General features: G+C 64.9%; 52 protein-coding genes (2 of these 52 cut by a window edge). 26 read left to right on the top strand and 26 right to left on the bottom strand.

The genetic code is table 11. From position 1 onward, the window contains the following. The 4 genes from paaI to CH274_RS22995 form a co-directional block, all read right to left on the bottom strand. Positions 1–237, bottom strand: the 5' portion of a protein-coding gene (gene paaI / locus CH274_RS22980) for a hydroxyphenylacetyl-CoA thioesterase PaaI (RefSeq protein ID WP_082074055.1). It extends 132 nt beyond the left edge of the window; 237 of the gene's 369 nt are visible here — the first part of the coding sequence; the start codon lies at positions 235–237; its stop codon lies off the left edge, out of view. 23 nt (positions 238–260) lie between these two features. Beyond that, positions 261–578 (bottom strand): EthD family reductase, encoded by a 318-nt coding sequence (locus CH274_RS22985; protein ID WP_094659024.1) that lies wholly within the window; start codon positions 576–578, stop codon positions 261–263. Beyond that, the gene (paaZ, locus tag CH274_RS22990; RefSeq protein WP_094659025.1) at positions 575–2,602 is read right to left on the bottom strand and encodes a phenylacetic acid degradation bifunctional protein PaaZ; all 2,028 of its coding nucleotides are present in this window, start codon (positions 2,600–2,602) and stop codon (positions 575–577) included. Before paaZ ends, CH274_RS22985 begins: the two co-directional genes overlap by 4 nt. A 76-nt stretch (positions 2,603–2,678) precedes the next feature. Beyond that, complete coding sequence (locus CH274_RS22995) at positions 2,679–3,290, bottom strand: TetR/AcrR family transcriptional regulator (RefSeq protein ID WP_032380646.1); 612 nt, start codon at positions 3,288–3,290, stop codon at positions 2,679–2,681. Positions 3,291–3,401: 111 nt separating this feature from the next. Between CH274_RS22995 and CH274_RS23000 the strand changes: the two genes are divergently transcribed. The 11 genes from CH274_RS23000 (at position 3,402) to CH274_RS23050 (ending at position 13,171) form a co-directional block, all read left to right on the top strand. After that, complete coding sequence (locus CH274_RS23000; RefSeq protein WP_094659026.1) at positions 3,402–4,601, top strand: thiolase family protein; 1,200 nt, start codon at positions 3,402–3,404, stop codon at positions 4,599–4,601. Further along, complete coding sequence (locus CH274_RS23005; protein ID WP_032404454.1) at positions 4,598–5,320, top strand: enoyl-CoA hydratase/isomerase family protein; 723 nt, start codon at positions 4,598–4,600, stop codon at positions 5,318–5,320. Before CH274_RS23000 ends, CH274_RS23005 begins: the two co-directional genes overlap by 4 nt. Next, positions 5,317–6,168 carry a 3-hydroxyacyl-CoA dehydrogenase family protein gene (locus tag CH274_RS23010; protein ID WP_094659027.1) on the top strand — a complete coding sequence of 284 codons (852 nt, stop codon included), beginning with the start codon at positions 5,317–5,319 and terminating at the stop codon, positions 6,166–6,168. Before CH274_RS23005 ends, CH274_RS23010 begins: the two co-directional genes overlap by 4 nt. Then, a complete protein-coding gene (locus CH274_RS23015; protein WP_094659028.1) occupies positions 6,165–6,935 on the top strand; it encodes an enoyl-CoA hydratase/isomerase family protein in 771 nt (256 codons plus the stop codon). The genes CH274_RS23010 and CH274_RS23015 overlap by 4 nt, the downstream gene beginning before the upstream one ends. Positions 6,936–7,089: 154 nt before the next feature. After that, positions 7,090–8,037, top strand: coding sequence for a 1,2-phenylacetyl-CoA epoxidase subunit PaaA (gene paaA, locus CH274_RS23020; RefSeq protein WP_094659029.1), 948 nt, complete (start codon positions 7,090–7,092; stop codon positions 8,035–8,037). Then, on the top strand, positions 8,034–8,396 hold the full coding sequence (paaB, locus tag CH274_RS23025) for a 1,2-phenylacetyl-CoA epoxidase subunit PaaB (protein WP_032404451.1): 363 nt from the start codon (positions 8,034–8,036) through the stop codon (positions 8,394–8,396). The genes paaA and paaB overlap by 4 nt, the downstream gene beginning before the upstream one ends. 28 nt (positions 8,397–8,424) lie before the next feature. Further along, entirely contained in the window at positions 8,425–9,342 is a 918-nt protein-coding gene (paaC, locus tag CH274_RS23030) for a 1,2-phenylacetyl-CoA epoxidase subunit PaaC (protein ID WP_032404450.1), read from the top strand. 41 nt (positions 9,343–9,383) lie between these two features. Continuing rightward, positions 9,384–9,845, top strand: coding sequence for a 1,2-phenylacetyl-CoA epoxidase subunit PaaD (gene paaD / locus CH274_RS23035; RefSeq protein ID WP_068054497.1), 462 nt, complete (start codon positions 9,384–9,386; stop codon positions 9,843–9,845). After that, positions 9,845–10,939, top strand: a complete 1,095-nt coding sequence (gene paaE, locus CH274_RS23040) for a 1,2-phenylacetyl-CoA epoxidase subunit PaaE (protein ID WP_094646539.1) — start codon at positions 9,845–9,847, stop codon at positions 10,937–10,939. Before paaD ends, paaE begins: the two co-directional genes overlap by 1 nt. 17 nt (positions 10,940–10,956) lie before the next feature. After that, the gene (gene paaK, locus CH274_RS23045; RefSeq protein ID WP_094631999.1) at positions 10,957–12,264 is read left to right on the top strand and encodes a phenylacetate--CoA ligase PaaK; all 1,308 of its coding nucleotides are present in this window, start codon (positions 10,957–10,959) and stop codon (positions 12,262–12,264) included. Between the two features lies 1 nt (position 12,265). Next, positions 12,266–13,171 carry a helix-turn-helix domain-containing protein gene (locus CH274_RS23050; protein WP_032395429.1) on the top strand — a complete coding sequence of 302 codons (906 nt, stop codon included), beginning with the start codon at positions 12,266–12,268 and terminating at the stop codon, positions 13,169–13,171. Between the two features lie 40 nt (positions 13,172–13,211). On the opposite strand, the gene CH274_RS23055 is transcribed toward CH274_RS23050, so the two are convergent. The 7 genes from CH274_RS23055 to styD all read right to left on the bottom strand — a co-directional run bounded on the left by CH274_RS23055 (position 13,212) and on the right by styD (position 22,801). Continuing rightward, positions 13,212–14,732: a GMC family oxidoreductase gene (locus CH274_RS23055; protein ID WP_094659030.1), complete on the bottom strand. Its 1,521-nt coding sequence runs from the start codon at positions 14,730–14,732 to the stop codon at positions 13,212–13,214. Between the two features lie 102 nt (positions 14,733–14,834). Beyond that, on the bottom strand, positions 14,835–16,544 hold the full coding sequence (locus CH274_RS23060) for an amidohydrolase (RefSeq protein WP_094659031.1): 1,710 nt from the start codon (positions 16,542–16,544) through the stop codon (positions 14,835–14,837). A gap of 22 nt (positions 16,545–16,566) precedes the next feature. After that, positions 16,567–17,094 carry a hypothetical protein gene (locus CH274_RS23065; RefSeq protein ID WP_143546630.1) on the bottom strand — a complete coding sequence of 176 codons (528 nt, stop codon included), beginning with the start codon at positions 17,092–17,094 and terminating at the stop codon, positions 16,567–16,569. Then, positions 17,064–18,479, bottom strand: coding sequence for an APC family permease (locus CH274_RS23070; protein ID WP_094659033.1), 1,416 nt, complete (start codon positions 18,477–18,479; stop codon positions 17,064–17,066). The genes CH274_RS23065 and CH274_RS23070 overlap by 31 nt, the downstream gene beginning before the upstream one ends. Further along, positions 18,472–20,418, bottom strand: a complete 1,947-nt coding sequence (locus tag CH274_RS23075) for a primary-amine oxidase (protein WP_094659034.1) — start codon at positions 20,416–20,418, stop codon at positions 18,472–18,474. The genes CH274_RS23070 and CH274_RS23075 overlap by 8 nt, the downstream gene beginning before the upstream one ends. An 88-nt stretch (positions 20,419–20,506) precedes the next feature. Continuing rightward, positions 20,507–21,076 (bottom strand): TetR/AcrR family transcriptional regulator, encoded by a 570-nt coding sequence (locus tag CH274_RS23080; protein WP_094659161.1) that lies wholly within the window; start codon positions 21,074–21,076, stop codon positions 20,507–20,509. 240 nt (positions 21,077–21,316) lie between these two features. Beyond that, positions 21,317–22,801, bottom strand: a complete 1,485-nt coding sequence (styD, locus tag CH274_RS23085; RefSeq protein WP_094659035.1) for a phenylacetaldehyde dehydrogenase StyD — start codon at positions 22,799–22,801, stop codon at positions 21,317–21,319. A 291-nt stretch (positions 22,802–23,092) separates the two neighbouring features. On the opposite strand from styD, the gene CH274_RS23090 reads away from it, so the two are divergent. From CH274_RS23090 to CH274_RS23100, 3 genes are read left to right on the top strand one after another with little or no spacing between them, the layout of a single operon-like run. Beyond that, on the top strand, positions 23,093–24,151 hold the full coding sequence (locus CH274_RS23090) for a carbon-nitrogen hydrolase family protein (protein ID WP_094659036.1): 1,059 nt from the start codon (positions 23,093–23,095) through the stop codon (positions 24,149–24,151). After that, positions 24,144–25,145, top strand: a complete 1,002-nt coding sequence (locus CH274_RS23095; RefSeq protein ID WP_094659037.1) for a phenylacetaldoxime dehydratase family protein — start codon at positions 24,144–24,146, stop codon at positions 25,143–25,145. Before CH274_RS23090 ends, CH274_RS23095 begins: the two co-directional genes overlap by 8 nt. 20 nt (positions 25,146–25,165) lie before the next feature. Beyond that, positions 25,166–26,116 carry a helix-turn-helix domain-containing protein gene (locus CH274_RS23100; protein ID WP_094659038.1) on the top strand — a complete coding sequence of 317 codons (951 nt, stop codon included), beginning with the start codon at positions 25,166–25,168 and terminating at the stop codon, positions 26,114–26,116. A 6-nt stretch (positions 26,117–26,122) separates the two neighbouring features. Here CH274_RS23100 and CH274_RS23105 read toward each other — a convergent pair whose 3' ends face one another. Beyond that, positions 26,123–27,100, bottom strand: coding sequence for an alpha/beta hydrolase (locus CH274_RS23105; RefSeq protein WP_094659162.1), 978 nt, complete (start codon positions 27,098–27,100; stop codon positions 26,123–26,125). Between the two features lie 261 nt (positions 27,101–27,361). On the opposite strand from CH274_RS23105, the gene CH274_RS23110 reads away from it, so the two are divergent. Both CH274_RS23110 and CH274_RS23115 read left to right on the top strand, forming a co-directional pair. Next, complete coding sequence (locus CH274_RS23110; protein ID WP_045198157.1) at positions 27,362–27,814, top strand: MarR family winged helix-turn-helix transcriptional regulator; 453 nt, start codon at positions 27,362–27,364, stop codon at positions 27,812–27,814. Further along, the gene (locus CH274_RS23115) at positions 27,811–28,197 is read left to right on the top strand and encodes a DUF5313 family protein (RefSeq protein WP_094646528.1); all 387 of its coding nucleotides are present in this window, start codon (positions 27,811–27,813) and stop codon (positions 28,195–28,197) included. The genes CH274_RS23110 and CH274_RS23115 overlap by 4 nt, the downstream gene beginning before the upstream one ends. On the opposite strand, the gene CH274_RS23120 is transcribed toward CH274_RS23115, so the two are convergent. Continuing rightward, positions 28,191–30,572 (bottom strand): response regulator, encoded by a 2,382-nt coding sequence (locus CH274_RS23120; RefSeq protein ID WP_094659039.1) that lies wholly within the window; start codon positions 30,570–30,572, stop codon positions 28,191–28,193. The two genes, CH274_RS23115 and CH274_RS23120, sit on opposite strands and share 7 nt — an antisense overlap. A gap of 122 nt (positions 30,573–30,694) precedes the next feature. On the opposite strand from CH274_RS23120, the gene glgX reads away from it, so the two are divergent. Beyond that, positions 30,695–32,737 (top strand): glycogen debranching protein GlgX, encoded by a 2,043-nt coding sequence (gene glgX / locus CH274_RS23125; RefSeq protein ID WP_094659040.1) that lies wholly within the window; start codon positions 30,695–30,697, stop codon positions 32,735–32,737. On the opposite strand, the gene CH274_RS23130 is transcribed toward glgX, so the two are convergent. Further along, positions 32,718–34,151, bottom strand: a complete 1,434-nt coding sequence (locus tag CH274_RS23130; protein WP_094659041.1) for an FAD-dependent oxidoreductase — start codon at positions 34,149–34,151, stop codon at positions 32,718–32,720. The two genes, glgX and CH274_RS23130, sit on opposite strands and share 20 nt — an antisense overlap. A 122-nt stretch (positions 34,152–34,273) precedes the next feature. Here CH274_RS23130 and CH274_RS23135 point away from each other — a divergent pair, with 122 nt between their 5' ends. Then, positions 34,274–34,834, top strand: coding sequence for a TetR/AcrR family transcriptional regulator (locus CH274_RS23135; protein WP_094659042.1), 561 nt, complete (start codon positions 34,274–34,276; stop codon positions 34,832–34,834). Positions 34,835–34,839: 5 nt separating this feature from the next. Here the strand turns inward: CH274_RS23135 and CH274_RS23140 are convergent, their stop codons facing one another. From CH274_RS23140 to CH274_RS23150, 3 genes are read right to left on the bottom strand one after another with little or no spacing between them, the layout of a single operon-like run. Beyond that, entirely contained in the window at positions 34,840–36,546 is a 1,707-nt protein-coding gene (locus tag CH274_RS23140) for a glycerol-3-phosphate dehydrogenase/oxidase (protein WP_032395443.1), read from the bottom strand. Continuing rightward, positions 36,543–38,060, bottom strand: a complete 1,518-nt coding sequence (gene glpK / locus CH274_RS23145) for a glycerol kinase GlpK (RefSeq protein WP_045198146.1) — start codon at positions 38,058–38,060, stop codon at positions 36,543–36,545. Before glpK ends, CH274_RS23140 begins: the two co-directional genes overlap by 4 nt. After that, a complete protein-coding gene (locus CH274_RS23150) occupies positions 38,057–38,911 on the bottom strand; it encodes an MIP/aquaporin family protein (RefSeq protein WP_094646524.1) in 855 nt (284 codons plus the stop codon). The genes glpK and CH274_RS23150 overlap by 4 nt, the downstream gene beginning before the upstream one ends. A 121-nt stretch (positions 38,912–39,032) precedes the next feature. On the opposite strand from CH274_RS23150, the gene CH274_RS23155 reads away from it, so the two are divergent. The 5 genes from CH274_RS23155 to CH274_RS23175 all read left to right on the top strand — a co-directional run bounded on the left by CH274_RS23155 (position 39,033) and on the right by CH274_RS23175 (position 43,816). Next, positions 39,033–40,016 (top strand): sugar-binding transcriptional regulator, encoded by a 984-nt coding sequence (locus CH274_RS23155; RefSeq protein WP_094631965.1) that lies wholly within the window; start codon positions 39,033–39,035, stop codon positions 40,014–40,016. A gap of 128 nt (positions 40,017–40,144) precedes the next feature. Continuing rightward, complete coding sequence (locus CH274_RS23160; protein ID WP_256993676.1) at positions 40,145–41,410, top strand: DUF6745 domain-containing protein; 1,266 nt, start codon at positions 40,145–40,147, stop codon at positions 41,408–41,410. Between the two features lie 61 nt (positions 41,411–41,471). Continuing rightward, on the top strand, positions 41,472–41,927 hold the full coding sequence (locus CH274_RS23165) for a hypothetical protein (RefSeq protein WP_094646523.1): 456 nt from the start codon (positions 41,472–41,474) through the stop codon (positions 41,925–41,927). A gap of 130 nt (positions 41,928–42,057) precedes the next feature. Further along, positions 42,058–43,389: an MCE family protein gene (locus CH274_RS23170; RefSeq protein ID WP_045198138.1), complete on the top strand. Its 1,332-nt coding sequence runs from the start codon at positions 42,058–42,060 to the stop codon at positions 43,387–43,389. Positions 43,390–43,456: 67 nt separating this feature from the next. Beyond that, entirely contained in the window at positions 43,457–43,816 is a 360-nt protein-coding gene (locus tag CH274_RS23175; RefSeq protein WP_045198136.1) for an STAS domain-containing protein, read from the top strand. On the opposite strand, the gene CH274_RS23180 is transcribed toward CH274_RS23175, so the two are convergent. Both CH274_RS23180 and CH274_RS23185 read right to left on the bottom strand, forming a co-directional pair. Beyond that, positions 43,793–44,941 carry a PP2C family protein-serine/threonine phosphatase gene (locus CH274_RS23180; RefSeq protein ID WP_094659043.1) on the bottom strand — a complete coding sequence of 383 codons (1,149 nt, stop codon included), beginning with the start codon at positions 44,939–44,941 and terminating at the stop codon, positions 43,793–43,795. The two genes, CH274_RS23175 and CH274_RS23180, sit on opposite strands and share 24 nt — an antisense overlap. Then, entirely contained in the window at positions 44,938–45,738 is an 801-nt protein-coding gene (locus CH274_RS23185) for an alpha/beta fold hydrolase (protein WP_032395616.1), read from the bottom strand. The genes CH274_RS23180 and CH274_RS23185 overlap by 4 nt, the downstream gene beginning before the upstream one ends. 86 nt (positions 45,739–45,824) lie before the next feature. Here CH274_RS23185 and CH274_RS23190 point away from each other — a divergent pair, with 86 nt between their 5' ends. Beyond that, positions 45,825–46,877 (top strand): NAD(P)H-binding protein, encoded by a 1,053-nt coding sequence (locus CH274_RS23190; protein ID WP_179275829.1) that lies wholly within the window; start codon positions 45,825–45,827, stop codon positions 46,875–46,877. Here CH274_RS23190 and CH274_RS23195 read toward each other — a convergent pair. The 7 genes from CH274_RS23195 to CH274_RS23225 form a co-directional block, all read right to left on the bottom strand. Further along, a complete protein-coding gene (locus CH274_RS23195; RefSeq protein ID WP_094659164.1) occupies positions 46,874–48,358 on the bottom strand; it encodes an amidase in 1,485 nt (494 codons plus the stop codon). The two genes, CH274_RS23190 and CH274_RS23195, sit on opposite strands and share 4 nt — an antisense overlap. Before the next feature lie 42 nt (positions 48,359–48,400). Then, positions 48,401–49,603 carry an MFS transporter gene (locus tag CH274_RS23200; protein WP_094659045.1) on the bottom strand — a complete coding sequence of 401 codons (1,203 nt, stop codon included), beginning with the start codon at positions 49,601–49,603 and terminating at the stop codon, positions 48,401–48,403. 140 nt (positions 49,604–49,743) lie between these two features. Continuing rightward, positions 49,744–50,919 carry a 4-hydroxybenzoate 3-monooxygenase gene (locus CH274_RS23205; RefSeq protein WP_094659046.1) on the bottom strand — a complete coding sequence of 392 codons (1,176 nt, stop codon included), beginning with the start codon at positions 50,917–50,919 and terminating at the stop codon, positions 49,744–49,746. 66 nt (positions 50,920–50,985) lie between these two features. Continuing rightward, positions 50,986–51,738: an IclR family transcriptional regulator gene (locus CH274_RS23210; RefSeq protein WP_094659165.1), complete on the bottom strand. Its 753-nt coding sequence runs from the start codon at positions 51,736–51,738 to the stop codon at positions 50,986–50,988. 93 nt (positions 51,739–51,831) lie between these two features. Beyond that, positions 51,832–53,334, bottom strand: a complete 1,503-nt coding sequence (locus tag CH274_RS23215) for a carboxyl transferase domain-containing protein (RefSeq protein ID WP_094659047.1) — start codon at positions 53,332–53,334, stop codon at positions 51,832–51,834. Then, on the bottom strand, positions 53,331–54,530 hold the full coding sequence (locus CH274_RS23220; protein ID WP_032395453.1) for a CaiB/BaiF CoA transferase family protein: 1,200 nt from the start codon (positions 54,528–54,530) through the stop codon (positions 53,331–53,333). The genes CH274_RS23215 and CH274_RS23220 overlap by 4 nt, the downstream gene beginning before the upstream one ends. A gap of 212 nt (positions 54,531–54,742) precedes the next feature. Then, the gene (locus CH274_RS23225; RefSeq protein ID WP_094646516.1) at positions 54,743–56,113 is read right to left on the bottom strand and encodes an SLC13 family permease; all 1,371 of its coding nucleotides are present in this window, start codon (positions 56,111–56,113) and stop codon (positions 54,743–54,745) included. A gap of 194 nt (positions 56,114–56,307) precedes the next feature. Between CH274_RS23225 and CH274_RS23230 the strand changes: the two genes are divergently transcribed. Both CH274_RS23230 and CH274_RS23235 read left to right on the top strand, forming a co-directional pair. Then, the gene (locus CH274_RS23230) at positions 56,308–57,006 is read left to right on the top strand and encodes a FadR/GntR family transcriptional regulator (RefSeq protein ID WP_045198123.1); all 699 of its coding nucleotides are present in this window, start codon (positions 56,308–56,310) and stop codon (positions 57,004–57,006) included. A 173-nt stretch (positions 57,007–57,179) separates the two neighbouring features. After that, positions 57,180–57,671, top strand: partial view of an acyl-CoA dehydrogenase family protein gene (locus CH274_RS23235; protein WP_094659048.1) — the start only. The gene runs 702 nt beyond the window's last position; 492 of the gene's 1,194 nt are visible here — the first part of the coding sequence; its start codon is at positions 57,180–57,182; its stop codon lies beyond the right edge, outside the window.

The raw sequence follows: 57,671 nt of genomic DNA on the forward strand, positions 1-57,671 counted from the left end.
GGTCTTCGTCGGACGCAGGTAACGAATGTCGCAGCGGGCTGCGACGGCCGAGTCCTCGTGGGAGTTGCAGGCCATCGCGAACGTGGTGTCCGCCAACAAGAACACGTAGCCGCCGTGGGTGATGGCGTATCCGTTGACCATGTCCTCGGTGACGACCATCGACATCCTGGCATGCCCGGGTGACAGCTCGATCAGCTCGATTCCGAGCTTGCGCGATGCGGCATCGACCTCGAACATCTCTCGAGCGATCTTCGAATCCGTCACGGCTGCAACACCGATCGCTCGTTCTGGGTGAACATCGTGACGCCACCGGTCGCGAAGTTGCGCAGATCCTTGCCTGCCGCCTTCATCTCGGGCGAGGCCAAGCCGGTCTTCAGCGATGCCTCGTCCGCGAAGTACAGGCCGGCGATCGCGTAGTACGGCGGCGGTGAATCGTCGAGCGAGTCGAGCGTGCCCCAGGTGAAGTCGACCAAACCGGGGACAGCCCGCGCGAGGGGCATGTGCACCTCGGCGTAGTGACGATCGAATGCGGCAGTGTCCTCGGGCATCCCGTAACAGACGGCTACTCGTACGCTCATGATGCGACCTCGGGCTTCGCGACCAGGGTCAGCACGTCGTAGGTCGCGACGGGATCGCCGTCCTGGTTGACAACCACTGCATCCCAACGCACCTCGCCGTAATCGGCACTCTGACGCGGTGTGATGAGCTTGGCCGTCAACGTGACCGTCAACGAATCCTCGGCCTTGACCGGCGTCAGGAAGCGAAGGCTGTCGACGCCGAAGTTGGCCAGGACGGGGCCCGGGGCCGGGTCGACGAACAGCCCGGCGGCCAGGGAGACCACCAGGTAGCCGTGCGCGACGATTCCACCGAACAGCGGATTGGCGGCTGCCGCTTCAGGATCGGTATGAGCGTAGAACGTATCCCCGGTGAACTCGGCGAAATGATCGATATCAGCGCGGGTGACCTGCCGTGGTCCACCGATGATGGTGTCGCCCAGTGTCAGCTCGCCGAGGTTCTTACGGAACGGGTGGACGTCGCCGGTCGTCTGCTTCGCCCCGGCGACCCACTTGTTGCCGATGGCCGTCAGGACGTCCGGTGTTCCCTGAATTGCAGTGCGCTGCATGTGGTGCAGGACGCCGCGGATACCGCCGAGTTCTTCACCGCCGCCTGCGCGACCGGGTCCGCCGTGCACCAGGACCGGCAGAGGCGATCCGTGGCCGGTCGATTCCTTGGCGTCCTCGGAGTTCAGGACCAGGATGCGGCCGTGGTACGGCGCGCTGCCCAGGACGATCTCACGCGCGATCGCAGAATCCTTGGTCACGAGAGATGCAACCAGAGAGCCCTTTCCGCGGGCTACGAGATCGAGCAGGTCTGCGGTGCCGTCGTAGCCGATGACGGTCGATACCGGCCCGAACGCCTCGATCTCGTGCGGTTCGGGCGCGGCCTTGTCGCCGGCCTTCAGCAGCACCGGTGCCATGAACGCGCCTGCTCGCTGATCCACCGCGTCGGGATCGCCGAAGACCACCGATGCGGACTTGGTCAGTCCACGAATGGATTTGAGGACTTCGTCTCGCTGATCGATGCTGGCGAGGGCACCCATGGTGACCCCCTCGTCGGCCGGATCACCGACGACGACCTTCTCCAGCTTGGTCTTCAGTGCCTCGATGACGAGCTCGACAGAGTCCTGCGGAACCAGCACCCGGCGAATGGCTGTGCACTTCTGCCCGGCCTTGGACGTCATCTCGGTGAAGACACCCTTGACGAAGAGATCGAACTCTGGATCGTCCTGTGCCACATCGGATGCCAGTATCGAAGCATTGAGGGAATCCGCCTCGGCCGTGAAGTGCAGTCCCTCGCCCACGACGTTGGGATGAGAACGCAGGGTCGCAGCGGTATCGGCGGATCCGGTGAAGGCCACCGAGTCCTGGCCGCCGAGGTGGTCGAGCACACCGCGGGCACTGCCGCAAAGCAACTGCACCGAACCCTCGGGCAGCAACCCTGACTCGATGATCCGGCGGAACACCAGCTCGGTGAGGTACGCAGTTTGGCTGGCAGGCTTGACGATCGACGGCACGCCCGCGATGAACGCGGGGGCCAGCTTCTCGAGGAAGCCCCAGACTGGGAAATTGAACGCATTGATCTGGACGGCGACGCCGCGCCTCGAGGTGTAGATGTGCTGACCGAGGAAGGTGCCCTTCTTACCGAGCTGCTCGATCGCGCCATCGAGATAGACCGTCTCGTTGGGGAGTTCGCGTCGGGCCTTACTCGCGTAGCTCAGCACGGTTCCGAATCCGCCGTCGATGTCGACACCGGAATCGCGGGTGGTGGCGCCGGTGTGCCGGGAGAGTTGGTAGAACTCCTCCTTGCCTGCCATCAGCGTCAGGCCCAGTTGCTTGAGCAGGGCTGCACGCTCGTGGAACGTCAGGGCTGCGAGCGCGGGCCCTCCGACGGTGCGGGCGTAGTCCACCATGCCTGCGACGTCGAGTCCGCTGGATGACACCCGAGCGATCTCGCTGCCGTCGACGGCGCTCAGCAGCGGCGCTCCCTCATCGGTTGCGGAATACCACGTGCCCTGGGCATAGCTTTCCAGAAGTCTGCTCACAACGCCTCCATCTCACCGTACGTTCGGTCGGTAATTACCATCGCCGTCAGACGCCGAGATGTCAAGACTTGTCGCCCTACGTGCGGCGCAGGCCGTCGAAGGTCAGGGCCACGACGGCGTCGGCCAATTCCTCGACCGATCCGCCGGTGCGCGGGCGATACCACTCGATCAGCGAGTTGACCGTGCCGAACACGAGCTTGGACGCCAGCGCGGGATCCACCCCTGGACGCAGGTCGCCCTCCTCGGCCGCAGCCACCACGAGCCCGGTGACGAACGAGTCGAATTCGCGCCGACGGGCGAGGGCCCGCCGCTCAACGTCGGTGTTGCCCCGCACACGCAGCAGCAGCGTCACGTAGGGCAGCTCCGCACACAGGATGTCCACGCTGCGACGCACCAGGTATTCGAGGCGGTCGATGTATCGCCCGGTCGTGGCCCGATCCTCGGTCGTCACGGCGAACAGCGCATTGAGAGCCCGCGACAACGCGAGTTCGAGCAACTCGGACTTGCCGGACACATGGTGATAGATCGAGGACTTGGTGATGCCGAGCCGCTTCGCCAGAACTTCCATGCTGGTGCCGTCGTATCCACGGTCGTTGAAGACCTTGACCGCCACTGCCAAGAGCGAGTCCAGGTCGTATCCCGGCCGCCCTGGCTGTCCGGTCTTGCGCGGCGCGCGTGCGGTTGTCATTGCCACATCTTCTCAGTCGGTGCCCGATTCCACAGCACCGTGGGCAGCAAACCTTGCCAAACAACCGAATGTTCGGTTATTAATGACGCAACCGTACGGAGGAGATTTCAAGTGGGCGAAGTATTTCTCGTGGCCGGCGCACGCACGCCGCACGGACGCTACGGCGGAGCACTGGCGTCGGTGCGCCCCGACGATCTGGCCGGGCTGGTCGTCGCCGAGGCGGTCCGACGCGCGGGTGTGCCCGTCGACCGGATCGACGAGGTGATTCTGGGCGCCGCGAACCAGGCAGGCGAGGACAATCGAGACGTAGCGAGAATGGCGGTTCTGCTCGCAGGACTCCCCCACACGGTGCCGGGATATACCGTCAACCGCCTGTGCGCGAGCGGACTGACTGCGGTTGCGAATGCCGCCAGCACCATTCGCAGCGGTGAGGCCGACATCATCGTCGCCGGTGGCGTCGAGTCCATGACCCGCGCGCCGTGGGTCATGGCCAAGCCGGGAACCGCGTGGGCCAAACCCGGAGAAATCTTCGACACCTCCCTCGGCTGGCGATTCACCAATCCGACCTTCGCCTCCCACGACGCGGGGACCGATCCCAAGATCACCCTGTCGATGGGCGAAACCGCCGAGGAGGTCGCGCTCAGCGAGGGCATTACCCGCGAGGAGTCCGACGCCTTCGCGTTCCGCAGTCAGCAGCGTGCCGTCGCCGCCCAGGACGCCGGACGCTTCGCCGACGAGATCGTGCCCGTCACGACCAAGAGCGGCGAGGTCACCGAGGACGAGACGCCGCGACGCGGAACCACTGTGGAGAAGCTCGGCACCCTGAAGACCGTGTTCCGCAAGAACGGCATCGTCACCGCCGGAACGTCCTCGCCGTTCACCGACGGTGCATCGGCACTGGTGGTGGCATCGGAGGAGGCCGTGAACAAGTACGGCCTCGAGGTGCGCGGACGCATCGTCACCAGCGCGAGTGCCGGTATCGCGCCGCACATCATGGGGCTCGGGCCGGTGCCCTCCACACAGAAGGCGCTCACCCGCGCAGGATGGTCGGTCGAGGATCTCGGTGCCGTCGAACTCAACGAGGCCTTCGCGGCACAGTCCCTCGGCGTCATCCGCCAGCTGAAGCTCGACGAGAACATCGTCAATGCCGACGGCGGTGCCATCGCCCTCGGACACCCTCTCGGCTCGTCGGGTGCTCGAATTCTGTTGACGCTGTTGGGCCGGATGGAACGTGAGAAAGCGTCCCGCGGACTCGCGACGCTCTGCGTCGGCGTCGGGCAAGGCGTGTCGATATTGATCGAGGCACCGTGAACACGCTCGTCGTCGAGGAGCTGACGGACCGCGTTGTCGTCACTCTGAGTCGCGAGAAGCAACGCAACGCAATTGATTCCGAGATGATCGGCGAGTTGCACGAGGTGTGCGCGCTCGTGGAGCAGGATCCGAGAATCGTCATCCTGACCGGCGCGGGCGAGCACTTCGCCGGGGGTGCCGACATCAATCAGCTGCGGGCCCGCACCCGCGACGACGCATTGCGCGGCATCAACCGAAACCTGTTCGACCGCATCGCCGCACTGCCCCTGCCGACGATCGCAGCAGTGCGCGGTTACGCGCTCGGCGGTGGAGCAGAGTTGTCCTACGCCTGCGACATCCGCATCGCGTCGCCGACGGCCGTGTTCGGCAATCCCGAACCGGGCCTGGGCATCATGGCTGCCGCCGGGGCCAGCTACCGGTTACCGACACTGGTGGGAGTGTCCGTCGCGAAGCAGGTTCTCCTCGGTGGCCGGACGCTCGACGCCGAGGTGGCACTCCGCTCCGGCCTGGTGCTGGACGTCGTCGACGAGCCCTTGGCCGCAGCGCATTCCCTCGCGGATCGCATCGCCAAGCAAGCACCGTTGGCACTGAAGCTGACCAAGAAGATTCTCGATGCGCCCGGTTCGCACCCGTGGGCCGACGACATCGCGCAGGCCGTGCTGTTCGAGACCGAAGACAAACAACGCCGAATGACGGCATTTCTGGAGAAGAAGAAATGACAGTTCCCTCTAACGTGGCCGTCGTCGGTGGTGGACGCATGGGCGCCGGTATTGCCCAGGTGTTCGCGGCTCTCGGCTCGAACGTCGTCATCGCCGAAGCCGCCGACCAGCAGGCCGCCCTCGGACGAGTCTCCACCGGACTCGACCGAGCGCACGAGCGCGGCAAACTCAGCGAGGATCCCAATGCGATTCTCGCCCGGGTCTCCACCGTCGCCGGGCCCGCGGATCTCCCGGCCGAACTCGACCTGGTTGTCGAAGCCGTTCCCGAGATCCCGTCACTCAAGGTCGAGGTGCTTGCTCTCGTCGACAAGATCGCCGGGCCCCAGACCGTCATCGCGTCGAACACGAGCTCGATCTCCATCGCCGAACTCGGTGCAGCACTGGGTGATCCGAGCCGCTTCATCGGGATGCACTTCTTCAACCCGGTTCCGGCGTCGACTCTCGTCGAGATCGTGCGCGCGCCTGCCACCTCCGCGGACGTGGTGGAGCGAGTACAGCAGTGGGTGTCGCTCCTGGGCAAGACCGAAGTGCTCGTCAACGACTCCCCCGGCTTTGCGACGTCACGGCTCGGCGTCTGCCTCGGACTCGAAGCCATTCGGATGCTGGAGGAGGGCGTCGCCGACGCCGAATCCATCGATCGCGCCATGGAACTCGGCTACAAGCACCCGATGGGCCCGCTGCGGTCGACCGACCTCGTGGGGTTGGACGTTCGGCTCGCGATCGCAGAACACCTGGCGTCGACCCTCGGCGACAGGTTCACACCCCCGCAGTTGTTGCGAGACATGGTTGCTCGCGGCGACATCGGACGCAAGTCCGGTCGCGGCTTTCACGATTGGACGAACGCATGACGGTACGGTTCGACATCACCGACGGCCTGGCGACCATCACCCTAGCGCGCCCCGAGGCACACAACGCCCTCGACGTCGCGACGAAGCTCGCGTTGGCGGAGGCCGTTCAGAACGCCGCCGCACCCGAGGTGCGTGCCGTATTGATCACCGCCGAGGGCAAGAACTTCTGCGTCGGCCAGGATCTGGGTGAGCACGTCACCGCGCTCGAGGCCGATCCGGCCACGGCGATGGATACCGTCAGTGAGCACTACAACCCGGTCATCCGAGGGCTCGCAGCGCTCGAGGTGCCGATCGTCGTGGCCATCCCCGGCGCATGCGTCGGCGCAGGTCTCGGGATCGCACTGGCCGGCGACATCCGAGTGGCCGGCACCAAGTCGTCGTTCGCGACGGCATTCACCGGCATCGCCCTGGCCAGTGACTCTGGATTGAGCTCCACGTTGGTCGAGGCACTGGGATCGAGCCGGGCCGCGGGTCTGATGCTGCTCGGCGACAAGGTCACCGCCCCGCAGGCCCTCGACTGGGGTCTAGTGCATCGCGTAGTCGACGATGCGGATGTTCTCGAGACTGCGCGCACGCTGGCCGCGTCACTCGCATCCGGACCGACCCAGGCCTACAAACAGGTCAAGGCACTGATCGCTCGATCCGGACTGTCCGACGCACTGGACCGCGAGGCGCAGGCGCAGACCGCCCTGGGCCAGACGCAGGACCACAAAGCGGCTGTCGACGCGTTCCTTGCCAAAAAGAGAGCCTCCTTCGTCGGCATGTGAGCGGGAGTGGAGCCTGCGGAACGACCCATGTGAACAGAAACTCGACCCATGCTACGAAGTTCCACGCACGTGAGGCGCAGCCGCTCTTGTGCGCGGAGCCGCACTCGAGGCATACTGGTTACCAACCGATCATTCGGTAATGAAAGTAGGACTTATGACCACGTCAAACACCTTGTACGCCGAGACGCTGCAGGACGGGTTCGACGACACCGTTGCCCGCGAACAGCGCGTCGAGCCCCGCGACTGGATGCCCGACGGCTACCGCAAGTCGCTCATCCGCCAGATCGCCCAGCATGCGCACTCCGAGATCATCGGTATGCAGCCGGAGGGCAACTGGCTCACCCGTGCGCCGTCACTGCGCCGCAAAGCGATCCTGATGGCCAAGGTGCAGGACGAAGCCGGCCACGGCCTCTACCTGTACTCCGCCGCCGAGACGCTCGGTGCAGACCGCGCCGATCTGACGGTCAAGCTCATCGAGGGCAAGCAGAAGTACTCCTCGATCTTCAACTACCCCACCCTGACGTACGCCGACGTGGGCACCATCGGCTGGCTCGTCGACGGTGCAGCGATCTGCAACCAGGTTCCCTTGTGCCGCAGCAGCTTCGGCCCGTACGCACGCGCGATGATCCGCGTCTGCAAAGAGGAGTCGTTCCATCAGCGACAGGGCTACGAACTGCTCGCCACGATGATGCGCGGCACCGACGAACAGCGCGCCATGGTTCAGGAATCAGTCAACCGCTGGTGGTGGCCGGCTCTGATGATGTTCGGCCCGCCGGACGACGAGTCCCCCAACACCGAGCAGTCGATGAAGTGGGGCATCAAGCGCCACACCAACGACGAACTGCGCCAACGCTTCGTCGACATGTCCATCCCGCAGGCGAAGGCCCTGGGCGTCACGTTCCCCGACCCGGACCTGAAGTGGAACGAGGAGCGCAAGTCGCACGATTTCGGCGAGCCCGACTGGTCAGAGTTCATGCAGGTGATCAAGGGCAACGGTGCCTCCAACGTCGAGCGCATCGCGAACCGGCGCGCAGCTCACGACGGCGGAGCCTGGGTCCGTGAGGCCGCAACCGCATTCGCCGAAAGGAACGCAGCATCATGACCGAATTCACCGCCGAGGGCGGCCACGGAGCGGTGCCCACCGAGGGTGTTCCGGTCGAGCCGAAAAGGGAAGCCGTCAAGGCAGATTGGCCCCTGTACGAGGTGTTCCTGCGCGGCAAGCGCGGCCTGAACCACGTGCATGTCGGATCGCTGCACGCCGCCGACGACCACATGGCGCTGCGGCATGCTCGCGACGTCTACACCCGACGCAACGAAGGCGTCAGCATCTGGGTGGTTCCGTCCAACTCGATCGTCGCGTCGTCGCCGTCGGAGAAGGATCCGTTCTTCGCTCCGAGTGGCGACAAGGTGTACCGCCACCCGACGTTCTACGAGATCCCCGACAACGTTCCCCACATGTGAGACCCACACTTCAAGAGGACACGCACTCATGACTGATCACGACAGCGCCTACGAGGGCCTCGTCGACGAGGATTCGCACGGGCAGTGGGCATTCGGGACGAGCTTCGACGACCCGCTCGCCGGAGTCGACACCACCGTGCCCGACGACGTCGACCTGAAAGCCCTTGCCGCGTACTGCCTCATGCTCGGCGACGATGCGCTGATCAGCTCACAGCGCCTGGCCGAGTGGAGCACCCGCGCACCGGAACTCGAAGAGGAAGTGGCACTGGCCAACGTCGGCCTCGATCTCCTCGGCCAGGCCCGGCTACTGCTGGCCCGCGCCGCCAAAGCCGACCCGACGGTCGTGCCGTTCATCTCGGACACCTCCCCCGCGCCGGCCGAGGACGCGCTCACGTTCTTCCGCGACGAGGCCGACTTCCGGAACGTACGACTCACCGAGCTCGACAACGGTGATTTCGCCAAATCTCAGGTGCGCCTTCTGGTGTTCTCGACGTGGCGTCTCGCACTCTTCACCCGGCTGCAGGATTCCCGCGATCCCGTTCTCGCCGCGGTTGCGAACAAGGGCGTCAAAGAGCTGACGTACCACCGCGACTACTCGGCACGCTGGGTCGTCACTCTGGGCTGCGGCACGGAGGAATCGAAGCGACGCGTCCGCGACGCGGTGGCTCGGATCTGGCCGTACGTCTCCGAACTGTTCGTGCCGACGGACGAGGAAATCGCACTCGCGAAGGTCGGTGTCGGCGTCGACCCACGCGACGTGCGCGAGGAGTTCGATTCCGTTCTGGCACAGGTGCTGCACGCCGCCGAGTTGGAGGCACCCGAGGGCAAGTCCGTGGGCACCATCGGCGGCCGTGGAGGCAGGCGAGGTATCCACACCGAGGCATTCGGGCCGCTGATCGCCGAGATGCAGGTCGTGGCGAGAGCGCATCCGGAGGGAGTCTGGTGACCACTCTCGAACGAACGGCACGCGAGATCGCCGCCACCGTCATGGATCCCGAGATGCCGCTGCTCACTCTCGACGACCTCGGCGTCCTGCGCGACGTCGAGGTACGCGAGAACGGCAGTGTGCTCGTCACGATCACACCGACGTACTCAGGATGCCCGGCGATGGCGACGATGCGCGACGACATCGCGCACAAGCTCACCGACCACGGCTACTCCGAGGTCGAGATCGTCACCAGCCTCTCCCCCGCGTGGAGCACCGACTGGATCTCCGAGGAGGGCCTGCGCAAGCTTCGCGAAGCCGGCTACTCCGTACCCGGCCCCGCCCCGGCGCGGACGAGTGGTCCGGTCCCGTTGACCCTGACAGTGAAGCCGCGGCAGATCGCCTGCCCCCAGTGCACTTCCACCAATACCCGCCTCACCTCCGAGTTCGGTGCCACCCTCTGCAAAGCCCAGTACCGGTGCGACGACTGCCTCGAGCCCTTCGACCACGTGAAGGAAATTTGATGACCGTCACCGCTGAACCCGTACAGAAGAATCTGCGGAACAAGCCTTTTCACACGTTGACCGTCGCGGATGTCGAGTCACTGTGCGACGACGCCGTCGCCGTCACGTTCGACGTGCCAGAACACCTCACGGACGAATTCGACTTTCGCCCAGGGCAATCCCTGATGCTCAGCCGCACGGTGGACGGCGTCGAGCACCGTCGCTCCTACTCGATCTGCGCACCGGTGGGCGCGCGTCCCCGCGTCGGTGTGCGGGAGGTGAGCGACGGCCTGTTCTCCTCGTGGTTGGTCCACGACGTCAAGGCAGGCGATCGAATCGACGTCCAGGGCCCGAGCGGTAGTTTTCACGCCGACCCGGCCGCAGGCGGCCGACACGTGCTCATCGCAGCCGGCTCGGGCATCACCCCGATGCTCTCGATCGCCGCTTCGGTGTTGGCGAACCCCGACGCCGAAGTCGTTCTGCTGTACGGCAATCGGCGTACCAGATCGGTGATGTTCGCCGAGGAGATCGCCGATCTCAAGGATCAGTACGGCAGCCGGTTCGACGTCATTCACGTCCTGTCCAGGGAACCGCGCGAGGTCGAACTGTTCAGCGGAAGACTCGACGCCGACCGGTTGCGCGAGATACTCGACTCCGTCGTCGCGACCCCCGAGATCGATCACTTCTGGCTGTGCGGTCCGTTCGGAATGGTGACCGACGCCCAGCAGGTACTCGGCGATCTCGGCGTGGCCAAGGACAACGTCCATGCCGAACTCTTCTACGTCGACGATGTTCCGCCACCCCAGGAGAAGCATCGCGAACCCGGCGTGACCGGACCGAGCAGCGAGGTCACGATCACCCTCGACGGCCGCTCCGTGACGGGCACTCTCCCCCAGGACGAGTCGATCCTCGATTCCGGTGAGCAGCTGCGCTCCGATCTCCCCTTCGCGTGCAAGGGCGGCGTGTGTGGCACCTGCCGCGCGAAGGTCACCTTCGGCGAGGTCGACATGCGCCGCAACTACGCCCTCGAAGACAACGAGGTCGCTGCCGGCTTCGTGCTCACCTGCCAGACCTTCCCCCTCAGCGACACCGTGACCGTCGACTTCGACGCCTGAGACACGAGAGAGCAATCATGACCAGTGTGCTGTCCGCCCCCACCGATACCCCCGATATCGAGTTCGCGTCTCGCGATCGGATCTCCACCCTGCAGTTGGAGCGCCTGCAGTGGTCACTGCAGCATGCGTACGACAACGTTGCTCATTACAAGAAGGCCTTCGACGACGCGGGGGTGCATCCGACCGATCTGAAGGACCTGTCGGATCTGGCGAAGTTCCCGTTCACCGCCAAGGCCGATCTGCGGGAGAACTACCCGTTCGGCATGTTCGCCGTCCCGCAGAACCAGGTCTCGCGCATTCACGCGTCCTCGGGAACCACCGGCCGACCCACCGTCGTCGGCTACACCGCGAACGACATCAGCAACTGGGCCGACCTCATCGCTCGCAGCCTTCGTGCCGGCGGGGTGAAGCCGTCCGACAAGGTGCACGTGGCCTACGGCTACGGACTGTTCACCGGCGGCCTCGGCGCGCACTACGGCGCGGAACGTCTGGGCTGCACCGTCATTCCGATGTCCGGCGGTATGACCGATCGTCAGATCCAGCTCATCGAGGACTTCGAGCCCGACGCCATCATGGTCACACCGTCGTACATGCTCACGATCGTGGACGCGATGATCAAGAAGGGCATCGACCCGGCCAAGACCTCACTGAAGACCGGTGTCTTCGGCGCGGAGCCGTGGACCGAGGAGATGCGCAAGGAGATCGAGAAGACTCTCGACATGGACGCCGTCGACATCTACGGCCTGTCCGAGGTGATGGGGCCTGGCGTCGCGATGGAATGCGTCGAAACCAAGGACGGACTCCACATCTGGGAGGATCATTTCTACCCGGAGGTCATCGACCCGGTGACCGGCGAAGTCCTGCCCGACGGCGAGGAGGGTGAACTGGTGTTCACGTCGTTGTCCAAGGAAGCGATGCCGATCATCCGGTACCGCACCCGCGATCTGACGCGACTGCTGCCGGGCACGGCCCGCACGATGCGTCGGATGCAGAAGGTCACCGGTCGCACCGACGACATGATCATTCTGCGCGGCGTCAACCTCTTCCCGACGCAGATCGAAGAGCTGATCCTGACCGTGCCCGTGCTGGCACCGCAGTTCCAGTGCGTGCTCGAGAGGGCAGGCCGCATGGACTCGTTGACCGTTCTCGTCGAGGCCCGCCCCGACGCCGCACTCGACTCGCACGCACCAGCAGCGGCGACACTGAAGAAGCTCGTCAAGGATCGCATCGGCGTGAGCGTTGCGGTCGACGTCGTCGCACCCGCGGCCCTCGAGCGTTCCATCGGCAAGGCTCGCCGTCTGATCGACAACCGTCCCGCCGTATGACATGAGCCCGGTGGCACAGAGTTTCGAGCAATGGCGCGAGAACGTCTCGACGGCGTTCGTGCCGTTGGACGCTGTGTCCACCGGGCCGTCGTCGTTCGAGGGCACGCTGGTGTCGTCGACGCTGGGGGCCTTGCAACTGAGCGAGGTGACCGGCCGCGAGGTCGACGTCCGGCGGACCCGCGCGACCATCCGGCGGTCCGATCCGGGCTTGATCAAGGTCGGTCTTCAGCTGACGGGGCGCGGCACGATCGTTCAGAACGAGCGCGAGGCCGTGCTGAACCCGGGTGACTTCGCGGTGTACGACACCAGCGCCCCGTACGAGCTGCATTTCGCCGGCAATTTCGAGATGTTCGTCGTGATGTTCCCGCGTCGAGAACTGCGTATCGACTCTCGTGAACTGACCACTGTGGCGGCGCGGTGCATCGAGGGTGCCCGCGGCGTGGGCGCGTTGGTGTCGCCTTTTCTGCATACCCTGCGCCGCAACGCCCTCGACGGCACTCTGCCCACCACGCCGATGCTCGAGCACGCGGTACTCGATCTTCTCGGTGCCGCTCTCGACGACGCAGCACCCCACGAGGCTCCGGGTTCGACACTGCTGATCGAGGCCAAGGGCCTCGTCGAATCGCACCTGTCCGATCCCTCGCTGTCCACGGCCTCTCTCGCTGCGCGCCTGCACATCTCGACGCGCTACCTACAGAAGCTCTTCGAGTCCGACGGTCGCACGGTGGCCGGATGGATCAGATCCAGGCGGCTCGATCGCTGCCATCGCGATCTCCGCGACCCTCGATTCGCCGCGGACAGCATCGGAACCATCTGTGCGCGCCATGGTTTGATCGATTCCTCGAACTTCTCGAAACTGTTCAAGGAGACGTACGGGATGTCGCCGCGGGAGTACCGCACCGGCTGAGCGGGGCCGGCGCATCCTCCGCAGGCCCCGCCCGTACGGTCTAGCTCCCCAGAATCAGATCCGAGGCCCGCTCACCCACCATGATCGACGGCGCGTTGGTGTTGCCCGACGGCACGGTGGGCATGATCGACGCGTCCGCGACCCGCAGCCCTTCGACGCCACGCACTCGAAGATTTGCTCCGACAACAGCATTGGGATCCGAGTCCGCACCCATCTTGCAGGTGCCGACCTGATGGTGGTACGTGCCGGCGGTCTGTCGAACATAGGCCCGCAGGTCGTCGCGTGTGCGCGCACTCGGCCCCGGAACCACCTCGGCCTTCCGCCACGGCGCGAACGCGTCGGAGGCACCGATCTCACGGCAGATCTCCACCGCGTCGACCATCGCTTCCAGGTCGTACGGGTCGGCCAGAATGTTCGGATCCGCCAGTGGCAGTTCACTCGGGTCCGAGGACGCCAACCGCAACGTCCCGCGCGAGCGGGGAGCGACGATGCCGGGTGCGATGGTGTAACCGTTCTCGGGCACCGGGTATCCGTCTGCCGGGTACGGAATGTGCATGAACAGGGGCTGCAGATCCGGTGCAGCGCCGGCCCATCCATTGCTGCGGGCGTAGAGCTGCGCCTCGAGCAGATTGTTCGTACCGGCTGCGAGCGGCTCGAGGGACTCGTAGATGTTGCTCAGCAGCAGGTGGTCGTGCAGATTCTCGCCAACACCCGGCAGGTCCACGACCGTGTCGATCCCGAGTTCGGCCAAGTGCGCGGCGGGTCCGATTCCACTGAGCAGCAACGTCTTCGGTGATCCGAGAGCTCCACCGCAGAGGATCACCTCGTGTTCCGCGAACGAGCGCTCCACCTCGGAACCCCCGCGGCTGTACTCGATTCCCACCGCACGGCCGTTCTGGAGCACCACCTTGTGAACGAGGGCCCCGGTGGTGACGGTCAGATCGGGGTTGTCCAGCACCGGGCCGACGAAGCTCTTCCACGCACTCATTCGTTCACCGTCGCGAGTGGTGGTGTGGTTGTAGCCGGCACCCACCATCTCGTCGGCGTTGAAGTCGTCGATCAGCTTGTGCCCGTGTTCGACTGCCGCATCGACGAAGGCGGCCGCCAGCGGATGCGGGGTACCCATGATGGACACCGGCAGTGGCCCGTCGCCGCCGTGGAACTCGTTGGCCCCGAGTTCGTGTGACTCCGAACGCTTGAACAGCGGCAGCACGTTCTCCCAGGCCCACCCGGCATCGCCGGTCGCGCACGCCCACCCGTCGTAGTCGCTGGAATGCCCTCGTACGTAGATCATTCCGTTGAGGGACGAGCTGCCGCCGAGTACGCGTCCGCGCGGCCAGAAAATCCGTCGATCGTTGGCGTGCTTCTGCGGAGTGGTGAACAGTCCCCAGTCCTGCGAGCCGCCCAACAGCGTCGGCCAGCCCTGCGGTGAGTGGATCGCCGGATCGGTATCCACAGGTCCGGCCTCGATCACGTGCACGGTGTGACCGGCATCGAGCAGCCTCCTGGCGATGACACTTCCCGCTGATCCTGCTCCCACTACGATGTAATCCGTCGACATGCGCTCCCTCTTTCTGTTGTGACCGTCGACACAACAGTCGCCGATCGTCGCGACGGAAACATGTCACTGAGCGCACACATTCTGGGTCAGACGCGCCCTCGTTCAGTGGCGAACCCACGTGGAGGCGCTGTAGACCTCCACACCCCCGACCACGGTCGACACAACGGGCACCGAAGGAATGTCGTGCGGATCCATCGCAGCGAGGTCACCGTCGAGAATACACAGGTCGGCCACCTTTCCCGGTTCGAGCGAGCCCTTCCAATCCTCGGCGAAGTCCTGCCACGCTGCGTTGATCGTGTACGTGCGGATCGCGTCGGCCAAACCGATGGTCTGCTCCGGCCCGCTGACTCTGCCCGACGCCCGGCTCTCCCGCAGCATCATCGTCGAGATGCCTTGCCTCCAGTCCGGTGTGGTGACCGGCGCATCGGACGAGCTCATCAGTGCCACTCCCGACTCGACGGCACTTCGGTACGGCCACTCGTACGCCGCTCTCTCGACGCCGACGACACCCTCTTCGAGATCGGCGATCGTCCACTTGATCGTGGGGTTCATGTTGACGCCGATATTGTGCTCGGCCAGGAGCGCGAGTGTCTGCGCACTGATGAAGTCTCCGTGAATGAGGTAGTGCCGCGCATCGTCACGCGGATGGGACGTCTGTGCCGCGATCAACGCGTCGGCAACCGTATCGATGGCTCGATCACCGGTGACGTGCACGCCGATCTGATGCCCCGCTTCGTGTCCGACCCGAATCATCTCGGTCACCTCGTGTACCCGACGCTCGTCGGTGTCACCGCCCACGCACAGTGACCCGCAGCCGCCGCCGACGTACTCCTGGTGCATCCATGCCGTCTTGCTGGGCGGAATACCGTCGGCGAACACCTTCACGCCGAGGATCCTGAACATGCGCGGATCCACGGTCGACGGCGGCTCCATCGCGCTGAGGTTGCGGTCGAATTCCGCGGCTGTTCCGCTCATTCCGGTGGGAAGCATCAGGGCCGAGACTCGAATCCCGAGCTCCCCCGACGCGGCGAGGTCGGCGTAGATGGACAGGCCCTCCTCACCCATCGCACCGCCGGCCAGATCTTCGCCGCCCGGCCCGAGTGCCGGGTCGGTGAAACTGGTGATTCCTTCTCGCTGCAGGATGGAGATCGCGGACCGCACTGCTTCCGTTCGCCTTTCGCGTGTGAGCTTCGGCAGAGCAGACTGGACGAGACTCTGGGCACCCTCCTGCAGGATGCCGATCAGGCGGCCGGACGGCTCCGTCGGTATCACTCCACCGTCCGGCACCACCGTCTTCTCGTCGACGCCGGCCCGCTCGAGCGCGGCAGAGTTCACCCACGAGACATGGCGGGAGAAGTCCTGCAGGAACACCGGATTGTCGGGCGAAACGGCATCCAGATCGAATCGAGTCGGTCGAACCGCCGGATCGGACACGCACTCGTCCAGATATCCCTCGTCCCAACCTGTTTCGACGATCCACTCACCGGGCTCCGCCTTCGCCACCGCACCGGCCACCGCGTCGACCACGTCGGCGATGGATCGGACGGCCGGAAAGCTCAGGTCCAGCGACAGCGGCGGTGTGTCCAATCCGAAGGCCACCGCATGCAGGTGCGAATCGTTGATGCCCGGCAGAACTGTCTTACCTGCGAGATCGATTGTCACGGTGCGCGGCCCGACGAACTTGTCCATGTCTTCGTCGGTTCCGGTGGCCAGGATCACGCCGTCGGCGATAGCGAGCGCACTCGCGATCGTGAACTCCGAGTCCACGACGAACACTGCGCCGTTGCGATAGACGATGTCTGCTGTAGTCATTGTTGTCTCCTGGATAGTGGAATCAGAAAGCTACGGGTGCCATTCCGAAGATCATGAGAAGGGAGCCGGCCGCCACCGGTCGTTCCGAGCGTCTCCGGTGAAACATGGTGATTGTCAGAGCGATCCATGCAACCAGCAGAACCAGAACTGCGATCCTCGGATCGAGACCGGCTCCGTGCCGGTGCATCGGCGCGGCGGAGCCTGCATCGGTTGCCGAATGGGTATGGAGCGAGGGCATCAGCAGCAGTAGGACCGCCATGCAGGTCAGGTCCACGACGCACGGACCGGACGGCGACGTCGGTGAAATACTGCCGGTCACATACAGAGCCGCGACGACGAGCGCGAGGCCCGCCGGAATCGCGATGGCGGCGTCCATGCCGAACATCGCCATCACCAGCATCACGACGCCCATGCACAGGTGTGCGACACGAATCCGTCCGGTACGGCTTCGATGTCCGACGACCGGCAGCACCGCACCGATCGCTCCGAGAATCATCGCCCCTGTCATGAGCACGGGTCTCAGACCGCCGTGGATTCGGGAGTGCGCCACCGAGTCATCCGCGCCGTGACCGTTCCCGCCGCGAAGAACACCGCCACGACGACCAACAGCAGCGCGGCGAGCACCCCTGAACCGCCGATGAGCAGTGTGAAATTGTCCAGCACCAGACCGAGAATCCCCACCAACCCAACGGTTCCGAGCGCCGGGGCGACAACGGTGTGCCAGGTACGCGTATCGACGGTCGATCGACGGAAGAACGCGATGATCGCGCCTCCGGTGAGGATCATCAGAACCAGGATGCTCACGGTGGCAAGTCCGGACATCCACGTGAACAGTTCCAGCACCGGGTCGGCGCCTGCTGCCGCGAAGACCACGAGAACCACCGCCGCCGAGACGGTCTGGAACAGTGATCCCAGGTGCGGGGAGCCGTGCCGAGAGTGGGTGCGCGCCAGCATCGACGGGGCGACACCTTTGCGAGCGAGCGCGAAGACGTACCGGCCGATGGCGTTGTGGAACGCGAGAAGGGCGGCGAAGAGACTGGTGACCAACATTATTTCCATGATGTCCGCCGACATCGGGCCCAAGTACTGGGCTGCAGCCGTGAAGGTCAATCCCGCCGTGTCGTCGGCAGCGGCCTGCGCGACGGACGCACTGCCGAAGGCGAGTACCACGGCCCAACTCGACACCGCATACACCAATCCGATGGTGATGACGGCGGCGTAGGTCGCGATCGGAACGGTCCGAGTGGGATTACGTGCCTCCTCACCGTAGATCGCGGTGGCCTCGAAACCGATGAACGACGCAATGGCGAACATCAGGGCGATTCCCGGGGATCCGCTGAAGAAGGCCGAGGGCGTGAAGGATTCGACGTCGATGCCGGCGGCACCGCCCTTGGCGAACACCGCGATCGACAGGATCACGATGATGCCGATCTCGAGCACCAGCAGGACCCCGAGCACCTTGGCACCGAGATCGATGCTGCGGTAGCCGAGTAGCGCCACGATCGCGACGAGCCCGAGCGCCCAGACCCACCACGGAAGATCGGGACCGCCGTACTTCACGACCAGGCTGTCGACGGTCGATGCAGCGAGGCCGTAGATGCCCGCTTGAATGGCGGTATAGGTCAGCAGCGCCAGACCCGCCGCGCCGAGGCCCATGGTTCTCCCGAGCCCCTTCTCCACGTAGGCGTAGAACGCACCGGTGTCCACCATGTGACGGCTCATGGCCGCGTAGCCGACGCTGAAGATCAGCAGGACGATCGCCGCGACGATGTAGGCGAGCGGAGCACCTGCACCGTTGCCTGTCGCAATCATGACCGGCAGAGCACCACCGATCGCGGTCAACGGCGCCGCAGCGGCGATGACCAGGAACACTATCCCGACGACGCCGATGGAACCGCGCAGTGTGCCTGCCGAACTCGACTGTGTCTCAGACATTCTGCTCACCGCCTGCGCAACTGGAGACGGCACAGTGTGCAGACGTCGAGCGCGGCACGTCGAGGGTGGGGTTGCGGTCGAAGAATCCTGCTGGCTTCAGTGTGAACCCGGTGTAGTCCACCGGCATGATCGGCCAATCCTCAGGACGCGGGAAATGGGTGAGCCCGAACGTGTGCCACAGAACGATGTCCTCGTCGACGAGGTTGCGGTTCGATGCCACGAATGCAGGCAGGCCCGCTCCCCCGTGGTGCTGATTGACGAAATCGCCTGCGGCATAACGTTCGCTCCGGTCGAACTGCGTCACCCAGAGATGCTTGGTGGCGAACGTGGCCCGTCGCGCGATCGACGAGTTGTCATCGGCCAGCAGCAGCGGCTGCCCCTCGGGGTGCAGCGTGTATCCGACGGGCTTTCCGAGCCGGCTCAGCGAGGTGGGATTGGTGACGTGCCAGACGCGGCCGACCGCGCCGTCGGCGACGCGTTGGGCCTCGGATTCGGTCGCGAGCAGTGTGTGTTGCAGGGCAAAGGCGTTGCCGTGCAGGTTGTCCGGCCCCATCGACACCCGGCGGGTCTCGACCTCCTCGACGGAGTTGCCGATGCCGTCGACCATCATGTCGAGTCGCGCGCTGAACAGGTGCTGGTGACACGGCGCTCCGAGTCCAGGGGCGATCTCTGTTGCGTAGGGGTAGTCACCACCGGGATGCCCGGAGGTGAAGACGATTCCAGTTGCCTTGACCTCGAATTCGATGGTGCCGTCGAGGTACAGGTACCAGAAGAAGCCGTAGTCGTAGTTGCCGATGGTGGTGAAGAAGGAGATCACGAGTCGGCGCTGGCGGCGGGTCTCGTGCGAACCCGACCACAGATCGGTGTGCTTCCACAGCACCCCGAAGTCCTCCTCGTGCATGCACACGGCATTGGTCAGCGTCTTCGGATTGCCGAATTCGTCCGCGATCACAGCATCGAAATACGTGATGTCCCCGACGCAGTCGCAGCCGAGTTCGAGGGAGTTCGCATACCGTCCCACCAGGTACTCACCGGTGTCGAAGTAGTTCTGCCACGACCGCACCGGCGATGGATCACCATAGGGCACAACCATTTCGGCGATCGATGCGCGATGGATGATCGGGCGAACGGTACCGCCGTCCTCGAACCCGATCTGGTGCAATACCAAACCTTCGCGGACGTCGAAACCGACTCGGAACGACCACTTCTCCCAGTCGACGAGATTGCCCCGCACCATGAAGCTCGGACCGTCGGGTTGGGTGATCTCGATCGGCTTCTGCGTCGTGCGGAGCGGACCGGTGACGGACAGATCATCGAAGTTTCCCGATTCCTCGGGGATGGGGACCGCGCCGAGATCGACGACCTTGTCGACCGTCCGGTTCATCACGTCGACGAACGCGACCAACCCGTCGATCGGATGCGCCCACGCGTGATCCGCGGGGTGGTCCTGGCGAAAGGCCAAGCCGCGCAGTATGCGTCGGCCATGCTCCCCCGGGTAGTCGAACACCCCGGCAGACAGGGGTGCCACTCGCACATCGGCTACGTCCAGTCCGCGGGCGGCCAGCGCAGCGAGCCAGGCGGGATCGGTGGACAGCACGCTCTCGACGAGCTCGAATTCCTCGTCGAGTACCGGCATCTGACCGTCGCGGATCGCGTCGAGCCGGGTGGAGCCGATCACCTGACGGTCGTCGAGGGAGACGAGAAGGTCGACGGCATCGGGTGTCGAGATGTCGTGCAGCAGCACTCGATAGGTGCGTCGAGTAGTCGGTTCGGCGACGTACAGCTCGGACTTGTCCGGTTCGTCGAGTCCGACGTAGACGAACCGGGTTGCGGCCGTGACGAATCCGGCGGCATCGACGATGTCTCGAACCTGTGCGATCTCGTCTTCGGTGGGCAACGACAAGGCGTGGTCGATTGCGTGGGGCGTAAGGGTTGGCATGGGTGTTCCTCGAGGTCGGGTGTTGGCTCTACAGACGTTGAATAACGAAGGCATGCGGCAAGGCGCGAGTCCCCCGCACACAGGGTGGTTACAGCTGAGCTATGAACCGATCGAGCATCTGGAACTGCCGATCGGCGGTGGTGTCATCAGGGGTGAGCACGCCGAGAATCTGCATACCCATCATCATGTTGAGCAACGTTTCGACGGCGATATCGACATCGAAGTCGCCGGCATCGCCTTCCGCGCGAGCCTGCTCGAGAAACTCTGCCATCCGCGTCCGCCACGACACCAGGGACCGACGGTTGGTCTCGTCCATGTGCTCGTCGTACATCGCGCGCTGCCACAGCGAGACTGCAATTCTTGCCTCGAGCAGAGTCTCGTCGGTCGTCGGCATCACTTCTCGGCAGAAGATGCGGAGGGCATCGAATCCTGTTGCCTCGCCGAGGGCTTCGTCGATACGGCGGTTCGTCGCCTCGAAGACGTGCTCGAATGCGGTTCGGAGAATCTCGTCCTTGCCCGCAAAGTAGTGGCTCAGCGCGCCGTTCGTGTATCCCGCCTCGGTCGCGATATCCCGCATGTTCGCGGCATCGATCCCCTTGGCAGCGATCAAACGCCAGGTTGCCGCGGTGATCGCGCGGCGGCGTTCGTCGTGATCCACGAGCTTCGGCACAGCCCTACGGTAGCGGCTCCCCGCGCGGACCTAGGGTTCGGGCATCGTCATCATCGCCTTCCGATCCGTTCGGACGTTGTTCTACGTCCGTTGAACTAAATCTTGCGACCTGCTCGTTACGAATCGAGTTTCCTTCGGTAAACACCGCGTTACCCCAGGTGAGCGGAACCTCGACCCCTGCTACGAAGTTCCGCTCACCTGCGTCAGCTCTCCTCACCTGCGCAAGCTCTAGAGAACTATCGTGACGACTTTCTCCTCGGTGTTGGCCTCGATACCGGCCCACCCGAGCTCACGGCCCGTGCCACTGGTCTTCATGCCGCCCCACGGGAGTGCGGGATCGATTGCCGCCCAACCGTTCACCCATACCGCGCCGGAGCGGACCTGCGCGGCCAGGGTGTGCGCCCTCGACACGTCGCGGGTCCAGATCGAGGCGGCCAGTCCGTACACGGTGTCGTTGGCGATGCGGATCGCTTCGTCCGCGGTATCGAACGGAATCACCGTACCGACGGGCCCGAAGATCTCCTCCTGGGCGATCTTCATGCCGTTGTCGGCGTCGGCGAAGATGGTCGGCTCGACGAAATACCCGGCCCCGTCGGGACGGCCACCTCCGGCCGCCACTCGGGCACCGCCGTCGCGTCCGGCCTGGATGTACCCCAGCACGCTGTCGCGCTGCGTGGCGTTGACGAGTGCGCCCATGGTCGTCGACGGATCGAAGGGATCGCCCACCACCTGAGCCGACGCCGCAGCGACCAGACCGTCGACCACCTGCGAGTACAGCGAGCGATGCACCAACACTCGGGTGCCGGCCGCACACACCTGGCCCTGGTTGAAGAACAGGCCCATCGCGGTTCCGTTGATCGCTGCCTCGAGGTCCGCGTCCTCGAGGATGATCTGCGGCGACTTGCCGCCGAGTTCGAGGGTGGTCCGCTTGAACGTGTCGGCAGCCTTCTTTGCGATGAGCTTGCCGACTCGAGGACTTCCGGTGAAGCTGATCTTGTCGACGTCCGGGTGACCGACCAGCGCGTCGCCGGTCACTTCTCCCAGTCCCGGAAGGACATTGACAACTCCCGCAGGTACGCCCGCCTCGTCGATCAGACGCGCCAGATGCAGGATCGACAGCGGGGCGTCCTCCGGCGGCTTGATCACCACGGTGTTCCCCGCCGCCAGGGCAGGTGCGAGCTTCCACCCGGCGATCATCAACGGGGTGTTCCAGGGAACGATCATGCCGATCACGCCGACGGGCTCGCGAACGGTGTACGAGTGCGTCGGCTGCCCGAAGTATCCCGCAGTGGGAATGGAGCTGCCGGTGATCTTGTCTGCCCAGCCGGCGAAGTGCCGGAAAGTGGCTGCTGCATTGGGAATGTCGAGCATCGCCGGTTGACCCACCGGCTTGCCGACGTCGAGGGCCTCGAGTCGAGCGAGCAGGTCGCCGTCGCGCTCGATGAGATCGGCAATCCGGTTGAGCAGCTTCCCGCGGATTGCTCCAGGAGTCGCGCCCCACTCACCACCGAGCTGGGCCCGGGCCGCGCGCACCGCTGCATCGACGTCCGACGCGGTAGCCGCAGCAACCTCGGCCAGGGGCTGTTCCGTCGTGGGGTTGATGTCGGTGAAGGTGCCACCGTCGGATGCGCCGCGCCACTGCCCGGCGATGTAGAGCTCGGTGGCGGTGCCGGTCGGCAACGACGGTGCGGCCGATTCCTGTAGTGCAGTCATGTTTGCTGGCTCCTTCTCGGGTGCCGATCGCGGCACCTGTGGCGTGTCTGCTCCAGACTGCGCCCGTGCCTACGAGAAGGTCTTGTGTGATCGCGCACACATTGTGCGGCAGATGCGCACCGCCCATCGAGCTCCACGCGTGACGATCGTGTGTCCACACTTGAGGTCCCGGTTACCGCAATGTTTCGGTATCCGACCGTGCGACGGAGAGTCAATTTTTCCGACACTTCGAGGCCATCGAATGGCCTTTCAGCAGGCAAAACTGGGGCACTCCCAACGAAAGGCCCGTCCATGAACCACCATCAGTTCCGCGCCGCAGCAGTCCAGGCCGCGCCGATCTTTCTCGATCTCGACGCCTCGATCGACAAGGCGATCGGCCTGATCGAGGACGCAGCTCGCGCCGGAGCCGAGCTCGTCGCGTTTCCAGAGACCTACCTGCCCGGCTACCCCTGGTACATCTGGCTCGACGCCCCGGCATGGGGATTTCAGTTCACACAGCGCTATTTCGACAACTCGCTCGAGTACGGAACTCCGCAAGCAGCTCGAATTGCGCAGGCTGCCAAAGACAATCACATCATGGTCGTGATGGGCCTGAGCGAGCGATACAAGGCAAGTCTCTACATCGCCCAGTGGATCATCGACGCGGAAGGCAAGACCGTCGCTATGCGTCGCAAGCTCAAGCCGACTCACGTCGAACGCACCGTCTACGGCGAGGGCGACGGATCGGATCTGTCGGTGTACGACACGGACCTCGGACGCGTCGGCGCACTGTGCTGCTGGGAGCACTTGCAGCCGCTGTCGAAGTACGCGATGTACGCACAGAACGAGCAGGTTCACATCGGAGCCTGGCCCAGCTTCTCGCTCTATACCGGAGCGGCCTACGCCCTCGGGCCAGAGGTCAATACGGCCGCCAGCCGCATCTACGCCGTCGAAGGCGGCTGTTTCGTCGTCAGTCCGTGCGCGACGGTCTCGCCCGAGATGATCGACATCATGTGCACCGACGACGCCAAGCGCGCGATGCTCACCGCGGGCGGCGGTCATGCACGCATCTTCGCTCCCGACGGCCAATTGATGCACGAACCGCTCGCCCCCGAGGCCGAAGGCCTGGTGTTCGCCGACATCGACACCAGCCTGATTTCCATCGCCAAGGCCGCCGCCGACCCGGCCGGCCACTACTCGCGTCCGGACGTGACGAGACTGTGGCTCGACAAGACTCCCGGCGACCGCGTCGTGTCGGGTGCGCAGCCAGTCGCGAACGCGCGCTACGACTCCACCGTGGACGTCGCCGCCGAGGTACGGCTCGAGATCACCGAGCAGCTCGCTCACGACGAGGACGCCGCCCGTGTCTGAGCTCGAATCCGCGATACCCGATCACCTCGTCGTTCCACGGTCGTGTCCGCGCAGAACACCCGAGAGCTACCAGCCGCCCTTCCCGTCGTACGTCGCTCGCTTTCCGGTATCGACCGAGCGAGTCGTGATGGGCTACTTCGGAATACAGGGCGTACCCGACGCCTCCCCGTGGGGTGACGACGGCCCACCCCGGACGGACCGGGCGCGCTACACCGACGAGGAGGGCATCGACACGACGGTGTTCATCGGCTACTGGGACGACGTGGCCGCCTTCGACCGCTGGTTCGACACCGTCGGCCGGCACTGGACGAGCGTCCGAGGCCGCTTCGTCGAGATCATCAGACCGACCGTCGACCGTTACGAGACACTGTTCTCGTCCACCGGACGAATGGAAGGTGTTGCCACTCTGACCGATTCACTCAGTGGAACCATCCTCGAGCATGCCTACTGGGGCGGGGTTCGAGATCGAATCCCGTTGTCGCAGAGTGACTCGCTTGCTCCCGGCGGGGAGCCTCGGGTGGTGCGCGAGGGCGACAGAGTCAGGATCGTGCCGCAGGAGAACCTCTGCCTCATCCGATCCGGGCAGGATTGGGCCGATACCGCCGGGGCCGAACGAGAGATGTACCTGTGGGACGTCGAACCGGTATTGCGGGCCGGCATGGACTTTCTCCGCGACGACGGACTGGCCATCGGATGCTTCGCCAATCGGTACATGACCGTCGTGACCGACGACGGCACCGATACCGACAAATCGTTCGGTATGAGTTGGTGGCGCAGCCTGAGCGATCTGGAGGAATGGGCCGAGTCGCATCCGACGCACGTGGCCATCTTCGGTGCCGCGCTGAAGTATCTGTCGACGATGGGCCCCGCAGCCGCCCTGAGGCTCTATCACGAAGTGACCGTCGCGGCGGCGGACGAGCAGTACTTCGAGTACTTCGGCTGCCACGACCGCACCGGTCTACTGCGCACCGCTGCCGAGCGTTCTACTCTGTGACCGGACGGGAGGTACCTGACATGGGCGATCCGCTGCGCACCGATTCGGTGGACCGGGCCGACAGCGTCGACTTCTGGACCGCGGCGGTGAGCCGGACGTACGTCGATCTCGAGTGCACGATTCCGGAGGACGCATCTGCGATCACCGGCCGTATCGAGTCCACCGGACTTGCGACTCTCGGATTGTCGCGAGTGTCTGCGACGGCTCAGAATGTGCTGCGGACGCCTGCAGGTATCTCCCGAACCAGTGACGACTACTTCCTGGTCAGTGTCCAGACGTCGGGAACCGGGTTCGTGGTCCAGGACGACCGAACTGCGGTCCTGCAACCGGGGGACTTCGCGCTCTACGACACCACCCGGCCCTACAGTCTTCGCTTCGACGACCCGTTCGCCCAATACGTTCTGATGCTCCCCGGAGCAACGCTGCGGACGCTCGTCCGGGATACGAATTCTCTGACCGCGCGCGCTGTGTCCGGACGGCACGGAGCGGGAAAACTGCTCGTCAGCATGATCTCGTCGATCATGGACGACGCCGACATGAGTACCGCGTCGGCCGAGGCCGTGTCGCAGAGCGTCGAGTACATTCTGGTCGCGGGCCTGGTCGGACTCACCGGGGTCGAGAAGCCCGCCCCGTATGCGGCGTCGGAGAGACTCGGCGAGATCAAGCGCGCGATGACCGCGCGACTGCGTGATCCGGACCTGACCGTCACGGGAGTGGCTGCCTCGCTGCACTTGTCGCTCAGTACGGTGCATCGAGCATTCGCCGGTGAGCCGTGCACCGCCAGTGAATGGATCTGGATGCAGCGACTCGACGGCGTCAAACGGGCACTGTGCGAGCCGCAGAATGCCCGCACCACCATCGGCGCGTTGGCGGCATCGTGGGGATTCACCGACCCCGCGCATTTCAGCCGCGCGTTTCGTGCGCGCTTCGGCTGCACCCCCAAGGACTTTCGCGACACCAACCGAAGCTGAGTCGGCTCAGATCCCGAGCGACCCGGCCAGTGTCGGCCAACTCTTGGGCAGCTGCTCCACCCAGTACGGCCACGAATGAGTTCCGGTCTCGGTGAAGTCGAATGTCGCCGGGATGTTCAGCTGGCCGAGTCGGTCCGCCAGTCGATGGGTGCAGTAGTTCGCGCCCACTTCGATGAGGCCGCCGACCACCACCACATCCAGTGCCGCTGCGCTGTCGAAGCTTTCGTGCGGTCCCGGCGCTCCCGTTCCCACCGACACGTACACGTCGGTGCCGCGCAGACTTTCGGCGTTGACTACCGAATCATGTTGCGCCCACGCGGGATCGAGCGGGCCACCCCACATGTTGTCGGCGTTTCCGCCGAATGCTCCGACGATCGCGCGGATACTCGCCTGCCCCATGGGCTCCGAGGAGGCGAAACAACCACTGTACGACGCCACTCCGGAGTAGAGGTCGGGGTGACGTGCGGCCAGCATCATGGCGGACTGCGCACCCATGGACAGCCCTGCGATCGCGTTGCGTCCGTTGCCGTCCACGGCTGCGTCGATCAACGGGGGGAGTTCCTCGGTCAGGAACGTCTCCCATTGGTATCGGCCGAGTTTCGGATCGTCCCGTTGCCAGTCGGTGTAGAAGCTGCCGGGGCCTGCCAGCGGTAGGACGACGTTGACGTTCTTGTCGGCGAAGAATTCGGCCGCGCCGCCCTTGCGGAGCCACATGCTGTTGTTGGGGTCCTCTTCTCCGATGCCGCTGAGCATGTACAGCGTCGGCCGCGAGCCGGACCGTGCTGCCGGGGTGAGCACCTGCACCTCGACGACCGCCCCCATCGCTGGCGATTCCACGCTCAGCGTGCGCAGGGTCTGCGACGCGATGGACGTGTCGACGATCCGCGCGACCGGCCCGACGGGATCGGCCGTCGCGACGCCTACCGAGGACACCGACAGAGCTGCGGCGACGACGAACGTGGTGAAGATGCGTCGACGACGCATGGCGATCCTCTCGGGAGGTGTCAACAGGGCGGGATTTGTCACAATGAAATGGCGAATTGCATGGAGCATTGCACAGCAACCGACCGGATGGAATGCCGAACGTCGATCCGCCCGATTCGGACCGACCGGGACTCTGGCAACACCTCGCCGCGCGAGCATTTGCCCTTCTTTGCAACATCTTTCGGGCATCGAGTACCGACTTTCGATATCGCATCGCCCACTAATGGTTAGTGCACTACTCAATTCTGGTAGCCTGGGACCGTGGCCACCGCCGAAGATCCACTCGCACTCGATCGACAGGTCTGCTTTGCACTCGCCGTCGCCAACCGTGCCGTGCTGTCGGTGTATCGGCCCCTGCTCGAGCCGATGGGGCTGACGCATCCGCAATATCTGGTGATGCTGGCACTGTGGGGCGAGTCGCCGATGTCGGTCAAAGCCATCGGATCGGCACTGCAGCTCGACTCCCCCACCCTGTCGCCGCTTCTCAAGCGTCTGGAGTCGATGGGGTTGCTCACCCGCAACCGAAGCGTCGAGGACGAGCGCGTTCTGCTCGTCGCGCTCACCCCGGCCGGGGCCGCACTCCGCAAGAAGGCCGAGAAAATTCCACCCGCCGTCGTGGCGAAGCTCGGCGCGTCGCTCGCCGAGCTCGACGAACTGCGACGCGTCCTCACCCGCGTCAACGACGCGGCCATCGCAGCAGGAGCACTGTCGTGAACGCTCGCCCGACCCGCACCCGTCCGCCCCTCGGCCAATGGCTGGGCTACGCCGTCCTCGGCCGCAAACTCCCCGACGAGTTCCAGGGCTGGGTCCGACGCGATCTCGTCGGTCCGGGAGCGACGCCGCGTCACATCCTGCGCTCGATGATTCCGTTCCTGCCGATCTTCATCGGATTTTTCGTCCTGTTCCCAGGAGCGATCTGGCTACGCGCCTCGATGGTGTTGCTCAGCCTGCTGCTCGCGCTGTTCTACACGGCGGCGTACATGGACCAGAACCGTGCCCGACGCCTGGAAATCCACGGGCTCCCGGCCGGTCTGAAGAGCGAGAAGAAGACGGCCGAAATGGAACGGGAACGCGAGAAGTACCGCCGCAATCACTGACGCTCTCGGTCGAGCCCGGCGGTGAAGTCGTCGACGATCATGGTTGCCAGGTCGCGGGTCTTTCGGTTGGAGTTCTGCGACAGTTCGGTCAGCTGGGTGAACGCGGCATCTTCGTCGATGCGGTAGACCGACATCAGAATTCCCACTGCCCGGCCGATCGTTCCGCGGGTGTCGAGGGCAGTGCGCAGCGTCGAGGCCTGGTTGTCACTTTCGGCGAGGATCTGTTCGCGCATACGGGAGAGTTCGTGGTGTACCCGCACACGGGCGACGAGTTCTCGATCGTGGAACGGTTTGACGATGTAGTCGTCGGCCCCGCGGCCCAGGCCGTCGAGCACGAAGTCCGTTCCCGCTCGCGCGGTCAGCAGTATCACGGGCACACGCTGCAGGCCGGTGTCGCGGCGGATCTCGTCGACCAGGTCCAGTCCGCTGCGCCCGGGGAGCATGACGTCGGTGAGCACGATGCCCGGCGGCGTCGACCGTGCCAGATCGAGTGCGGTCTCGATATCGCCTGCGGTGGCGACCGACCACCCTTCCTCGGTCAGCAGCCTCAGCAGGTAGTTGCGCATGTCGACGTTGTCCTCGACGAGCAGAATGTCCGCTCGATCGGGCGTCGCCTGCGTCGATTCGTGGGCCACGAAGATCGCCGACACCGAATCGGTCGGTGTTGCCGGACGGTCGACGGGCACCGCGGCCTCGACCGGCTTCCGGGGCACGACCACGGTGAACGTGCTCCCGATGCCCACCTCGCTGTCGACATCCACATGCCCGTTCAGGGCTGTGAGCAGGTCCGATACCAGCGCGAGCCCGATGCCGAACCCTTCGATACTGCGCGCTCCCGCGTGCTCGACCCGGTGGAATCGATCGAAGATGCGCGACAGATCGTCTTCGGGGATTCCGAGCCCGGTATCGGCGATCACGAGCCGAACGGTGTCGGTCTCGGCCCTCAGACGCACCGACACCCGGCCCGTGGGGGTGTACTTGATGGCGTTCGCGACGAGGTTGAACACGATCTTCGACCACATCTCGCCGTCGCTGAGCACGACGACGTCCTCGGACGTATCGACTTCCAGGTCGAGACCGCGGTCCGACGCCACCGTCGCGAACAGCGTCGCGCAGTCACGCGTCACCGCCGTGAGATCGGTGGGTTCGAGACGGGCCTCGAGTCGGCCCGCGTCGGCGCTGACGGCATCCATCAGATCGTCGACGAGTCGGCGTAGTCGTACCGATGCGCGGTGGACCACGTCGAGGGATTGCCGATCGGGTTCGCTCAACTGCGAGGAAGCACTCTCGCGTACCGAGTCCAGCGGACCGGCGAGAAGGGTCAGCGGTGTTCGGAATTCGTGCCCAACGGTTTCGAGCAGCCGCGTCTTCGCCGCATCGGCCTCGGCCAGCGCCACGACGCGTTGCCGCTCCATCTCGAAGGCCTGGGAGGCGGTCAGCGCAGTCGATACGCGTTCGGCCACGACGCCACAGAACGAGGTGAAGGCATCGTCGATCACTCGGTGGCTGCTCACCCCGATCAGCAGCGCACCGACCGGCTGCACACGGCCTGCCATCGTCAACGGCACGACGACGGCCCGAGGAACGTTGCCGTCCACGCCGACCGTCGCCACGGCCACTGCGCCGTCGGCGACCCGGGCGAGATCGGCGCACTCCCACGTCGAGCGCTCGTAGCCGACGTCGCCGCCGGTCACGACACACTCGACGCGGCCGTCCGCATTCATGCCTTCGCGGAGGTAGCCGGCGACGAGCGGAAACTCCGATGCTTCGGCCGTGAGCGCACCCACGGCCGCCCGGCAGATGTCCTCGGCACCGTCGGTGTCGATGCCTGTCAGCGTCCCCAGGCTCAGCAACGCCTGCATACGACGGTCACCGAGCACCTGCTGGGTGACCTCCGACGTGGCGACGAACACGCCGAGGACCGCGCGCCCGGGACCGTGGATCGGGCTGTAGGAGAAAGTGAAGTACGTCTCTTCGAGGAATCCGTACCGGTTCATCATGAACCGTTGGCGAGCACCGTGCACTGCCGTGCCGCCGTCGACGACCTGTCGGGCCAACTCTCCGATCTCGTCCCAGATTTCCGCCCAGCAGACCTTGGCCGGCTGCGCTGCGGCCGCAGGAAACTTGTCGCCGAGGAAGTCGGTGTACGTGTGGTTGAAGATCTGCACCAGGTGTGGACCCCACCAGATCAGCATCGGAATCGTCGACGGCATGACGGTGCGAATCGCGGTGATCAACTCTTGCGGCCACTGATCCAACGGCCCCAACTCGGTCGCCGCCCAGTCCAGTTCCCGAAACCTGGCGTCGGTCGCGTTGTCACCCGGAAACAGCTCGTCCAGGCGGGCCGAACCGGCATCGGGTCGTGGGGAGTTCATCGCATCGTCCTTCGTAACTTGCGCCCGCTGGTGCTCGGCGGCCGCAATCTCGCCGTCGATAGTAGCCGAACGCTCGGTATGCAGGCGTTTCGCTCGAGCCTTACGGGGGTACTGCCGCGACCATGCCCTCCTCATTCAGTCTCCCGTACCCCTTGGGCGTCTCACGTCTGTCGAACGACGGTGCCAACCTTGCCGTCTACTCCGAAACAGCGGACTCGGTCTCCGTGGTCGTATTGAACGACGACGGAACAGAGCGCAGTACAACGCTTTTGACGCAGCGCACCGGTCACGTCTTTCACGATCTGGTTCCCGACGTCACCCCGGGAGCGCGGTACGGTCTGCGCGTCGACGGTCCGTGGGACCCCGCGTCGGGGTTACGGCACAACTCGGCGAAGTTGCTCCTCGACCCGTACGCCACCGCCATCACCGGTCAGGTCGACTGGAACGAGTCGGTCTTCTCGCATCTGCACGAGGAACCGGAGACCCGCAACGACGAGGATTCGGCACCGTACATGCCGTACTCCGTTGCCGTGCAATCGAACTTCGATTGGTCGGGAGACGAGTCACCGCGCACACCGTTGGACAAGACGGTCGTCTACGAGGTGCACGTCAAGGGATTTACCGCCACCAATCCCGATGTGCCCGAGGACATTCGCGGCACCTATGCCGGACTGGCACACCCCGCAGCCATCGCACATCTGAAGCGAATCGGCGTTACGGCAGTGGAACTGCTGCCGATCCACCAGTTCGTTCAGGATTCGCATCTGCTGGAGGAGGGCCGCCGCAATTACTGGGGCTACAACTCCATCGGCTTCTTCGCCCCGCACAACGAGTACAGCAGCACCGGCGACACCGGCGGCCAGGTGGACGAGTTCAAGGCCTTGGTCAAAGCCATGCACGACAACGGCATCGAGGTCATTCTCGACGTCGTCTACAACCACACCGCCGAGGGCAACCATCTCGGACCGACCCTCTCGCTCAAGGGAATCGACAACGGCTCGCACTACCGACTCGTCGACGACGACCGGAGCGCGTACTACGACACCACCGGTACCGGCAACAGCCTCAACGTCGGTCACCCCGCCGCCCTGGCACTCATCCTCGACTCACTGCGCTACTGGGTGACCGAGATGCACGTCGACGGCTTCCGCTTCGACCTGGCCAGCACCCTGACTCGTCAGGACTCGGACCTCGACGTGCACAGCGCGTTCCTCAGCCTCGTGCATCAGGATCCGACGCTCGCGCCGGTCAAGCTCATCGCCGAACCGTGGGACACCCAGGGCTACCAGGTGGGCGGCTTCCCGGCGCGCTGGTCGGAGTGGAACGGCAAGTTCCGCGACGACGTTCGCGATTTCTGGCGCGGCGAGAGCGGCGCTCTGCCTGCACTGGCGCAACGTGTCACCGGCAGCCCGGACGTCTACGAGAGCACCCGTCGACCCACGTTGGCCAGCGTCAACTTCATCACCGCACACGACGGCTTCACGTTGGCCGACCTGAACTCCTACGACGACAAACACAACGAGGAGAACGGCGAGGACAGCCAGGACGGCGAATCCGACAACCGCTCGTGGGGTTGCGGTGCCGAGGGCCCGACCGACGACGAGGGTGTCAACGCGTTGCGGGCTCGCCAGCAACGCAATCACCTTGCGACGCTGCTGCTCTCGGCCGGTGTGCCGATGATCCTCGGCGGCGACGAGCTCGGCCGGACGCAGAACGGCAACAACAATGCCTACTGCCAGGACAACGAGGTCTCCTGGTTCGACTGGAGCACAGCCGATCAGGACCTCATCGACTTCACCACGCACCTCATCGCGCTTCGCACCGAGCACCCGGCACTGCGCCCCACCTGGTTTCGGCACGACAGCGATTCCGACGAGGAGGGAGCCGGCCCGGACACCGTCGACTTCTATCGCGCCGACGGCGAGAAGCTGTCCGACGAGGATTGGTCCGACGGCAACGCCCACAGCATTCTGGTCCTCATGCGCGCCGGGGAAAGTGATGCCTCGTTCGCGTGGATGGTCAACGCCTCACCCGGAGCCGTGGAATTCACTCTGCCGAAGGGCACCTGGACTCAGACGATCTCGAGCGACCCGGATCAGGCCTACGAGGCCGGCGGCCCGTCCATCCTGATCCGAGAGCACTCGTTCACGTTGCTGCAGGGCTGATCGAGGCGGAACACTCTGCTGTCCACCGGTCTCGAACAGCCTGCCATTGATTCGAGTCCGATCGTCCGGCCCATGCGATGTATCCATCGGGCCGGACGAGGACTGCCGGACCGTGGTCGGCTCGGCGGGGGATATCCGTTCGGCTGCAATCGTTCTCGCCGATCATCAGAAACGTGGTGTCGCGCAGCGCCGTGGTGACGGTGCCGTCGATGAGGGGTATCTGCACTGCGCGCCGGCCAACCAGCGGGTGCTCGCCACGTCGGCAAGCATACGAGATCGAAATACCGGAAAACGTCCCGGCTATCCTGCCGACGGCACGTTGTCTACGAAGCACCCGTGCGGAGACGATGTTGCGCAACGTCCGCGCTACCACCGAGCGCAGCAACAACATGCGAATCGTCGCGCCGCTACTGCGCAACACCAGCTTTCCCACTGGATGCCGCTCGTCGTGATAGGTGTCGAGGATCTTCTCGTCGGCACCGCCGAGGACGGCTGCCAGCTTCCAGCCGAGGTTCATCGCGTCCTGGATTCCGGTGTTCATGCCCTGTCCCCCGGCAGGCGAATGTACGTGCGCCGCATCGCCGGCCAGGAATACCCGGCCCACTCGGTAGCGCCGGACTTGCCTCTCGTCGCAGGAGAAGCGCGAACTCCATCGCACGTCGGTCCAGCCGTAGTCGGTTCCGAGTGCGCGGCGCACCACGTCACGAAGCCGCGTCTCGTCGACGGATGCAGCTACATCTGCGGTGTCGGTACGGTCGCAGGCGATCACTCGAAACCACCCGTCGCCGAACGGCGCGACGAACGCAAAGCAGTCCTTGCCTGCGCCGATGTTGATCAGACCGTTGGGCGGATCAACCAACCGGACATCCGCGAGCATGATCGACCGCAGCAATTCCCTGCCGGGGAAGTCGAGTCCGATCGACGTGCGGACGATACTGTGCACTCCGTCGGTTCCGGCCGCATACGACGCCGTCCACTCCTGCGCGCTGCCGTCGGCCACCGTCCCGCGCACCACTACCCCGTCGGCATTCTGCTCGAGACCGGTGACCTCGACCCCGCGCAGAATCCGCGCACCGGATGCCCGCGCGTACTCCTCGAGTCGAGAGTCCACGTTGGTCTGTGGCGTGACCAGCAGATACGGAAACTGCGACGGTAGTGCGCCGAGGTCGAGGGACAGTCCGTTCCAGAGTTTCAGTCCCGGCGTGTGCGCTCCGGTGGAGAGCAGGTCCTCGGCCAGACCACGACTGTCGAGAATCTCCAGCGTGCGGGCATGTACTCCGAAAGCTCGCGACAGCGGTGATGGTGCATCGTGTTTCTCGAGCACCGTCACCGAGCGGCCCGCACGCGCGAGTTCCCCCGCCAGCATGCAGCCCGCCGGACCTGCACCGACGACGATCACGTCCGAATGGTTCATGACGCACTCCCACTGTGGTCAGCGAATTCCTGGGTCAGCGAATTCTTGGTCAACGACTGTTGACTTCCGACGATAGACCCGCCGAGCACTGTGGTCAACGGTCGTTGACTTAGGCTACGGAGATGACCGAACGACAACCTCGATCCGCGACCGCCACCCGAGCTCGCATTCTCGACGCAGCCCGCACCCAATTCGCGGCCGACGGCTACGACCGCACCACCATGCGATCCGTCGCCGCCACCGCGGGCGTCGACGCGGCGATGGTCGTCAGGTATTTCCGAACCAAGGAAGCGTTGTTCGCCGAGGCCGCCACGTTCGAACTCGACATTCCGGATCTGACCCACGTCCCACCGGAGCGCTTTGCAGAAGTGTTGATGCCCAGGTTCTTCCAGGTCTGGGAGGAAGACGGAACGTTCCTCGCCCTGATGCGCGCTGCGGCTACCAATGCCGCGGCGGCAACGACCATGCAGCAGGTGTTCGCCACCCAGGTCGCGCCGGCGCTGGCCGCAGTCTCGCCAGATCGGTATGCGGAGCGGGCTGCCCTGGTGGGAACCCAGGTACTCGGTCTGGTGTTCGCACGCTACATCCTCGCGGTACCTCCATTGGCCGAGATGACCCACGAGCAGTTGGTTCGGTGGGTAGGACCGACGCTGCGGCGCTACCTCACCGAACCACTCGACTGAGTAGGTCAGCTCACCCCGGCACGCACGTCCGGTGCCCCGAGACGGGCTGCATCAGCAGTGTCGTCATCGGGCTGTTGCTGCGAATCCCGTTCTGCCAGAACGCGAAGCCGATAGTGCTCGATCTCTTCGGCAACGTGCTGGTCGTCCCATCCCAGGATGGGTGCCACCAACCGGGCCACCTCGTCGGCCGCCGCTTCACCACGATCGGGAACCTCGATGGAGATGCGGGTACGACGCGTCAGAATATCTTCGAGGTGCCGCGCGCCTTCGTGACTCGCGGCATACACGGCCTCGGCCTTCAGGTACTCCGGCGCACTCTCGAGAGGCTCGCCGAGCTCGGGGTTGCCGTCGATCAAGTCCAACAACTCACCCATCAGAGTGCCGTACCGACCCAGCAGGTGCTCGACGCGTGAGACACGCATACCGGTGCGCTCGGCCGTCAGGGCACGGGAGTTGAACGCCCCGAGGTAGCCATCGGCACCGACGAGCGGAATGTCCTCGGTGACGCACTTCGGTACCGTCCGCTCGAGCCCGTGCACTGCGGAATCGACTGCGTCCTTGGCCATCACGCGATAGGTGGTGTACTTGCCACCCGCGATCACCGTCAATCCGCGCACCGGACTGGACACCGCGTGCTCACGCGAGAGTGTGCTGGTGGAATCGGATTCACCGAACAGCAACGGTCGCAGTCCCGCGTACACACCGACGACGTCGGTGCGGTCCAACGGATCGGCGAGCAGCTTGTTCACGTGGCCCAGGATGTAGTCGATGTCGCTCTGGCTCGCGGCCGGGTGAGCCAGATCGAGCTTCCAGTCGGTATCGGTCGTACCGATGATCCAATGACTTCCCCACGGAATGACGAACAGCAGACTCTTCTCGGTTCGCGTGATGATGCCGGTGGCACTGTTGATGCGATTGCGCGGCACCACCAGGTGCACACCCTTGGACGCGCGAACCTGGAATTGTCCACGCCCACCGACCATCTGCTGCACCTCGTCGGTCCAGACACCGGCGGCATTGATGACCTGCTTGGCCCGTACCTCGAAGGAGCGGCCCGTTTCGAGGTCGCTCGCCACGACGCCGACGACCTTGTCGTCCTCCCGCAGGAAGCCCGTGACGCGAGTGCTGTTGGCGCACAACGCACCGTAGGCGGCCGCCGTACGGGCGAGCATCATCGTGTGCCGAGCATCGTCGACCTGACCCTCGTAGAACTTCACCGCACCGCGGATCGCCGAGCGCTTGCCGGACGGGAAGGACTCGAGAGTCTTCTTCTTGCCGAGGTGCTTGTGATGACTCGGCACGCCGCGTCCGGCACCCATGACGTCGTACACGCCGATGCCGAGCCCGACGTACGGGCGGTCGATCACCTTCTCCAGCGGATAGATGAACGGCACCGGACGAGCGAGATGCGGGCAGAGCTTGTTCAGTACCAGCGAACGCTCCTTGAGCGCCTCGAACACCAACGCGAAGTTGAACTGCTCGAGGTAGCGCAGACCGCCGTGGAAGAGCTTGCTCGAGCGGCTGGACGTGCCGGCCGCGTAGTCACGCGCTTCGAGCAGACCGACCTTCAGGCCGCGTGTGACGGCGTCGAGTGCGGTGCCCGCGCCGACGACGCCGCCGCCGATCACCAGGATGTCGAGCTCTTCGGCTTCCATCCTCGCCAGCGCGTCGGCGCGCGACTGCGGGCTCAAAGCCGTTGTGGTGGAACTCATTCTTCATCAACCCAATCGAGAGTACGTGTTACTGCCTTCTTCCAGCCGGCGTAGAGCTTCGCCCGCTGGTTCTCGTCCATGGACGGCGTCCATGTCTTGTCCTCGGCCCAGTTCTGACGGATGTCGTCCTCGCTCTCCCAGTACCCGACGGCGAGGCCGGCCGCGTATGCCGCTCCGAGAGCGGTGGTTTCGGCCACGACAGGCCGAACCACGTCGACGTTCAGGATGTCGGACTGGAACTGCATCAGCAGCTCGTTGACCACCATGCCGCCGTCGACCTTGAGTACCTCCAGATCGACGCCGGAGTCTGCGTTCATGGCCTCGATCACCTCACGCGTCTGATACGCGGTGGCCTCGAGGACGGCGCGGGCCAGGTGTCCCTTGTTGACGAATCGCGTCAGTCCCACGATGGCACCGCGGGCGTCCGACCGCCAGTGTGGGGCGAAGAGACCGGAGAACGCGGGGACGAAGTAGGCACCGCCGTTGTCGTCCACCGACCGTGCGTCGGTCTCGATGTCGGCGGCCGAGGAGATCATGCCCAGGTTGTCGCGCAGCCACTGCACCAGCGAACCCGTCACGGCGATGGAACCCTCGAGCGCGTACACCGTCGGCTGGTCGCCGATCTTGTAGCAGACCGTGGTCAGCAGGCCGTTCTTGCTCATGACCTTTTCGGTGCCGGTGTTGAGGAGCACGAAATTGCCTGTGCCATAGGTGTTCTTGGCCTCGCCGGGAGACAGGCAGGCCTGCCCGAAGGTGGCTGCCTGCTGGTCGCCCAGGATGCCGGAAATCGGTACCCCGCGGAACGGACCGCGCTCACGGCCGGTGCCATACACCTCGGAGCTCGAGCGAATCTCGGGCAACATCGACATCGGGATGTCCATGTCCGCACAGATCTGCTCGTCCCACTGCAACGTGTCGAGATCCATGAGCAGGGTACGCGAGGCGTTGGTCGGATCGGTGTAGTGCAGCCCACCGTCGGTTCCGCCGGTCATGTTCCACAGCACCCACGTGTCCATGTTGCCGAAACACAGTTCTCCCGCTTCGGCTTTGGCGCGTGCTCCGTCGACGTTGTCGAGGATCCACTTGACCTTGGGTCCGGAGAAGTAGGTCGCCAGGGGCAGCCCGGTCTTCGCGGTGTACTTGTTGGCGTCGCCCCCACCCAGTGCGGTGGCGATCCGATCGGTACGGGTGTCCTGCCAGACGATGGCGTTGTAGATCGGCTTGCCCGTCGCGCGCTCCCACACCAGCGCCGTCTCACGCTGGTTGGTGATGCCGACTGCGGCGATGTCCTCGCGCGTCAGATCGGCAGCGGCCATGGCACCGGCCGCGACGGCGCGCACGTTGTCCCAGATCTCCGACGCGTCGTGCTCGACCCAGCCGGCCTGCGGGAAGATCTGCTTGTGTTCCTTCTGATCGACCGCGACGACGGTACCGGCGTGATCGAAGATCATGCAGCGTGAGGACGTGGTTCCCTGATCGATCGCGGCGACGTACTTTCCTGCGAACTCGGTCATGGCTTCTCTCCTGTGGTCTGGGTGTCTGCTGGGAGTCGTGATGGCGGCTCGGGCGTCGAACCTTCGTCTTTGCGCAGGTTCTTACCGATGAGCAGGTCGTACAACAACACTCCTATCGGTCCGCCTACGAGAGGTCCGACGATCGGTACCCAGAAGTACAGGCCGCCGTATTGATCTCGCCAGGCTCCACCGTATCCGGTGATGTACGACGCCAGGCGAGGTCCGAAATCTCGGGCCGGATTGATCGCGTATCCGGCGTTGGTGGCCCATGCGAAGCCGATGGCGACCACGATGAGGCCGACGATCAGTGGAGCCATGTTGGCCATCGGCGCGGTGCCGAGCGAATCGGTCACTGCCACAATGAGGAACAGCAGGATCGCGGTGCCGATGATCTGGTCGATCAGTGCCGAGGAGACGCTGACGGGCAACGTTCCGTTGCCGGGAAGCGTCGAGAAGATCGTCTGGGTGGCGGTGGTGTGCCCGGGGTCGACTGCATTGATCATGTCGTTGTAGTTCCAGCGCACCAGCAGCGCGGCCACGAAGGCACCTGCGGTCTGCGCGAGGATGTAGGGCGCAACCATCTTCCAGCTGAATCCGCGGAAGAGTGCGAACGTGATCGTGACCGCGGGGTTGAGGTGCGCGCCGGTGATTCGACCGGCGACGTAGATGCCGAACATCACCCCCAGGCCCCATGCCCAGGCGATCGAGTCGTGGTCTCCGAGACTTCCCGATTCACCGCCCGAGACCACCTGCGCGACGACGCCGGCGCCGAACAGAATGAGAATCATGGTTCCGGCGAACTCGGCAGCCATGTGCGCCGGCAGTCCCCATTCCGGTTCCTTACGAGCCATTGTGTAGCCTCCGCAAAGTTGGTGATGCACGCCACATTGCGTGCTGTTTGCCACGGTAGACGGCCTGCACTGCGTTGCACAGCTGATGCACATATGTGCAAATCGGTCGTACACTGCGACGGTGACGGACCCACGCATTGCGCCCGAATCGGATCTGCGGACCGGCCATGCCACCCAGGCAGCGCGCCTGTACTACTTCCAGGACATGACGATGGCGGCGATCGGCCGTGAGCTGGGCGTATCTCGCTCGACGGTCTCACGACTCATCACGTTCGCGCGGGCATCGGGACTGGTGGAAATCAAGATCTCCACCCCGCTCGGTCAAGCACCGCGAATCGAGCGTGCATTCGCCGATCTGTACGACATTCGTGCACATGTCGTCCCCGTGTCGGAAACCGTCGACGAATTGCAGCGCCTCGATCGCGTCGCCACCTTCGCGGGCCGATTGCTGACATCGTTCTTCGAATCCGACATGGTGATGGGCGTCGCCTGGGGAACCACCGTCAGCGCCGTCAGCCGCAAGCTCGCACCCAAACGAACCCACAACTCCACCGTCGTGCAGCTCAACGGCGCAGCGAACACCCGAACCACCGGAGTCTCCTACGCCACCGACATCGTCCGAACCTTTGCCGACGCCTACGGTGCTGTCGCGCAGGGATTTCCGGTGCCCGCCTTCTTCGACTACCCCGAAACCCGCCGACACCTGTGGCGCGAACGCAGCATCAAGCGAGTACTCGAACTACAGGATCGGATGAACCTCGCCGTGTTCAGCATCGGCGTCATGAGCGGTGCCGTTCCGAGTCACGTCTACAGCTCCGGCTACCTCGAGCGCGAGGATCGAGCCGAGCTCCAACGGGACGGTGTCGTGGGCGACATCGCCACCGTGTTCCTGCGCTCCGATGGCAGCCACGACCGAATTGCGTTGAACGACAGATCGAGTGGACCGAGCCTGGATCGGCTCAAGGTGGTTCCGCGCCGAGTCTGCATCGTCGCCGGAGCGTCCAAACTCGATGCCCTCACCGCAGCGCTGCGCGGCGGATTGATCACCGACCTCGTCATCGACGACATCAGCGCGGCCCAGTTGATCCTTCGCTCACGCGGCTGACCTACGTGAGCGGAACTTCGTAGCAGGGGTCGAAGTTTCGTGCACATGGGTGCCCTCTTGCGCTCATCCGATTCTCGTGTCACTCTTTTCTTCATGACAACCGGAAAGGCGGACACCGCCTCCCTCACGTGAGCGCCGTGCCGATGCCGTCGACATTTCCCCGTCGCGGCACATTCAGTGACAATCCCGATGAATACGCCGAGAGCATCAGTGCGGTCTGCGCGCAGCGCGATCGATGGCTCCGCTACGGCCTGAAGGCCGGCCCCTCCGATAGAACCGCGGCGGAATCAGCCGTGGCACACTTGTATCGAAGAGCCGGTTTCGACGCGCCCGAGTTCGTGTGGGTACCGTCCCCCGCTGCCGCCGCGTCCTTCGTCACGGCAGAGCAATTGGTGAGCGAAATCCCCACGACCGCAGCAAAAGACGAGAAGTCACCTGCACGCATCGCATCGTTGCTGTCGAATTCGCGTCGACGAATGGACGAGCTAATCGACAAGCGAAGAATCGAATGGCCGCGGTGGTACTTCCACCAGAATCCGAACATGCCGAGCGATCGAGAAGCGCGGATGACCGTTGCAACACGTTCACCGGAGGACGCGGCCCGAGCCGGCATCAGTCCCGATCCCATCATTCGCCGGACAGTGTGGGATTCGTTGCGCACCAGTCTGTTCGACGGTGTCGCTTCGGCGACGAGAAGCCTCGCTCCGCAGTCGTTCGGCAGTATCACCTGGTACGGCCAGCAGGAAGCGCATCGCGTCGCCTACTACGACATCTATCGCACCTTTCACCTCGCCGCGTTCGAGCGCGAGGACAACGAGCTTCTCGACATTCAATCGGCCCTCGTCGAATCGACGGGATGGTGGTGGGCGTTCGACGACGTCGCAGTGATGTCCGAACGCCCCACAGCAGTGCACACCGAGCCGGTTCCCGATCCGGTGCACGGTGAAGTGCGCCTGCACAATTCGTCTTCTCCAGCAGTCGAGTTCGGTGACGGCAGCGGTGTCCATGTCCTGAACGGGACCGTGGTTCCCAAGTGGGTGATCCACGATCCGACGGTCGAGCGCATCACCGTCGAACGCAACGTCGAGATCCGACGGAGCGCCATCGAACGAATCGGTTGGGACAACTATCTCGACCGAGCCGGTTTGCGACTGGTCGACACCGACGCCGATCCGGGCAATCCCGGTTGCACCCTGCAACTGTTCGCCACCCCGGCGGGCTGGGGCAGCGAGGGTCGAATCCTTCTCGCCGTCAACGGCTCTCGTGAACGCGACGGCGAGCGCCGACGCTACGGACTTCGCGTCCCCGGCGCGTTCTCGTCCGCGGTCGACGCCGCGGGCTGGACCTACGGCCTGGCCGGAGCCGACTACGGCCGGCTACTCCGCAGAACCTGACACCTCACCGCGACACCACATGCCGGCTACACACACCCCGACAACACCCAAGGTGACTCACATGAACTCGAACATCACACTGTCCGCACTGACCGACCTCACCGGCCTCGACGTATTCGACTATCTCGACAAGGAGATCTCCGTGCCCGTCATCGACGGCCTGCAAGCTCAAGGGGATCTGATCGTCGTTCCGTACGTACTGCTCGACGGCATAGTCGTCCCCACCGGCCAGACGCGACGCGAGAAGGTGCCGTTGACGGGAATCGAACTACTGCGCAGCGCCGCAGGCGGTAACCCCCACAGCCTGGTGGCCGACGGTGGCGTCTGCTCGTGGGCCAGTCCCGTGCACGACGTCCGAGGTCTGGCCCTGGGCATCCTGACCAACTCGCAGACGGCATACCTCATTCATCCCGAACACGGAGCCACCGGAATCGCGCCGGGGACATACGTCATCGGCCGGCAGCGAGAACGCGGACAGGGCGGCTGGTTCCATTCGACCCACTTGGTTGCCGACTGAGGATAGTGGTGCCCATCACATTTCTGCCGAAGTGCTAGGTCCATCTCACAAACCGATCTTCGGTAGTAAGTGTGACGTTGTGTACCACTAAGGTTCGCGACATGGCTGCTGTTGTCGTCTCCACGGTCGCATGACCGGCTCCCCCTCGCCGGTCCAGAACCGACTCCTCGGAATCGCCCTTGTCCTCCTCATCGTCATGTTCGTCGGGTGGAGCGTCACCTCGTACAACAAGACGTTCGAGGACGTGGTGACGGTGTCGCTCGAGACCGACAGCGTCGGCAACGCGCTTCCCCGCAATGCGGATGTGAAGGTTCGCGGCATGATCGTCGGCGAAGTCCGCTCGGCGACGACGGCCGATGGCGTCGTCACCTCGGAGTTGGCCATCGAGCCGGACATGGCCGAGATGATTCCGTCGAACGCCACTGCGCGACTGCTGCCGAAGACGTTGTTCGGGGAGCGGTACGTCGCACTGGTCCTGCCCGAGGGCAAGCCGGCGTCCGCGATCACCGAGGGCACCGTGCTGAAGCAGGATCGCAGCGGTAACGCCATCGAGGTCGGGCAGGTACTCGACGGCCTGTTGCCGCTGCTCCAGGCGGTGCCGCCGGAGGACCTGTCGAACACCCTCGGTGCGTTGGCTCAGGGACTGAGCGGGCGTGGTGAGCAGCTCGGTCTCACGATCGACAGACTCGAGAACATTTTTGCCGGCCTCAACACGGAGTTGCCCGCAATCCAGGAAGACCTGCGCGGGCTCGCCGATTTCTCGCAGACCTACGCCGATGCCGCTCCCGAGCTGATCAACGCACTGGACAACCTACGGACCACCGGCAATACCGTCGTCGAGAAGCGCCCGGCCCTCGAATCGCTGTACGCCTCGGTGACCTCGGCCTCGTCCACCACCGCCGATTTCCTCGACGCCAACTCCGCGAACGTCATCGGATTGGCCGCGAACTCGCGAGAGGCCCTCGAAGTCCTCGCCGAATTCTCGCCCGCGCTCGGTTGCACCGTCGCCCAGTTCGCCGAGGGGGCCAGGCGTGGACGGATCGTCACCGGAGTCGGCGACGAGTACCCCGGCATCAACGTCTCGATGCCGTTCGTCAACCCGAAGGGTCGGTACCTACCGAACCAGGACGAGCCGAGATTGTTCGAGCAGAACCGCGGCCCGACCTGCCCTACTCCCATCGAGCGCTCGACCGGCGAGTACTTCCCGCAGTATCCGGGCGGCTCCGCGAACGACGGCTCGTACCAGGTGCCGACTCGAAACCCCGGTGACCAGGACATTCCGACGCTGCCTGCACCGCAGCTCTCCCCCGTGCCCGCCTCGTATGCGAATTCGGTCACCGAGCAGCAGACCCTGGCCGTCGTCTACGGCGGGGCCACCGGAATCGACCCCGCCGCGGTGCCGTCCTGGACCACGACGGTCGGCGCTCCCGCGCTCAGAGGAACGCAGGTCACGTTCGAGTAGGACCAACTGATTGAATGGTCCGCATGCCCCGTCGACGAGCGCGGCGGGTAACGATTCAGGAGTGCAGATGTCAGCCGATACGAACACCGCCGGATTCTCCATCCAGTCCAGCAACGACGGCCGCGCGGCCGTCATCGCTGTCGCCGGTGAACTCGACGTCACCACGGCCCCCGCGTTGTCGAGCGCGATCGACGCCCAGATTTCCACCACGCCTGCCGCGTTGATCATCGATCTGAGCAAGGTCTCGTTCTTGGCCTCGGCTGCCATGACGGTGCTGGCATCGACGCAGAAGAACCACGGGGACAGCGTCGCCTTCTCGGTCGTCGCCGATGGGCCGACCACCAGCCGCCCGATCAAACTGATGGGTCTCGATCAGGAATTCGCGCTGCACGCAGATCTGGCGTCAGCCCTGGCCGCTCTCGACTGACGACACTCCCAGCGCCATCACTGCTGCGTCGTCGGCCAATCCGTCGCCGAAGCTGTTCAGTAGGACTCTCAGATCCTCGACGATGATCGCTGCCGTCGCCGGAGCGTGGGCTGTCGCGAACTCGAGCAGCGCGCCCTCGTCGTCGTATCGACCCGTGCCCACCCGGGCCTCGGTCAAGCCGTCGGTGTAGAGCATCAGCGTGTCGCCTGCGCTCAATGTCACGGTGGCAGGCACGAAGCGGGCGGCACGCAGAATTCCGACGAGTTGCCCACCCGTCATGTGTACGTAGTGCGCGCTGCCGTCGGCCCGCATCACCAGTGGAGGTGGGTGACCGCCGCTGGCCATCGACACCTCGAATCCTCCGTCCGAGCGACTGAGCACCCCGAACACTGCGGTGCAGAACTGCGCATCGTTCTCGCGGAACTCCTGCCGCAGAACCGAGTCCAGGTTGTGCAGAACAGCGACCGGATCGTGGTCGTACACCGCGGCCGCGCGCAGGGTGTACCGCGTCAACGACGTCACGGCTGCGGCCGACGCACCCTTGCCACACACGTCGCCGAGGAAGAATCCCCACCGGTCGTCCGACAGCGGGAACAGATCGTAGAAATCGCCGCCCACCTCGTCGCTCGATGCCGCGTGATAGTGCGCGGCAGCGGTCATTCCCGACGGCGGCAGCAGGGCAGGCGGCAGCAACGACCGCTGCAGGGTCTTCGCCAGCAGCTCCGCTCGAGTTCGGGACTCGAGCAACTCGCGTTCGTAGGTGCGACGGTCCCTGGCGTCGAGCGCGGTGATGCGAATCAGTACCGGCGCACCCGTCTCGTCCGTCTTGACGTTCGCGGTCATGAACACGGGCAGCCGTCGCCGATCGGACGTCACGAAATCGATCGCGATGCCGTCGAGCTGGCCGTACATCCGCAGAATCGGACCGAAATGGGTCTCGTAGTGAATCCGGCCACCAGCGGTGAGGAGTTGGGTGAAGTCGGTACCGATCAAGGCGTCGACTTCGAATCCCAGCCAGTTCGCCAGCGTCGAGTTCAGTCTCACGATCCGCATGTCCGGCAGCACCGAGAGGTAGCCGCACGGCGCGTTCTCGTACAGGTCCTCGATGTCGAGTTCGTGGATCACGACGATCTCACGAAGGTCGCAATCGCCTCGGCGGTCTGTTCGGGCTGGGTGACGTGCGGGCAGTGCCCGCTGGCGTCGAGGGTCTGCAGGGTGCTGCCTGCGATGTGTTCGTGGACGTATCTGCCGACCTGAGGCGGTGCCAGCGAATCCCGAGCACAGTCGACGATCATCGTGGGCAGGGCGACCCCGGCCAGATCGGCACGATTGTCGGACAAGAAGGTGGTACGGGCGAACACCCGTGCGCACTCGGGATCGGTTCGGCAGAAGCTCGCGGTCCACATGTTCTCGAGATCCGGCCGATCCGGTGCGTTCACCACGATCGTTGCCATCGACGCGGACCACCCGAGATAGTTGCTGTCCAACGACTCGAGCAACTCGTCGATATCCTCGCGGCTGAAGCCACCCCGGTAGTCTCCGTCGTCGATGTATCGGGGGGACGGCGTCAGGAGAAAGAGTTTGGAGAATCGCTCGGGAGCCGCCTGGACCGCGAGAACACCCATCATCGACGCCACCGAATGCCCCACGAACGTCACATCGTGCAGATCGAGTTCCTCGGCGATGTCGACGATGTCGCGGACGTAGGCCTCCAGCGGCGCGTACTTGTCGGCATCCCACGCCGCGGGGTCCGAGGCTCCCGACCCGACGTGATCGAAGAGCACGACCGAGAAATTCGGAGCCAGGATATCGGTCACCGAACGCCACAGCGTCTGGTCGCAACCGAAACCGTGAGCCAGCATCACCACGGGCCCGTCGACAGCCCCCACGACCCTGACGTTGTTCCTGATACGCGCACTCACCCGCACAGTCTGCCATCTGCTTCCGACACCGGGGAGTGAGACTGCTCCGACGGGGTATGGCCCTTGTCTACAGAAACGAGAAAGTCATGCGAGTGCTGGTCACCGGCGCAACCGGATACATCGGGTCTCGGCTGATCCCGGTCCTGCTCGAACAGGGTCACGACGTGCACGCCGCAATGCGCGATCCGACCAAGAAATCGCGCTTCGCCTGGGGCGCTCACGTCACCGCCGTGCACTTCGACCTCGACGAGCACGAGACCTTCGACACCGCGACCGAGAATGTCGACGCGGTCGTGTACCTCGTGCATTCGATGGACGAGGGCGACTTCGTCGAAAAGGATCGGCATGCCGCGCAGGCCATGGCCGCCGCGGCCGAACGCAACGGTGTGCGCCGGATCGTCTACCTCTCCGGACTCATTCCCGACGACGGCACGCCGCTCTCGGATCACCTGCGCTCTCGACTGCAGGTAGAGGAGACGTTCCTCGACAGTTCCGTCGACGCCACCGCGCTGCGGGCGGCGATCATTCTCGGTTCCGGATCGACGTCGTTCGAGTTGGTGCGACGGATGACCGAGCGGCTGCCGCTCACGCCCATCCCGACGTGGATGCGCAGGCAGGTCCAGCCCATCGCCGTCGTCGACGTGGTCGCCATCATCGCCCGCGCTCTCGGCGACACCGCACGCCCGGGAACGTTCGACATCGGCGGAACCGAGACGATGAGCTACCCCGAACTACTGCAGGCGTACGGCAGCGTCGCCGGTCTGCGTCGCATACAGATTCCGGTACCGCTGTTGCCGACCGGTCTGGTGGGGCGCGCCGTCGCCAAGATCACCGCCATGCCTGCCGGCACGGTGATCTCGTTGGTCGACAGCCTCACCCACGACATGGTGGTGCGCCGCGGGAACGCAGCAACAGAGGTGTTCGCCGAGCCCGATACGTCGCTGATGAGCGTCCGAGAGGCCCTGGAGCGTTCGATCACCGTCACCGCCGAGGAGGGCACCGATGCCCACGCCGATCCCCAGGCTGCCGCCGACACCGATCCCGAGTGGGCAGGCGGAGTCGTCGATATCGTCGACGGCCATGTGCGGCAACGCCCGTCGGGCATCGTCGGAAAGGCTCTGCTCGGAGTGACCCGCTAACCGATATCGGCGTAGCGGTGGGCCCACGGCACGGCTCGCTCCAACTGACCGGCCAGTTGGACGAGCAATGCCTCGCCGCCGAGGGGTGCGGTGAAGTGCGCGCCCATCGGAAGACCCTCGGGGGTCCAGTGCACGGGAACCGACAGCGCCGGACGCCCGGTGACGTTTCCCAGCTGCGTGTAGGGAATCCACGAGATGTTGTCGTCGATCATCTGATCCACGATGCCGGTGTAGCGCAGGATTCCTGCAGTTCGGCTGCGCAGCAACAACTCCGATGCCAGCTCCAACGGCTTCGCGAGATCGAAGGCACCGATCTTCGGGGGGAGCTCCGCGAGAGTGGGCGTGAGCAACAGGTCGTAGGTCTCGAAGAAGGTGGCCAGCGCACGCACGTGCAGATGGCGACCTTCCACTGCTTCGAGGTAGTCGACACCACTGGCGGATCTGCCCAGCGCCGCCATGATGCGGGTGTCACGCTCGAATCTGTCGTCGCCGCAACCGGTTCTGCGTTTCACCTCGTCCATCTCCCACGCCAGGTAGGTGAACCAGGCCAGCAGGAATTCGCGGTTGAGATTCGCGTCGTCGTACGGTGGCGCGTCGAGAAGTTCGACGGTGTGGCCGAGATCGGTGAGTGCCTTCGCAGCCGACTCCATCGCGGCGACGGCCTGCGGGTGGGGCGACGGATTGACCGATGTCACAGCGTACATTCCGATGCGTAAAGGCTTGGGGTCCTTGTCCACTCGGGACAGGAACGTTTCGTCCGGACGCGCGGGCAGATAGCCGGACGTCGCCTCACCGCCCGCCAGCACGTCGAGCATCGCGGCGGTATCGCGCACCGACCGCGACACGACGCCCTGCACTGCTGCCCCGTGCATGGGTTCGCCGAACGTGGGGCCCGACGGCACCAGTCCGCGTCCCGGCTTGAGTCCGACCAGACCGCAGCACGACGCCGGAATCCGGATGGAACCGCCGCCGTCGTTGGCTCCCGCCACCGGGACGATGCCGGACGCCACCGCGGCGGCCGATCCACCCGACGATCCACCGGGAGTTCTGCTGCGATCCCATGGATTTCGAGTCGCGCCGTGCACCGCCGGTTCGGTGATTCCCTTCGCCCCGAATTCCGGAGTGTTGGTCTTACCGAAGATCACCAGGCCCGCATCGAGCCAGCGCTGCACCACCGTGGAATGCTCGGGCATCGGCAGGTTCGTCAACGCACGTGATCCACTCGATGTGGGCAGGCCCGCGTAGTCCTGCGAGAGGTCCTTGATCAGAAACGGCACTCCGGCGAAGGGGCCCTGGAACGGTCGCGTCAGCTGGTCGTCGGCTTGCTCCCGCATCACCCGAACCACGGAATTGATCCGCGGATCGATCGATTCGACCTGCGCCAGTGCGCAATCGAGCAGTTCGCGCGGTGTCACATCTCCTGCGGCCACGAGACCGGCCAGACCGAGGCCGTCGTACTGGCGATACTCGTCGATGCGCATACCGGCCACAGTATCCGAGGCCATGTCGGCCTCGGAGCGGAATCAATGCCGCGAGTTCGACCCTGCAAGGGGCCGCAATGCCCCCATCACGATCAACGAACACGCCAGGAGCGCAGCGACCACGAGCAACGCTCGAAGTACGTCACCGTGCCCGCCGAGGAAGCCGATGAGGGGCGGACCGCCGAGAAAGGCGAAGTATCCGATGGAGGCGACCACACTGACGCGAGCGGCGGCAGCTGCCGGCTCGTCGGCCGCCGCACTCATGGCAACCGGGAAGCCGAGGGAGACGCCCGATCCCCACAGAAACGCGCCCAGAAACGCAAGCGGCACAAACGGACTGAGCACGAACAACAGCACGCCGACCACCGAGACGCCCGCGAGACCTCGCAGTACGACGACGCGACCGTACCGATCCAGCAGACCGTTGCCGAACCACCGCACCGCGGTCATGGCGACCAGGAACGTGGTGAACGCCAGGGTCCCGGCGACGGCCGATGCGTCGTATCCGTCGATCAATGCGATGTTGAGCCAATCGTTTCCGCTGCCCTCGGCAAACGCGAACGACAAGGCCACGACACCGATCAACAGGGTGCGCGGCTCCTTCCACCGAGCGAGGGCATGTAGCCGCGAGGTGTCGGGGGCGGGCTGTTCGGGTTCGGCGTCGGACTCGTTCAGAAAGTTACGGACTCCCCACGGGATGGCTCCGACGATCGCGGCTGCGACCGCCAGCAGATGCACCGTCACCGAGACGTTCAGCACCACCATCAGTGTTCCGATCAGGGCTCCCACCACGGTGCCCGCGCTGAAACCCGCGTGAAAGCGCGGCATGATCGATCGCCCGAGCCGTCGTTCGGCCACTGCGCCATGGACGTTCATGGCAACATCCCATGCGCCGTTGGCGAATCCGAGCACGAACAGCCCAAGAAGCAACGGCACCACACCGACGAGATAGCCGGTGGAGATGATGGTCAGACCGGCCGCGAGGACGACAGACATCACAGTCACCGTGAGCCGAGACCCGAAGCGGTTGATGATGATGCCGGACAGCGGCAGGGCGAGCAACGACCCGACGGCGATGGCCAGCAGCACGATGCCGAGTTGGGACGACGTGAGCTCGAGCCGGTCCCTCACCTGCGGAATGCGCGATGCCCAACTGGCGAAGGCGAAGCCGGCTCCGATGAACGCGATGTAGGTGGCCCGTACCGCGGTGGTCGTGCGCGCCGAGGTCGCGTCGATATCAGACACTGTGAATTACCCTGTTTCTCTCGCTGTTCCGCAAGGGTAACGAACGAGGGGCCGGCCGCAGCGATCGCCGCCGAACTCGAAGTTATGGATGGATTCCGGCCGAATTCTGTCCATAACTTCGAGTTCGACAGTCCACCCGCTCAGAATCCGATCGGCAGTCCCGCATAGTTCTCCGCCAGTCCCGTTGCTCCTGCCTCGCTGGAGGCCACCCAACGCAACTGGGAGAGCTGCAACTGCGCGTCGAACGGATCGTCGCCGGTGTGCAGCATCGTCGTCATCCACCACGAGAAGTGCGTGCAGCGCCAGACGCGTCGGAGTGCGTCGTCACTGTAGGCATCGGCGGCACGGGAGTCGTTCTTGCCCAGCAACGATGTCAGCGCCGGGGCCAACAGGGCCACGTCGGCAACCGCGAGGTTGAGGCCCTTCGCTCCGGTCGGCGGCACGATGTGCGCGGCGTCGCCGGCCAGAAAGAGTCTGCCGTGTCGCATCGGCGTCTGCACGTAGCTGCGCATCGGCAGCACGCTCTTCTCGGTGATCGGTCCCGGTGTCAGCTCCCAGCCGTCCTGACCATGACCGAGCCTGCGTGCCAACGCATCCCAGATCCGCTCGTCGGACCAGGTGGCGATGTCGGTGCCGTTCGGAACCTGCAGATACAGCCGGCTGACCGTCGACGATCGCATCGAGTGCATCGCGAATCCATCCTGATGCCAGGCGTAGATCAGCTCGTCCGTCGACGGTGCGACGTCGGCGAGCACACCGAGCCAGGAGTAGGGGTACGTTCGCTCCCAGGTGTTACGCACCGAATCCGGCATCGCCGCCCGGCTCGGACCGAAGGAACCGTCGCATCCGGCGATGACGTCGGCGTCGATCCGCATCGATGTTCCCGACGCGTCGGCGAACGTGACGTACGGGGCGTCGGACTCCACGTCGTGCAACGCGGTGTCGGAGACGTCGTAGTAGATCTGCTGACCGGCTTTCTCGCGGGCCGCAACGAGATCCTTCGTCACCTCGGTCTGCCCGTAGACCCACACGCTTCGGTCCACCAGATCGCGAAAGTCGATGTGGTGTCGCTCTTCCGGCCACTGCAGATAGATTCCGCGGTGCTCGTGGCCTTCGCGATGCAACCGCTCGCCCAAGCCGTGGTCGTCGAGCAGCCGAACCGTCGAATGTTCGAGGATGCCTGCGCGGATTCGCGAGAGCACGTACTGCTGCGTGCGCGACTCGATCAGAACGGAGTCGATTCCCTGCTCCCCGAGCAGGTGGGACAGCAGCAGACCCGCGGGCCCTGCACCGATGATGGCGACCTGTGTACGCATGCATCGAGTACACCGCGCATGCGACCTCCGGACAAGAGGTAGTTTCCACTCAGTGAAAGCCCGCGTTCACCCCCGTAGGGTTCGCTCGATTCCTCGGGCCGCAACCTGCAGAGCTGCAACCAGTCTTGCGCGATCTCGACCGATGCTCGGAACCACGATTCCCAGTGCGGCCACCACCGACTCGCTCTCGCCGCGGACGGGTACGGCCACCGAACACGCTCCCAGTGTCATCTCCTCGACCGTCTGCGCATACCCCTCGCGGTGCACTCGGCGTAGTTCACTGTCCAACTTTCCCGGGTGAGTCACCGTGTACGGGGTGATGCGGGCCAAGTTCCCGAGCACTCGGTCGTGCACCTCGCGCGGAGCGTAGGCCAGCAACACCTTTCCGACTCCGGTCGCGTACAACGGCAGACGGGCTCCGACCCGGCTGATCGCGGGCACCGACGCGTGTCCGGCCAACCTGTCGAGGTAGAGCACCTCGTCGTCGTCACGAATGGCCAGATGCACCGTGGCGAGCGTGGCTCCGTAGAGATCGTGCAGGAACGGCGACGCGATCTCGCGCAGGTCGGACTGATCCGGGGCCAACATACCCAGCTTCCACAGCCGACGTCCGACCACGAACTTGCCGTCGTCGCCGCGAACGAGTGCTCCCCAGTCGAGAAGCTCGTGCACCAAGCGGTGAGCCGTGGCGATGGGAAGACCTGCGCCGTCTGCCAATTCGGTCAATGTCAACGCAGGCTTCTGCTCGTCGAACACGCCGAGCAACGCCAGCAGTCGAGACGCCACCGAGACCCCCGGATCCCGCGCATTGCCCGCCACCTGCACGACGATAGCCTCCCCGGTCATCGCCGAGCTCGAAGTTATGGACGAATTTCAGCCGAAAGTCATCCACAACTTCGAGTTCGGCGGCCATCAGACCGCGGCAGCCGCGAAGCCGATTCTGTTGAAGCGCTTTTCGCGGGCGATCATCCGCATCGACGGATCCTGGGCGATCAGGTCGGCGAGCTCCCGGTGCAACACCGCACCCACCCGGTCGCAGAACTGCTGCGATTCGTCAGCCGCGTCGGGCAGCTCAGGAATGATGATGTCGACGACACCGGCCCGGAAGAGATCGAGCGACCGTACTCCCTGCTTGGTGGCCATCTCGGCCGCATGAGCAGTGTCCCGATGCACGATGGCCGACGCACCCTCGGGCGGCAGCGGCGAGAGCCACGCGTGTTGAGCAGCAAGAACGCGATCGGCCGGCACCAGCGCGAGGGCACCTCCGCCCGTCCCCTGCCCCAGCAGCAACGACAGCGTCGGGGTTTGGAGGTCGACCATGTCCGCGATGCACCGAGCGATCTCTCCCGCGAGACCGCCTTCCTCCGCCTCCTTCGACAGCGCCGCGCCCGCGGTGTCGATGACGGTGACGAGCGGAAGCTTGAGATCCTGAGCCAGACGCATACCGCGTCGAGCCTCGCGAAGCGCTGCGGGACCGAGCGGGGTCTTGGTCGTCTGCCCACGTCGATCCTGCCCGAGCAGTACGCACGGCATGTCGCCGAACCGAACGAGAGCCAGAATCAGACCCGGATCCGACTCTCCCTGCCCGGTTCCGTTGAGCGGCAGCACATCTGCTGCGGTGCTGAACAGCAACTCGCGCACGCCGGGACGATCGTTCCTACGGGAGGCCAGGATCGACGTCCACGCGGGCACGTCCTCGATCGTCCATTCGAGCGCCTCGACGGTGCGGGGCCGGCACGACGGGATGTCGGTCATGATGCGCAGCGCCCGATCGACGATTTCGCCGAGCTGCTCGGGCGGGCGGATGGCGTCGATGAGCCCGTGGGCCTGGAGGTTCTCCGACGTCTGTACGCCCGTGGGGAATTTCGCGTCGTAGAGGGCCTCGTAGACGCGAGGCCCGAGGAAGCCGACGAGGGCACCGGGCTCGGCGACGGTGACGTGTCCGAGCGATCCCCAGGACGCGAAAACTCCACCGGTGGTGGGGTGCCGCAGGTAGACGATGTACGGCAGGTTCGCCGCCTTGTGCGCAGTGATCGCGGCGGTGATCTTGACCATCTGCAGGAACGCGACGGTGCCCTCCTGCATGCGGGTTCCGCCGGAGGTCGGCAACGCGAGCAGCGGCAACCGCTCGTCCGTCGACCGGTGCACGGCGGTGACGAGCCGTTCACCCGCCGCAACCCCGATCGAGCCGGCCAGAAATGCGAACTCGCCGAGCAGGATTGCGACCTTGCGGCCCCGAATGGTTGCCGATCCGGTGAGGACGGATTCGTCGAGACCGGTCTTCTCACGGGCCGCCGCGAGTTCGCTCGCGTACTGGTCGTCGATGACGTAGTCCGCGGTCGGGGTGTCCCAGGAGTCGAAGCTGCCGGGATCGATCACCAGATCGAGCAGTTCGAGGGCGGTCATTCTGGTCATCGGATCGCTTCTTTCAGCCAGTCGCGGACGAGCTCGTCGTCGGCACCGAGTACCGGCGGAGCCAGATGATTGGTTTCGGTGACCTCGGTGCCGTCGGATTCGAAGAAGCGCAGCGGCGGGCCCGGAAGAGTGACCGTGCCCAACGTCGCGTGCTCGACGTCGACCAGCAGGCCTTGAGACTTGGTCTGCTCCCACTCGTACACCTCCTGCACGTTGCGCACTTTGCCTGCGGGAACTCCGATCTCGTCGAGAAGGGCCAGCAGCGGTTCGGTGTCGTAGGTGCGGAAGATCTTGGAGACGAGTTCGATGACGTCGTCGCGACTGTCGACGCGTTGTGGGTTGGTGGCCATGCCTTCGAGATCGGGGTCGATACCGAAGCCCTCGCAGAACCGATGCCACAGGCCCTCGCTACCGACGGAGATCTGCACTGCGCCATCCGAGGTCGGAAACAATCCGTACGGGCAGATCGATGGGTGATGGTTGCCCTGCGCCGTGCCGATCTCGCCGGCAACGGTCCACTTGGTGCCCTGGAAGGCGTGTACTCCGACGACGCTGGCGAGCAAGGAGGTACGGACGACCTTGCCCCGTCCGGTGCGGTCGCGTTCACGTAGTGCGGCGAGAACGCCGAAGGCTCCGTACATTCCGGCCAGCAGGTCTGCGATAGGAACGCCGACGCGTTGGACGTCCTCGGGACCGGAGCCGGTGAACGACATCAATCCGGCCTCACCCTGGGCGATCTGGTCGTAGCCGGAGCGGCCACCCTCGGGGCCGTCGTGACCGAATCCGCTGATCGACAGCACGACCGTGCGCGGGTTGATCTCGGCGATGCGTTCGGGCGAGAAGCCGAGGCGGTCGAGCACTCCGGTGCGAAAGTTCTCGAGCAGCACGTCGGCTCGTTCGATCATGTGCTCCAACGCTTCTCGGCCGTCGTCGGTCTTGAGATCGAGTGCGATGGATCGCTTGTTGCGGTTGGCCGAGAGGAAGTACGTCGACTCACGTTCGGCGTCGCGCGGAGTGACGAAGGGGGGACCCCAGACTCGGGTGTCGTCGCCGCCCTTGGGGGTCTCGACCTTGATGATGTCTGCGCCGAGGTCGCCGAGCATCATGGCCGCGTGCGGGCCGGCCAGGGCACGGGTCAGATCGACCACCACGGTGCCTTCGAGCGGTCCGGTTCTGCCTGTCGTGTTGAGGGGCATCGAATTGATCCTTACGTCGAAGCGAGGTGGGAGCCGGACCCGAAGTCCGATTGGATGACTGGGCTAGTGGCCTAGCCAATTCCATTGGACCAGCGAACCCCAGAGAAGTCAAGTAACGATGTCCGGGACTTTGCCCAGCTCAGACGCGTGATGGCGGCACGTCGAACACACGTGCCGCCATCATCGAGAACCGCATCCGAGCTACTGTCGAGCTACATCCAGCCGGGTACCACCAGCAATCCCCAGGCGACCAGTGGACCGATGACCACAACCAGAGCGCTGTACTTGAGGATCTGCTTGTAGAACACATCTCGGTCGATGTCCTGGGCGTTGGCGAGCACCAGGGCTCCATTGGTGGAGAACGGGCTGACATCGACGATGGTCGAGGCGATGGACAGGGCCACGATGACTCCGATAGCGCCTACTTCACCCGCGAGCAGGAACGGGACGGCCAGCGGGATGGTGACGCCGAGGATCGCGGTGGACGACGCGAAGGCCGAGACGATGGCACCGATGTAGCAGAGCAGCAGCGCCACCAGGAGCGGGATACCGATGCTCGCGACCGAATCGCCGACGTATTCGACAGTTCCGGCTTCCTGCAGGACCCCGACGAACGTGAGTACGCCGCCGATGAGCAGAACCGTCGACCAACTGATCTGGTTGATCGCACCCTTTTGCGCCTTGGGCGATGCGAGAGCGAGAACCACGGCCACCGTCATCGCGATGAAGCCGACGTCGAGATCGAGCACGAGGGCGAACAGGGCCAGCGAGGCCAGGCCGACGAGCGTGAGAATCTGATCGAAGGTGATGGCCTTGACCGCGGTGGCCAAGGGCGGTGCATTCTCGACCGTGACCGTCTGACCGGACGGACGAGGCGTCGAGGAGCCGAAGCCGCGCATGACCGTCCGAGAACCCGAGCCGCCGACGCCGCCCGAGTCGCCGTCGGGACGACTGCCGTCCTCGTCGTGCACGCTGCGTCCGATGAGGGAGCGGCCACCGAGGAACATGAACAGCAGCGCACCGATCGCGGCGTTGAAGAACAGGCTGCCGAGGAAGAGTGTGAGCGGACTGTTGACGAGTCCTGCGTTGGCGGCGATGTTGTTGACCGTGACGCCGTAGATGCTGATGGGCGAGAATCCGCCCGCCTGCGCGCCGTGGATGACCATCATGCCCATGAGCAGCGCGTTGATCTTGTAGCGCGCGGCAAAGCCGAGCGCGATCGGGGCCACGATGGCCACCGCGGCAGGCCCGAGCGCCCCGATGGAGGTCAGGACGCCGGTGATGCCGAACATCACCCAGGGGATGAGCGCCACCCTGCCACCGACGAGTCGAACGGCTCCGCGGACCAGCAGGTCGACCGTGCCGTTGTTCTGCGCGATGGCGAACAGGTAGGTGATGCCGACGAGCGTGAGGAAGAGACTGCTCGGGAAGCCGGCAATGATGTCGTCGGCCCCCATGCCCACGGCAAGTGTTCCGACGAAGAACGCCGCCACGAACCCCAACGCACCCATGTTCACGGGGAACACGGTTGCGGCGAGGAACATGACGACGAGCGCAAGGATGGGTATCAACTCGGTCGACATCGAAGGTCTCCGGTCCGTCTGTGGTGTCACCCGAGCGGTTGCCCGAGATCTTCAGTGGCTAATTGGACTGGCCACTGAGTCATTAAGGACTCAATCAGTGAACTGGATCACTTGTCAACCCCGAATGTGTCTGCCGTTACCACGTGGGTGGCGGCTAGGGTGGAGGTCCAGAGGAACAGAGAGCGAGTGACACAGTGGCTGAGCAAATTCGCCCCGTGACCCGACCACGGCTGTACGAGGTCATCGTCGAGCAGCTGTGCAAGCACATCGCCGATCGCGACATGAACCCCGGCGATCGACTTCCACCCGAGCGCGAACTCGCCGGCCACCTGGGAGTCAGCAGAGCGTCGCTGAGTCAGGCCCTCGTTGCACTCGAGGTGCAGGGCATCCTCGCCGTGCGCCACGGCGATGGGGCGGTACTCGTCCGACGACCCGTGGGCGACATGGCAATTCGCGCCTTGCGCGAGCACGCCGATCGACTGCCCGAGGTGATCGAAGCCCGCGAGGCACTCGAGGTCAAGCTTGCCGAACTGGCCGCAACGCGGCGCAGCGACGACGAGATGGCAGCCATCGACCACGCGGTGTCCGTGATGGCCACCGAGATCACCGACGGCGATCGCGGAGACTCCGGCGACGAGCTCTTCCATCACGCCATCACCGAGGCCGCGCACTCACCGCTGCTCGCTCGCCTGATGGGCGAGATCGCCGAGCTGATTCGCGAGACCCGCATCGAGTCACTGTCGCAGTCCGACCGCCCCCAGGCCTCGCTCGAGCATCACCGACGCATCGCCGAGGCCGTGCGCAATCAGGATCCGGCCGAGGCGGGCCGGGCAATGGCCGACCACATCCGACTCGTCTCGGACGTCGCGCTACTGCGATCGGTCGACGGCTAGAGAACTCCCCGCCGAGCTCGAAGTCATGGATGAATTCTGACCGGAATCCGTCCACAACTTCGAGTTCGGCAGCTCGGGCAACACCCATTGGTTGACATCCACGACATCGTCGCGCCATCATTATTGGCACAGCGCCAATAAACTACAGTCGCGCTTCGAGCCAAGGACCCCCCATGACTGCACTCGCAGACCGCTCCACCGACGACCTCGCCACCGAGTTCGCCGACGTGCGCCAGCTCGCCCGAGGATTCTTCGAGAAAGAGGTCGCACCGCACCGGGAGGAATTCGCGGCGGCCGGACGCCCCAGCCGCGAGGTCTACCGCACCGCAGGCAGCCTCGGGCTGCTCGGCATGTCGGTACCCGAGCAATACGGCGGAGGCGGCGGCGACTTCCGCCACGAGGCAGTGCTATTCGAAGAACAGGTCCGCGCCGGCGACTCGGCCATGCAGCTCGGCGTGCACAGCGGCATCGTTCCGCATTACATCCTGGCCTACGCGTCCGAGGAGAAGAAGCAGCGGTGGCTGCCGAAACTGTGCTCGGGCGAGTGGATCGGTGCCATCGCCATGACCGAACCGGGCACCGGATCGGACCTGCAAGGCATTACAACCCGCGCCGTGCGTGACGGCGACGACTACGTGGTGACCGGCGGAAAGACGTTCATCTCC

This window comes from Rhodococcus sp. 06-418-5 (assembly GCF_002258285.1).
Taxonomy (GTDB): Bacteria; Actinomycetota; Actinomycetes; order Mycobacteriales; family Mycobacteriaceae; genus Rhodococcoides.

What these genes read in the sequence shown, in the direction of transcription:
- CH274_RS23170 (WP_045198138.1), top strand. Translation starts at nt 42,058, where the DNA reads ATGACCGGCTCCCCCTCGCCGGTCCAGAACCGACTCCTCGGAATCGCC.
- CH274_RS23070 (WP_094659033.1), bottom strand. Translation starts at nt 18,479, where the DNA reads ATGTCTGAGACACAGTCGAGTTCGGCAGGCACACTGCGCGGTTCCATC.
- CH274_RS23130 (WP_094659041.1), bottom strand. Translation starts at nt 34,151, where the DNA reads ATGAACCATTCGGACGTGATCGTCGTCGGTGCAGGTCCGGCGGGCTGC.
- CH274_RS22985 (WP_094659024.1), bottom strand. Translation starts at nt 578, where the DNA reads ATGAGCGTACGAGTAGCCGTCTGTTACGGGATGCCCGAGGACACTGCC.
- CH274_RS23100 (WP_094659038.1), top strand. Translation starts at nt 25,166, where the DNA reads ATGGGCGATCCGCTGCGCACCGATTCGGTGGACCGGGCCGACAGCGTC.
- CH274_RS23050 (WP_032395429.1), top strand. Translation starts at nt 12,266, where the DNA reads ATGAGCCCGGTGGCACAGAGTTTCGAGCAATGGCGCGAGAACGTCTCG.
- CH274_RS23175 (WP_045198136.1), top strand. Translation starts at nt 43,457, where the DNA reads ATGTCAGCCGATACGAACACCGCCGGATTCTCCATCCAGTCCAGCAAC.
- CH274_RS23010 (WP_094659027.1), top strand. Translation starts at nt 5,317, where the DNA reads ATGACAGTTCCCTCTAACGTGGCCGTCGTCGGTGGTGGACGCATGGGC.
- paaE (WP_094646539.1), top strand. Translation starts at nt 9,845, where the DNA reads ATGACCGTCACCGCTGAACCCGTACAGAAGAATCTGCGGAACAAGCCT.
- CH274_RS23060 (WP_094659031.1), bottom strand. Translation starts at nt 16,544, where the DNA reads ATGACTACAGCAGACATCGTCTATCGCAACGGCGCAGTGTTCGTCGTG.
- CH274_RS23055 (WP_094659030.1), bottom strand. Translation starts at nt 14,732, where the DNA reads ATGTCGACGGATTACATCGTAGTGGGAGCAGGATCAGCGGGAAGTGTC.
- CH274_RS23105 (WP_094659162.1), bottom strand. Translation starts at nt 27,100, where the DNA reads ATGCGTCGTCGACGCATCTTCACCACGTTCGTCGTCGCCGCAGCTCTG.
- glpK (WP_045198146.1), bottom strand. Translation starts at nt 38,060, where the DNA reads ATGACCGAGTTCGCAGGAAAGTACGTCGCCGCGATCGATCAGGGAACC.
- CH274_RS23225 (WP_094646516.1), bottom strand. Translation starts at nt 56,113, where the DNA reads ATGTCGACCGAGTTGATACCCATCCTTGCGCTCGTCGTCATGTTCCTC.
- CH274_RS23150 (WP_094646524.1), bottom strand. Translation starts at nt 38,911, where the DNA reads ATGGCTCGTAAGGAACCGGAATGGGGACTGCCGGCGCACATGGCTGCC.
- CH274_RS23205 (WP_094659046.1), bottom strand. Translation starts at nt 50,919, where the DNA reads ATGCGTACACAGGTCGCCATCATCGGTGCAGGGCCCGCGGGTCTGCTG.
- paaC (WP_032404450.1), top strand. Translation starts at nt 8,425, where the DNA reads ATGACTGATCACGACAGCGCCTACGAGGGCCTCGTCGACGAGGATTCG.
- paaK (WP_094631999.1), top strand. Translation starts at nt 10,957, where the DNA reads ATGACCAGTGTGCTGTCCGCCCCCACCGATACCCCCGATATCGAGTTC.
- CH274_RS23165 (WP_094646523.1), top strand. Translation starts at nt 41,472, where the DNA reads ATGAACTCGAACATCACACTGTCCGCACTGACCGACCTCACCGGCCTC.
- CH274_RS23090 (WP_094659036.1), top strand. Translation starts at nt 23,093, where the DNA reads ATGAACCACCATCAGTTCCGCGCCGCAGCAGTCCAGGCCGCGCCGATC.
- CH274_RS23190 (WP_179275829.1), top strand. Translation starts at nt 45,825, where the DNA reads ATGCGAGTGCTGGTCACCGGCGCAACCGGATACATCGGGTCTCGGCTG.
- CH274_RS23220 (WP_032395453.1), bottom strand. Translation starts at nt 54,530, where the DNA reads ATGCCCCTCAACACGACAGGCAGAACCGGACCGCTCGAAGGCACCGTG.
- glgX (WP_094659040.1), top strand. Translation starts at nt 30,695, where the DNA reads ATGCCCTCCTCATTCAGTCTCCCGTACCCCTTGGGCGTCTCACGTCTG.
- styD (WP_094659035.1), bottom strand. Translation starts at nt 22,801, where the DNA reads ATGACTGCACTACAGGAATCGGCCGCACCGTCGTTGCCGACCGGCACC.
- CH274_RS23215 (WP_094659047.1), bottom strand. Translation starts at nt 53,334, where the DNA reads ATGACCAGAATGACCGCCCTCGAACTGCTCGATCTGGTGATCGATCCC.
- CH274_RS22995 (WP_032380646.1), bottom strand. Translation starts at nt 3,290, where the DNA reads ATGACAACCGCACGCGCGCCGCGCAAGACCGGACAGCCAGGGCGGCCG.
- paaD (WP_068054497.1), top strand. Translation starts at nt 9,384, where the DNA reads ATGGATCCCGAGATGCCGCTGCTCACTCTCGACGACCTCGGCGTCCTG.
- CH274_RS23140 (WP_032395443.1), bottom strand. Translation starts at nt 36,546, where the DNA reads ATGAGTTCCACCACAACGGCTTTGAGCCCGCAGTCGCGCGCCGACGCG.
- CH274_RS23135 (WP_094659042.1), top strand. Translation starts at nt 34,274, where the DNA reads ATGACCGAACGACAACCTCGATCCGCGACCGCCACCCGAGCTCGCATT.
- CH274_RS23075 (WP_094659034.1), bottom strand. Translation starts at nt 20,418, where the DNA reads ATGCCAACCCTTACGCCCCACGCAATCGACCACGCCTTGTCGTTGCCC.
- paaB (WP_032404451.1), top strand. Translation starts at nt 8,034, where the DNA reads ATGACCGAATTCACCGCCGAGGGCGGCCACGGAGCGGTGCCCACCGAG.
- paaA (WP_094659029.1), top strand. Translation starts at nt 7,090, where the DNA reads ATGACCACGTCAAACACCTTGTACGCCGAGACGCTGCAGGACGGGTTC.
- CH274_RS23195 (WP_094659164.1), bottom strand. Translation starts at nt 48,358, where the DNA reads ATGCGCATCGACGAGTATCGCCAGTACGACGGCCTCGGTCTGGCCGGT.
- CH274_RS23120 (WP_094659039.1), bottom strand. Translation starts at nt 30,572, where the DNA reads ATGAACTCCCCACGACCCGATGCCGGTTCGGCCCGCCTGGACGAGCTG.
- CH274_RS23015 (WP_094659028.1), top strand. Translation starts at nt 6,165, where the DNA reads ATGACGGTACGGTTCGACATCACCGACGGCCTGGCGACCATCACCCTA.